The 56,960-nt window shown below is 67.5% G+C and carries 53 protein-coding genes (1 of these 53 running past the window's edge); 27 read left to right on the top strand and 26 right to left on the bottom strand.

Annotated elements, in window-relative coordinates:
- The 6 genes from fetB to folB form a co-directional block, all read right to left on the bottom strand.
- Positions 1–743 carry the 5' portion of an iron export ABC transporter permease subunit FetB gene (gene fetB, locus F817_RS0101220; RefSeq protein WP_024325938.1) on the bottom strand. The gene continues 64 nt to the left of window position 1, outside the view, so 743 of the gene's 807 nt are visible here — the first part of the coding sequence; it begins with the start codon at positions 741–743; its stop codon lies beyond the left edge, outside the window.
- Complete coding sequence (locus tag F817_RS0101215; protein ID WP_024325937.1) at positions 734–1,354, bottom strand: ATP-binding cassette domain-containing protein; 621 nt, start codon at positions 1,352–1,354, stop codon at positions 734–736. The genes fetB and F817_RS0101215 overlap by 10 nt, the downstream gene beginning before the upstream one ends.
- 333 nt (positions 1,355–1,687) lie before the next feature.
- Positions 1,688–2,941, bottom strand: coding sequence for an ammonium transporter (locus F817_RS0101210; RefSeq protein WP_024325936.1), 1,254 nt, complete (start codon positions 2,939–2,941; stop codon positions 1,688–1,690).
- A gap of 34 nt (positions 2,942–2,975) precedes the next feature.
- Positions 2,976–3,314 (bottom strand): P-II family nitrogen regulator, encoded by a 339-nt coding sequence (locus F817_RS0101205; RefSeq protein ID WP_024325935.1) that lies wholly within the window; start codon positions 3,312–3,314, stop codon positions 2,976–2,978.
- 68 nt (positions 3,315–3,382) lie between these two features.
- On the bottom strand, positions 3,383–4,114 hold the full coding sequence (locus tag F817_RS0101200; RefSeq protein WP_024325934.1) for a TorF family putative porin: 732 nt from the start codon (positions 4,112–4,114) through the stop codon (positions 3,383–3,385).
- Between the two features lie 400 nt (positions 4,115–4,514).
- On the bottom strand, positions 4,515–4,874 hold the full coding sequence (gene folB / locus F817_RS0101195; protein WP_024325933.1) for a dihydroneopterin aldolase: 360 nt from the start codon (positions 4,872–4,874) through the stop codon (positions 4,515–4,517).
- A 105-nt stretch (positions 4,875–4,979) separates the two neighbouring features.
- On the opposite strand from folB, the gene F817_RS0101190 reads away from it, so the two are divergent.
- From F817_RS0101190 to F817_RS0101175, 4 genes are all read left to right on the top strand, one after another.
- Positions 4,980–5,972 carry an amidoligase family protein gene (locus F817_RS0101190; protein ID WP_024325932.1) on the top strand — a complete coding sequence of 331 codons (993 nt, stop codon included), beginning with the start codon at positions 4,980–4,982 and terminating at the stop codon, positions 5,970–5,972.
- Complete coding sequence (locus F817_RS0101185; protein WP_024325931.1) at positions 5,959–6,795, top strand: gamma-glutamyl-gamma-aminobutyrate hydrolase family protein; 837 nt, start codon at positions 5,959–5,961, stop codon at positions 6,793–6,795. The genes F817_RS0101190 and F817_RS0101185 overlap by 14 nt, the downstream gene beginning before the upstream one ends.
- Before the next feature lie 243 nt (positions 6,796–7,038).
- A complete protein-coding gene (locus F817_RS13655) occupies positions 7,039–9,321 on the top strand; it encodes a bifunctional diguanylate cyclase/phosphodiesterase (RefSeq protein WP_024325930.1) in 2,283 nt (760 codons plus the stop codon).
- Positions 9,318–12,566 (top strand): chemotaxis protein CheB, encoded by a 3,249-nt coding sequence (locus tag F817_RS0101175; protein WP_024325929.1) that lies wholly within the window; start codon positions 9,318–9,320, stop codon positions 12,564–12,566. The genes F817_RS13655 and F817_RS0101175 overlap by 4 nt, the downstream gene beginning before the upstream one ends.
- 6 nt (positions 12,567–12,572) lie before the next feature.
- Here the strand turns inward: F817_RS0101175 and msrA are convergent, their stop codons facing one another.
- The 13 genes from msrA to def form a co-directional block, all read right to left on the bottom strand.
- Positions 12,573–13,220 carry a peptide-methionine (S)-S-oxide reductase MsrA gene (msrA, locus tag F817_RS0101170; RefSeq protein WP_024325928.1) on the bottom strand — a complete coding sequence of 216 codons (648 nt, stop codon included), beginning with the start codon at positions 13,218–13,220 and terminating at the stop codon, positions 12,573–12,575.
- A gap of 11 nt (positions 13,221–13,231) precedes the next feature.
- Positions 13,232–14,392, bottom strand: a complete 1,161-nt coding sequence (locus tag F817_RS0101165; RefSeq protein WP_024325927.1) for a PQQ-dependent sugar dehydrogenase — start codon at positions 14,390–14,392, stop codon at positions 13,232–13,234.
- A gap of 111 nt (positions 14,393–14,503) precedes the next feature.
- Complete coding sequence (locus F817_RS0101160; protein ID WP_024325926.1) at positions 14,504–15,325, bottom strand: Fpg/Nei family DNA glycosylase; 822 nt, start codon at positions 15,323–15,325, stop codon at positions 14,504–14,506.
- A gap of 310 nt (positions 15,326–15,635) precedes the next feature.
- Positions 15,636–16,628, bottom strand: a complete 993-nt coding sequence (locus F817_RS0101155; protein WP_024325925.1) for a lipid A biosynthesis acyltransferase — start codon at positions 16,626–16,628, stop codon at positions 15,636–15,638.
- Positions 16,625–16,984 carry a tetratricopeptide repeat protein gene (locus tag F817_RS0101150; protein ID WP_024325924.1) on the bottom strand — a complete coding sequence of 120 codons (360 nt, stop codon included), beginning with the start codon at positions 16,982–16,984 and terminating at the stop codon, positions 16,625–16,627. Before F817_RS0101150 ends, F817_RS0101155 begins: the two co-directional genes overlap by 4 nt.
- A 40-nt stretch (positions 16,985–17,024) precedes the next feature.
- The gene (locus F817_RS0101145) at positions 17,025–18,479 is read right to left on the bottom strand and encodes a TrkH family potassium uptake protein (protein ID WP_024325923.1); all 1,455 of its coding nucleotides are present in this window, start codon (positions 18,477–18,479) and stop codon (positions 17,025–17,027) included.
- Between the two features lie 13 nt (positions 18,480–18,492).
- Positions 18,493–19,872 (bottom strand): Trk system potassium transporter TrkA, encoded by a 1,380-nt coding sequence (trkA, locus tag F817_RS0101140; protein WP_024325922.1) that lies wholly within the window; start codon positions 19,870–19,872, stop codon positions 18,493–18,495.
- Between the two features lie 23 nt (positions 19,873–19,895).
- Complete coding sequence (locus F817_RS0101135; RefSeq protein ID WP_024325921.1) at positions 19,896–21,275, bottom strand: sigma-54 dependent transcriptional regulator; 1,380 nt, start codon at positions 21,273–21,275, stop codon at positions 19,896–19,898.
- Positions 21,272–23,476 (bottom strand): ATP-binding protein, encoded by a 2,205-nt coding sequence (locus F817_RS0101130; RefSeq protein WP_024325920.1) that lies wholly within the window; start codon positions 23,474–23,476, stop codon positions 21,272–21,274. The genes F817_RS0101135 and F817_RS0101130 overlap by 4 nt, the downstream gene beginning before the upstream one ends.
- Positions 23,477–23,756: 280 nt before the next feature.
- A complete protein-coding gene (locus F817_RS0101125; RefSeq protein WP_024325919.1) occupies positions 23,757–24,335 on the bottom strand; it encodes a DUF4390 domain-containing protein in 579 nt (192 codons plus the stop codon).
- The gene (gene rsmB, locus F817_RS0101120; protein WP_024325918.1) at positions 24,335–25,693 is read right to left on the bottom strand and encodes a 16S rRNA (cytosine(967)-C(5))-methyltransferase RsmB; all 1,359 of its coding nucleotides are present in this window, start codon (positions 25,691–25,693) and stop codon (positions 24,335–24,337) included. The genes F817_RS0101125 and rsmB overlap by 1 nt, the downstream gene beginning before the upstream one ends.
- Positions 25,693–26,658 (bottom strand): methionyl-tRNA formyltransferase, encoded by a 966-nt coding sequence (gene fmt, locus F817_RS0101115; protein WP_024325917.1) that lies wholly within the window; start codon positions 26,656–26,658, stop codon positions 25,693–25,695. Before fmt ends, rsmB begins: the two co-directional genes overlap by 1 nt.
- Positions 26,658–27,191 (bottom strand): peptide deformylase, encoded by a 534-nt coding sequence (gene def, locus F817_RS0101110; RefSeq protein ID WP_024325916.1) that lies wholly within the window; start codon positions 27,189–27,191, stop codon positions 26,658–26,660. Before def ends, fmt begins: the two co-directional genes overlap by 1 nt.
- Positions 27,192–27,333: 142 nt before the next feature.
- Here def and F817_RS0101105 point away from each other — a divergent pair, with 142 nt between their 5' ends.
- From F817_RS0101105 to F817_RS0101030, 16 genes are all read left to right on the top strand, one after another.
- A complete protein-coding gene (locus F817_RS0101105) occupies positions 27,334–28,494 on the top strand; it encodes a LysM peptidoglycan-binding domain-containing protein (RefSeq protein WP_024325915.1) in 1,161 nt (386 codons plus the stop codon).
- Positions 28,495–28,515: 21 nt separating this feature from the next.
- Complete coding sequence (dprA, locus tag F817_RS0101100; protein ID WP_024325914.1) at positions 28,516–29,655, top strand: DNA-processing protein DprA; 1,140 nt, start codon at positions 28,516–28,518, stop codon at positions 29,653–29,655.
- Positions 29,652–30,137 carry a DUF494 family protein gene (locus F817_RS0101095; protein ID WP_024325913.1) on the top strand — a complete coding sequence of 162 codons (486 nt, stop codon included), beginning with the start codon at positions 29,652–29,654 and terminating at the stop codon, positions 30,135–30,137. The genes dprA and F817_RS0101095 overlap by 4 nt, the downstream gene beginning before the upstream one ends.
- Before the next feature lie 140 nt (positions 30,138–30,277).
- The gene (locus tag F817_RS0101090) at positions 30,278–32,857 is read left to right on the top strand and encodes a DNA topoisomerase I (protein ID WP_024325912.1); all 2,580 of its coding nucleotides are present in this window, start codon (positions 30,278–30,280) and stop codon (positions 32,855–32,857) included.
- On the top strand, positions 32,844–33,449 hold the full coding sequence (locus F817_RS0101085; RefSeq protein WP_024325911.1) for an L-threonylcarbamoyladenylate synthase: 606 nt from the start codon (positions 32,844–32,846) through the stop codon (positions 33,447–33,449). Before F817_RS0101090 ends, F817_RS0101085 begins: the two co-directional genes overlap by 14 nt.
- A gap of 16 nt (positions 33,450–33,465) precedes the next feature.
- Entirely contained in the window at positions 33,466–34,395 is a 930-nt protein-coding gene (hemF, locus tag F817_RS0101080; protein WP_024325910.1) for an oxygen-dependent coproporphyrinogen oxidase, read from the top strand.
- A 23-nt stretch (positions 34,396–34,418) separates the two neighbouring features.
- A complete protein-coding gene (gene hemB / locus F817_RS0101075) occupies positions 34,419–35,435 on the top strand; it encodes a porphobilinogen synthase (protein WP_024325909.1) in 1,017 nt (338 codons plus the stop codon).
- A complete protein-coding gene (gene aroE / locus F817_RS0101070; RefSeq protein ID WP_024325908.1) occupies positions 35,432–36,280 on the top strand; it encodes a shikimate dehydrogenase in 849 nt (282 codons plus the stop codon). Before hemB ends, aroE begins: the two co-directional genes overlap by 4 nt.
- A 104-nt stretch (positions 36,281–36,384) precedes the next feature.
- The gene (locus tag F817_RS0101065; RefSeq protein ID WP_024325907.1) at positions 36,385–37,047 is read left to right on the top strand and encodes an OmpA family protein; all 663 of its coding nucleotides are present in this window, start codon (positions 36,385–36,387) and stop codon (positions 37,045–37,047) included.
- A gap of 190 nt (positions 37,048–37,237) precedes the next feature.
- Positions 37,238–37,678: a type II 3-dehydroquinate dehydratase gene (gene aroQ, locus F817_RS0101060; RefSeq protein WP_024325906.1), complete on the top strand. Its 441-nt coding sequence runs from the start codon at positions 37,238–37,240 to the stop codon at positions 37,676–37,678.
- Between the two features lie 9 nt (positions 37,679–37,687).
- Positions 37,688–38,149, top strand: coding sequence for an acetyl-CoA carboxylase biotin carboxyl carrier protein (accB, locus tag F817_RS0101055; RefSeq protein WP_024325905.1), 462 nt, complete (start codon positions 37,688–37,690; stop codon positions 38,147–38,149).
- A 30-nt stretch (positions 38,150–38,179) separates the two neighbouring features.
- A complete protein-coding gene (gene accC / locus F817_RS0101050; protein WP_024325904.1) occupies positions 38,180–39,526 on the top strand; it encodes an acetyl-CoA carboxylase biotin carboxylase subunit in 1,347 nt (448 codons plus the stop codon).
- A 330-nt stretch (positions 39,527–39,856) separates the two neighbouring features.
- Positions 39,857–40,738 carry a 50S ribosomal protein L11 methyltransferase gene (gene prmA, locus F817_RS0101045; RefSeq protein WP_024325903.1) on the top strand — a complete coding sequence of 294 codons (882 nt, stop codon included), beginning with the start codon at positions 39,857–39,859 and terminating at the stop codon, positions 40,736–40,738.
- 84 nt (positions 40,739–40,822) lie between these two features.
- Positions 40,823–41,542: a DUF3426 domain-containing protein gene (locus F817_RS0101040; RefSeq protein ID WP_024325902.1), complete on the top strand. Its 720-nt coding sequence runs from the start codon at positions 40,823–40,825 to the stop codon at positions 41,540–41,542.
- An 88-nt stretch (positions 41,543–41,630) separates the two neighbouring features.
- Positions 41,631–42,623, top strand: a complete 993-nt coding sequence (gene dusB, locus F817_RS0101035; protein ID WP_024325901.1) for a tRNA dihydrouridine synthase DusB — start codon at positions 41,631–41,633, stop codon at positions 42,621–42,623.
- Positions 42,620–42,952 (top strand): helix-turn-helix domain-containing protein, encoded by a 333-nt coding sequence (locus F817_RS0101030; protein WP_024325900.1) that lies wholly within the window; start codon positions 42,620–42,622, stop codon positions 42,950–42,952. Before dusB ends, F817_RS0101030 begins: the two co-directional genes overlap by 4 nt.
- 166 nt (positions 42,953–43,118) lie before the next feature.
- On the opposite strand, the gene F817_RS0101025 is transcribed toward F817_RS0101030, so the two are convergent.
- The gene (locus F817_RS0101025; protein ID WP_024325899.1) at positions 43,119–43,880 is read right to left on the bottom strand and encodes an inositol monophosphatase family protein; all 762 of its coding nucleotides are present in this window, start codon (positions 43,878–43,880) and stop codon (positions 43,119–43,121) included.
- A gap of 160 nt (positions 43,881–44,040) precedes the next feature.
- Between F817_RS0101025 and F817_RS0101020 the strand changes: the two genes are divergently transcribed.
- Entirely contained in the window at positions 44,041–44,358 is a 318-nt protein-coding gene (locus tag F817_RS0101020; RefSeq protein ID WP_024325898.1) for a DUF2322 family protein, read from the top strand.
- Between the two features lie 7 nt (positions 44,359–44,365).
- Here the strand turns inward: F817_RS0101020 and F817_RS0101015 are convergent, their stop codons facing one another.
- From F817_RS0101015 to F817_RS0101005, 3 genes are read right to left on the bottom strand one after another with little or no spacing between them, the layout of a single operon-like run.
- On the bottom strand, positions 44,366–44,950 hold the full coding sequence (locus tag F817_RS0101015; RefSeq protein ID WP_024325897.1) for a histidine phosphatase family protein: 585 nt from the start codon (positions 44,948–44,950) through the stop codon (positions 44,366–44,368).
- Complete coding sequence (ampD, locus tag F817_RS0101010; RefSeq protein WP_024325896.1) at positions 44,947–45,510, bottom strand: 1,6-anhydro-N-acetylmuramyl-L-alanine amidase AmpD; 564 nt, start codon at positions 45,508–45,510, stop codon at positions 44,947–44,949. The genes F817_RS0101015 and ampD overlap by 4 nt, the downstream gene beginning before the upstream one ends.
- The gene (locus tag F817_RS0101005) at positions 45,507–45,833 is read right to left on the bottom strand and encodes a thioredoxin family protein (protein WP_024325895.1); all 327 of its coding nucleotides are present in this window, start codon (positions 45,831–45,833) and stop codon (positions 45,507–45,509) included. The genes ampD and F817_RS0101005 overlap by 4 nt, the downstream gene beginning before the upstream one ends.
- A 143-nt stretch (positions 45,834–45,976) precedes the next feature.
- Here F817_RS0101005 and F817_RS0101000 point away from each other — a divergent pair, with 143 nt between their 5' ends.
- The gene (locus F817_RS0101000; protein WP_024325894.1) at positions 45,977–48,028 is read left to right on the top strand and encodes a UvrD-helicase domain-containing protein; all 2,052 of its coding nucleotides are present in this window, start codon (positions 45,977–45,979) and stop codon (positions 48,026–48,028) included.
- Positions 48,029–48,063: 35 nt separating this feature from the next.
- Here the strand turns inward: F817_RS0101000 and F817_RS0100995 are convergent, their stop codons facing one another.
- Positions 48,064–49,797, bottom strand: coding sequence for a potassium/proton antiporter (locus F817_RS0100995; protein ID WP_024325893.1), 1,734 nt, complete (start codon positions 49,795–49,797; stop codon positions 48,064–48,066).
- Between the two features lie 88 nt (positions 49,798–49,885).
- Between F817_RS0100995 and F817_RS0100990 the strand changes: the two genes are divergently transcribed.
- The gene (locus tag F817_RS0100990) at positions 49,886–50,845 is read left to right on the top strand and encodes a lipid A deacylase LpxR family protein (RefSeq protein ID WP_029680996.1); all 960 of its coding nucleotides are present in this window, start codon (positions 49,886–49,888) and stop codon (positions 50,843–50,845) included.
- A 10-nt stretch (positions 50,846–50,855) separates the two neighbouring features.
- Here F817_RS0100990 and F817_RS0100985 read toward each other — a convergent pair whose 3' ends face one another.
- Positions 50,856–51,785: an MBL fold metallo-hydrolase gene (locus F817_RS0100985; RefSeq protein WP_051132313.1), complete on the bottom strand. Its 930-nt coding sequence runs from the start codon at positions 51,783–51,785 to the stop codon at positions 50,856–50,858.
- Between the two features lie 204 nt (positions 51,786–51,989).
- On the opposite strand from F817_RS0100985, the gene F817_RS0100980 reads away from it, so the two are divergent.
- The 3 genes from F817_RS0100980 to dut all read left to right on the top strand — a co-directional run bounded on the left by F817_RS0100980 (position 51,990) and on the right by dut (position 54,610).
- A complete protein-coding gene (locus F817_RS0100980; protein ID WP_024325890.1) occupies positions 51,990–52,586 on the top strand; it encodes a DUF502 domain-containing protein in 597 nt (198 codons plus the stop codon).
- Positions 52,587–52,900: 314 nt separating this feature from the next.
- Positions 52,901–54,118, top strand: coding sequence for a bifunctional phosphopantothenoylcysteine decarboxylase/phosphopantothenate--cysteine ligase CoaBC (gene coaBC / locus F817_RS0100975; RefSeq protein ID WP_024325889.1), 1,218 nt, complete (start codon positions 52,901–52,903; stop codon positions 54,116–54,118).
- Between the two features lie 30 nt (positions 54,119–54,148).
- Complete coding sequence (dut, locus tag F817_RS0100970) at positions 54,149–54,610, top strand: dUTP diphosphatase (protein WP_024325888.1); 462 nt, start codon at positions 54,149–54,151, stop codon at positions 54,608–54,610.
- A 24-nt stretch (positions 54,611–54,634) separates the two neighbouring features.
- Here the strand turns inward: dut and hmpA are convergent, their stop codons facing one another.
- Entirely contained in the window at positions 54,635–55,816 is a 1,182-nt protein-coding gene (gene hmpA / locus F817_RS0100965; protein ID WP_024325887.1) for an NO-inducible flavohemoprotein, read from the bottom strand.
- 160 nt (positions 55,817–55,976) lie between these two features.
- Here hmpA and argB point away from each other — a divergent pair, with 160 nt between their 5' ends.
- Positions 55,977–56,855, top strand: a complete 879-nt coding sequence (gene argB / locus F817_RS0100960) for an acetylglutamate kinase (protein WP_024325886.1) — start codon at positions 55,977–55,979, stop codon at positions 56,853–56,855.
- The last annotated feature ends 105 nt before the right edge of the window (positions 56,856–56,960 follow it).

Raw genomic sequence — 56,960 nt, 5'->3', positions numbered from 1 at the left:
CGGGAGGCGAACCAGACCGCGCCCAGGGTGCCGAAGCCGGTGCCGGCAGTGATCAGGAACATGATCAGGATCTGGTACTTGACCGCCTCCACCGGCGGGGCGCCGGCGAGGATCTGACCGGTCATCATGCCCGGCAGACTGACGATACCGGCCGCGGCCATGGCGTTGATGGTCGGCATCAGGCCGGAGCGAGCGGCCTCGCGGCGCATGGTGGCGACGGCCTCGCTCCAGCCCGAGCCCAGCGCCAGGCGGGCCTCGATGGTGCGGCGCTCGCGCCAGACCGTCTGGGTCAGGCGGTCCAGCCCCAGCGCGATGCCGGTCATGGTGTTGCCGAGCAGCATGCCCAGCAGCGGAATGGCGTACTGCGGCTCCCACCAGGGCGAGGGTCCCACCATCGTGGTCAGCGCGAGCACGGTGACGGCAAACGCGGAGACGAACATGGTGACCGCGCCGATCCCGTAGCCCCACAGACCGGCGAAACGGCGTTGCTGGCGCGCCATCACCTCGTAGCCGGCGACCGCCAGCATGGTCACCGCCATGAGCGCCACCCAGCCGAGCTGGGCGTGGTCAAACAGCGTCTGCAGCACCAGACCAATCAGCAGCAACTGGATCACCGTGCGCGCACCGGCGATCAACAGGCTGCGCCCCAGCCCCATGCGCGCCCAGACGGTGAGCCCCGCCAGGGCCACGACCAGCAACGCCGCCAGCGTCAGATCCAGCGCGGAAAGCGAGATCAGCTCCATGCCGTGTTCTCCAGCTGCCCTTCGTGGATGGTGAGGATGCGCCCGCCCAGGCGTTGACGCTGCAATGTGTCGTGGCTCACCCACAGTGCCGCCGCATCCTCCTCGGCGAGATACGCCCGCACCGCGCGTTCGATGCGTTTGGTGTTCTCCAGGTCCAGGTTGGCGGTGGGCTCGTCCAGCAGCAGCACGCGTGGCTTGTTCAGCAACGCGCGCACCAGGCCCAGACGCTGTTTCTCGCCGCTGGAGAGGCGCTCGATCTCCCAGCCCAGCGAGCCCTCCGGCAACGCGACCTGCTCCAGCAGGTGCAGGGCTGTCTCGCGCGAGAAGCCGGCCGGCAGATGCTCGTCTACGTGCTCCCCCCACCAGGCGGTCTCGGCCGGCACGTAGGCCACGCGGCGGCGCCACTGGACCGGCAGCATGGCGTCGCGCGCCTCGCCGTTCAGCATTATCTCCCCCGTGTTGGGGTCGAGATCCGCCAGAGCGCGCAACAGCAGGGACTTGCCGGCACCCGAGGCGCCGGTGACCTGCACCAGTTCGCCCGGCTGAACCGCCAGGTCCAGCGGGCCCAGCTGGGCTGTTTTCAGTTGTCGGACGTCCAGCAGGCGATCCATGCGACAGGCTTCCGGTGCGGCAAAAGCGGGATCGTAACCGAAGCCGGGGTACGGGGATGAATGGCCGGACCGGGAGACGCTGCTTGCTGGGAAGAGAGCCGGCCGGGGTGTTAGTAGCCCGCGGGCATCAGTCGCAAGAACCGCCGCGGGCGAGGGCTTCGCGGGCAAGCCCGCTCCCACAGGGTGTGTCGAACAAAAAAAGGGCGCCCGATAAAGGGGCGCCCAAAGGCCAACATCCAAGTCCTGGGAGACTGTCTTGTCGGCGTCGGAGGAGACGATGTATCGGGATCGAGCCGGGTTACGGCCCGACCCCGGTTTCAGGTTAACGAAGCATTATTGCTTCCCGGTGAATTCCGGGTAGGCCTCGAGACCGCACTCGGCGATGTCGGCGCCCATTTCCTCGTCCTCTTCGTTCAGGCGGATGCCCATCACCGCCTTCAGGATCGCCCAGACAATCAGGCTGGCCACGAAGACGAACACGAAGATGGCGAGCAGGCCCACGATCTGGCCGAAGAAGGTCGCATCCGGATTGGACAGCAGCACCGCCATCACGCCCCAGATACCGGCCGTACCGTGCGCGGAGATGGCACCAACCGGGTCGTCGATCTTCAGCTTGTCCAGCGCCACGATCGAGAACACCACGATCACGCCACCGACAGCACCGATGATCATCGCCAGGAACGGGCTGGGCATCAGCGGTTCGGCCGTGATGGACACCAGGCCCGCAACCGCACCGTTCAGGGCCATCGTCAGGTCGGCCTTGCCGAACACCAGACGGGTCGTGATCAGGGCGGCCACCACACCACCGGCCGCGGCGAGGTTGGTGTTGGCAAACACGGCGGCCACGGCATTGGCGGAGTCGATATCCGATACCTTCAGCTCGGAGCCGCCGTTAAAACCGAACCACCCCAGCCACAGGATCAGCACACCCAGGGTGGCCAGCGGCATGTTCGAGCCCGGGATGGCGTTGATCTTGCCATCCTTGCCGTACTTGCCCTTGCGCGCTCCGAGGAGGAGCACACCGGCCAGCGCCGCAGCGGCACCCGTGAAGTGGACGATGCCGGAACCGGCGTAGTCCAGGTAGCCGATCTGGTCGAGGATCCCGCCACCCCAGCTCCAGAAGCCCTGGATCGGGTAGATGAAGCCGGTCAGGACAACCGCGAAGGCCAGGAAGGCCCACAGCTTCATGCGCTCGGCCACGGCGCCCGAGACGATCGACATCGCGGTGGCCACGAACACGACCTGGAAGAAAAAGTCGGCACGATCCGAGTAGTAGATGTCGCCACCGCTACCCAGCACGTCCGCGACCGCATTGTCGCCACTGATCAGGAAGCCCAGGCCCGGGATAATGGAGCTAAGGCCATCGCTGTACATGATGTTGTAGCCGATCAGCATGTACATGATGCTGGCGATCGAGTACAGGGCAATGTTCTTGGTTGCGATTTCGGCGACACTCTTGGTGCGCACCATACCGGCCTCGAGCATGGTAAAGCCCGCGGCCATCCACATCACCAGCGCACCGGCCACCAGAAAATAAAAGGTGTCCATGGCGTAGGCGAGTTCGACTACTTGCTGTTCAATTTCCATGATTGAAATTCCTCATTCGATGGAAGGCAAAGGATTAGAGCGCTTCCGGCCCGGACTCGCCCGTGCGGATGCGCACGACCTGCTCCACCGGTGTAATAAAGATCTTGCCGTCGCCGATCTTGCCCGTACTGGCGGACTTTGAAATGGCCTCGACGACCTGGTCGACCAGGTTTTCGTCAACGGCCACTTCAAGCTTCACCTTGGGCAGGAAATCGACCACGTACTCGGCACCGCGATACAACTCGGTATGACCGCGCTGGCGACCAAAACCCTTGACTTCGGTCATGGTCATTCCCTGCACGCCGATCTCCGAGATCGCCTCGCGAACATCATCAAGCTTGAACGGCTTGATCACGGCGGTAATCATCTTCATGTCAGACTCCTGTGGGCGGGTCCGCTGATCCACGGACCCGCCTTTGCATTAAGAGGTAATAGCCGGCTTCAGAACGTCTTGGACCAGCCCACCCAGGCGCCGAGGTCCTCGTCGGACTCGTCGACATACTCGAGGTTAAGGCTGAATTCGCCCCAGTCCCCGGCGTCGCGCGCCAGGCTGGCGGTGTAGTGGGTGTAGTTTTCGGCATCGGAATCGTCGAAGCTGGTACGACCCACGAGGAACCCGGCGCTGTAAACATCCATGAACGGGATATCCAGACCGGCGTAGAAGTACATGTCGTCATCCTGCAAGGCCGAGTCATCACTGTCGTGAACAACATAGGCCATGCCGCCATAGAGACCGACCGGCCCCGTATCGAAGCTGACTTCACCGTAGACTTCGCCAAAGTCGGCACTCAGGGAACCGGTATCGTCCCGGGCATCCGGATAGGCGTAATAGATATAACCCACGTCGTAACCAAAACCATTCTCGAACGCATCGGCAAACCCGAGATAAAGATCCATTTCGTAGCTTGTTTGATCTTCATTCCCCTCGTCGACGCCAAAGTCAACATTCGAGACCCAGGTTCCAGCGTAGAAACCGGAGGCGTGCTCGTAATCAATGCCGCCCTGAATGGCTGCGCCGTCATTACTTTCGGAAAAGCCACGGAAGTAGTAATTGGACACCGCGCCGATGTTCACGGACAGCTCCGCGGCGGCGGTGGAGGTAAACGCGACGCCACCGGTGGAGCCTACGGTGAGGACAGCAGCGGCCAGCGCGGAACGGGTGAACTTCTTCATATTGGTCATCTCCCAGATTGGTCAATCGAGTGTCGCGTAGTCGACACCCGGTCCTTGCACGGGCTGTGCCAAGTACCAAAAGGGAGCAAAATCGGCTTTTCACAACAGGTGTTGCGGCCCGACCACGGGCTTTTGCCTTTAATTGGTGCGCACTAAAAGTGCACACGCACCAAAAGCGTGCGCAGGATGCGGAGTGTGAAACAGGTCCGCTTTGCCAGGCGGTTCTGAACGCTCGGCAAGGGGACGGGAGAGGCAGGAGGGGCAGCACGCGGGCACGCGCGGCAATCCGCGTCGTACGCCGGACATCGGTGTGCCTCGGTTCATCTGGTCGTAGGGACGCGGCGCGCAGACATGCGCGATCCGCGGGGCCGCCAGGCAGGGTGCCCGTGCGAGGAACAGTCTACGAGGAGCGGCTCCCGCGCTCGATCTCGATGCCGACCTCGCGCACACCGGGAACGGCCCCGGGCTTGCCCAGCGTGATGCGCACCCAGGGGGTGCCGAACTGGGCCATCAGGGCCTCGGCGATCTCCTCGGCCAGGGATTCGAGCAGGGCGTGCGGCTCGCGCGTCACGATGGCGCGCACCGCGTTAGCCACCGCCTCGTAATCGACCGTGTCGCCGATCTCGCCGGAATAAGCGGCGATACGGGTATCCGCCGTCAGTTCGATATCGAATCGCAGCCGGCGCTGGATCCGCTGTTCCCAGTCGTAGACACCCACGACGGCGTCAATCTCGAGGTCGCGCAGATAGATTCGATCCATGGGGTCGGCGGGCTCCTGTCGGTCGTCGCCTATCCTACTGCCCGGGCCGCACGACGTACACCGAGCCGCTATCATGGAGAGCCCTTCAGCGGCTTCGAGAGACGCATGAGCGAGCCCTTTCACGAACTCCCCTGGCCTGCCAATCCGGAGGGCGAGCCCCGGCGCATCGGGGTCGAGATCGAGATGGCCGGGGTATCGCTCGAGAAGTTGGCCGAAGCGGTGCAGGCCGAGTTCGGCGGCCACATCGAGTCGGACAGCGCCTTCGTCTTCCATGTCCGTGATACGGACGTCGGCGACTTCCAGCTGGAGCTGGACGCGCGGGTACTGAAGGACCGCGCCTATCGCGAGCACCTCACTCGCCTGGGCATCGCGCTAGACGATTCGGACGAGGCGGCGCTGGATCGCTGGCTGGCCGACGCGGCGGGACGGCTGGTGCCGCACGAGATCGTGGCGCCCCCGATCGCGGTTGCCACGCTGCCCCGCCTGGATCGGGTGCGGGCCAACCTGCAGCAGGCCGGCGCGCTGGGCACGGAAGGCTCGGTGCTGTACGCCTTCGGGCTGCAGATCAATATCGAGGTCCACCGCACCGATGCCGAGTGGCTGCTGGCGATCCTGCGCAGCTTCCTGCTGATGGTCGAGGTCCTGACCACGGCCGGCGCAATCGACCTCGCACGGCGGCTGTCGCCCTACATCCGCGCCTTTCCCGGTGCCTTCGTGCGCTACGTACTGGACCCGGACTTCAAGCCCGATCAGGCCGGGCTGATCGACGCCTACCTGGCGCACAACCCGACCCGCAACCGACCACTGGACCTGCTGCCGCTGTTCGCCCACCTGGACCCGGCGCGCGTCGACGCCGCGCCGGTGGAGCACGAACTGATCAAGCCACGCCCGGCCTTCCATTACCGGCTGCCGAACTGCGAGATCGACGACCCGGACTGGAGCCTGGCGCGGCCGTTCAACGGCTGGGTCGAAGTGGAACGCCTGGCGGCGGATCCGGAACGCCTGGAGCGTCTGTCACGGGAATACCTGGAACGCCCCGGGCAGGCCCTCGGGCGCTGGGCGGACGACTGGAGCCAGCGCCTCCGTGACTGGTTCTGAGTCCGGCCCGGCCATCGCCGGCACCCCGGCACCGCGCCCACGCCGGCCGGTGATCGCCATCACCGGCCCCGACCAGGGCGGCGGCCCCGCCTGGCTGTTCACCGCGCTGGCCGTGTGGCGCGCGGGGGGCCGCCCCCTGCGGCTGCGCCCGGGCAAGCCGCGCAGTCACCGGCGTTTCGATGGCCTGATCGTCGGCGGCGGGGCGGACGTGGACCCCGAACTCTACGGTGAGACACTGCCGGAGGGGCCGGATGCCGCTGCGATCCGCAATGCCGAACGCCGGTTGTCCCAGCGCCTGATCGGCTATCTGTTCTACCCCGGCCTGTGGCTGTTGCGCCGCCTGTTCCAGTCGCACGGGGGCACGCTGGACAGCGAGCGCGACCGCCTGGAAAAGGCGCTGATCCGGCGCGCCCTGGACGACCATCTTCCGGTACTGGGCATCTGTCGCGGCATGCAGCTGATCAACGTCGTACTGGGTGGCACTCTGCAGCGCGATCTTGCAGCGTTCTACGTGGAAACCCCGAAGGCCCGCAGCGTGCTGCCGGTCAAGGCAGTGACACTGGACCCGCGCAGCCGCCTGGCGCGCCTGCTCGGGGACACCCCGATCCATGTCAATGCCCTGCACAATCAAGCGGTGGATCAAGTTGGGAACCAACTCATGGCGGTTGGCCGGGAAGCCAACGGCATCGTCCAAGCCATCGAGTCCGAACGCATCTGGTGCATCGGGGTGCAATGGCACCCGGAATACCTGCCCCAGAAAACACGCCACCAGTGCCTGTTCCACGGCCTGGTAAAGGCAGCAACCAGGACGGCCTGGGGGTAGTGTGAGTCATGGGGCGCGCTGGCGCCCCCACGACCCTGAGCCTGTAGTCGCCGCGAGCCGGCCAAAGCGTATTCCTTGCGCGTAATATGGAAAACCTCTAGCGTAGGCACAGCCTTCGTAGGGACTTCGATTACCCCGCCACAACGAAGCGCTGTGAATTCAACCAACCTGAACAGGATCTCCCAGCGAGCGCACCGGCGCTTGATGACATGGAGGGCCGGCTACCAATGCGAGCGCACACTGATGCCGAAATCTCCCCCTCGAGACAACCACCACCCTGCACAACACGAACTGGACGCCGCCCGCGACCGTATCCGTGACCTGGAAGCCTCGCAGGAAGCCTCTTCCCAGATTCTCGAAGAACTCCACCTGCATCACGAGGAGTTGCGCACCCAGAACGAGGAATTACGCGCGGCGCAGGAAGCGCTGCGCGAAGCCAGCCAGCGCTACCAGGATCTATTCGACTTTGCACCGGTGGCCTTTTTCGTTCTGGACCACCAGGGCAGCATCATCGAAGTCAACCGGACCGCGACCGATATGCTGGGGATCCCCCGTTCCGGATTGCTGCGCCAGCCGCTGCGCCGCCACTTGGCCACGGTCAGCCGGGAAACCTTCGACCGCCTGCTGGCAGTCGCCCGCCAGCAGACAGTCCAAACCGATGTCGAACTGACTCTTAATACCCCGAATGACCCCGATCTGCACGTCCAGGCCAGTCTGACGCTGGATCGCCGCAAGCGGGAAGTCTGCTTCCGACTCGCGATGCTGGACCTTACGGGCCGACACCAGGCCGAGGAACACCGCCGGCTGGCGGCTACCGTATTCGAGGAAAGCAACGAAGGCATCATGATCACGGACGCCAAGGTGCGCATCCAGCGAGTCAACCGTGCCTTCACCGTGGTGACCGGCTATCAGGAAAGCGAAGCCCTGGGAAACTCCCCCGGCATGCTTTCCTCGGGCCGCCATGACGCCGCCTTCTACGAAGCCATGTGGGACCGACTGCAGCAGAAAGGCCACTGGATGGGGGAAATCTGGAATCGGCGCAAGAACGGCGAGATCTACCCGGAATGGCTGAAGATCAACGCGGTCACCGACAGCGAAGATGTCGTCCAGCACTACGTCGGAATCTTCTCCGACATCGGCGACCACCGGCAGACTGGCCAGGACGTAGAGCGCTTTGCCTTCTATGACGCCCTGACCGACCTCCCCAACCGAACCCTGCTACAGGAACGGCTCAAGCACGGTCTGATGCGTTCGAAACGCGATGGGCGGGTGCTGGCCCTGCTGTACATGGACCTGGACAACTTCAAGACCATCAACGACACCATGGGCCACCAGGCCGGTGACCTGTTGCTGCAGGAGGCCGCCGCGCGCCTGCAGCAGGTCGTACGGCCGTCGGATACGGTTGCACGTCTGGGGGGCGACGAATTCACCGTGCTCCTTTCCGATCTGGCCGACGAAGCGACGGCCACCGCGACCGCCAGCCGGGTCGCCAACACCATCCTCCAGGCACTGGAGCGCCCATTCCAGCTCCACGACAACGAGGTCGTCAGCGGCTGCAGCATCGGCATCGCCATGTTCCCTCGCGACGGTTCCACCTGCAGCGAGATCGCGAAGCACGCCGACATTGCCATGTACCAGGCCAAGCACAAGGGTGGCCACAGCTATACCTTTTTTGCCCCCGAGATGAACCGCGAACTGGAACGCCGGGTGCGCCTCGAGGAGCGCCTGCGACATGCGCTGCAGCGCGACGAACTGAGCCTGGTATTCCAGCCGGTGGTGGACGTTCATCGGCAATGCGTAGTCGGGGTGGAGGCCCTGCTGCGCTGGGATGATGCCTCGGACGGCCCCATTTCGCCAAAGGAGTTCATCCCGGTCATGGAGAATCTGGGGCTTGGGCACAAGCTTGCCCAGTGGGTGCTGGAACGCGCCTGCGAAACCCTTTCCGAGTGGTCATTCCCCGGTGCGGAAGACCTGTGGGTCGCCGTCAATTTCTCGCCCCGGCAACTGCAAGGGCTGACCTCCCGGGAGGTCCAGGAAACCCTGAAACGAACCGGCCTGGACGCATCGCGCCTGGTACTCGAGGCGACGGAGGAACACTTCCATAGCCATGCCGAACACATCATCAACACCCTGCATGCCGTTCGCGAACTGGGCGCCAAGGTCGCGCTGGACGACTTCGGGTCCGGACACTCGTCCCTTGGGCGCCTGCGCCACCTGCCCATCGACATCATCAAGCTGGACCGCAGCTTCGTCCTGGGCCTTCCGGACGAATCCCGTGACCTGGCGATCGTGAACACCGTCATCACCATGGCCCGGCAACTGGATTTGCGTTTCCTGGCGGAAGGCGTCGAGAGCCATGCCCAGCTCGGCATGCTGCGCAGCCATGGCTGCGAACTGGTTCAGGGATTTGTCTACACGCGCCCCCGGTCGGGCGACGATTGTGCCGCCTGGTGTGCCGGCTTTCGGGAGCAGCCCTGGGCGCCAGCCCCGAGCCCCCACTCCACCACGCACGGGGAACCCAATTGACCACGCCCAGTTACATCGTCGGGATCGGCGCCTCCGCCGGCGGGCTCGAGGCACTGGATACCTTTTTCCGGCACATGCCACCCGCAAGCGGACTGGCCTTCGTAGTGATCCAGCACCTCTCGCCGGACTACAAGAGCCTGATGGCAGAACTGCTGTCCAAGCAGACCCGCATGCCGGTCCAGCGGGCCGAGGATGGTCAGCAGGTCGAGGCGGATCATGTGTACCTGATCCCGCCCAAGAAGAACCTGACCCTGTTCCACGGCAAGCTCCTGCTCAACGATCAGGATGCCAATCGCGGGGTCAACCTTCCCATTGACGTGTTCCTGCGCTCGCTCGCGGAAGACCAGTGCGACCGGGCGATTGCCATCATTCTTTCCGGAACCGGTTCCGACGGTACCCGGGGCATCCGCGCCATCAAGGAACAGGGCGGCATGATCATGGTGCAGTCGGCCGACACCGCGAAGTTCGACGGAATGCCGCGCAGTGCCAGCCATACCGGACTGCCCGACTTCGTCCTTCCCCCGGAGGAAATGCCGCGGCTGCTGCAATCGTTCGTACAGCATCCGCACACGGCAAAGACGGACGGGCCCGGGGTCATCGTGACCGACGAAGACGCGCTGACGCGGATCTTCGCCCTGCTGCGCGACGAGTCCAAGGTCGACTTCACCTTTTACAAATCCAGCACGGTGGTACGCCGGATCGAACGCCGGATGACCGTCAACGAAATCCACGAACTGCGCGACTACGCCCGTTACCTGGAACGCCATCCCGGCGAAGTCAATACCTTGTACCGCGAGCTGCTGATCGGCGTGACCAGCTTTTTCCGCGACCGCGAGACCTGGGACTACCTCGAAGAATCCGTGCTCCCGGACATGGTCGAGACCGCCGGCAACAACGGGCTGCGTTTCTGGGTCGCGGGCTGCTCCACTGGCGAGGAGGCGTACAGCCTGGCCATCATCACCCGTGAGGTCATGGATCGCCTGGGGATCACGGTAGACGTCAAGATCTTCGCCACCGACGTGGATCGAACTGCGGTCCAGAACGCGGGCAACGGCATCTACCCGGAAAGCATCGTTGCGGACCTTCCGCCCGACCTGCTGGCCAAGTACTTTCAGCGCCAGGAAGAGCACTTCCAGATTGCCCGGCGGATCCGCGAGATGGTGGTATTCGCGCCGCATGATCTGCTCAAGGACCCGCCGTTCACCAACATCAACCTGGTGTCCTGCCGCAACCTGCTGATCTACCTGCAGCCGGTGCTGCAGAAGAAGGTTCTGGACCTGTTCAATTTCGCATTGAGCTCCGAAGGCGTCCTGGTGCTGGGCAACAGCGAGTCGGTCGGGGATGCCACCGATGGCTACGAACCGGTGGAGTCGCGCCTGCGCCTGTTCCGCACCCGGGGCAAGCGGCCGCTGACGGATCGGCGCGACCCCCAACAGAACCTTCAGGCCCGCATGACCACGCCCCTGCGGTCCGCGCCGGGCGGACTGCGTACCAGCGAGGAGGAGCGCCTGCTCGGGCGTCTGATGGATGCCCTAGGGGACGACGTGCTGCCGCTGACCCTGATCGTCAACGAGAACCTCGAACTGCAGCACGTGATCGGCGACACCGAGGGCTACCTGGGCATGCCTTCGGGCAGGGTCCAGAACGACATCACCCACCTCGCCGTGCGTGACCTGGCCACCCCACTGGCCACCGGCCTGCAACAGGTCTTCAAGACGGGGGAGGAAGTCAGCTATACCAACGTGCACCTCCAGACCCGACAGGAAGCACGCACGATCGAACTGCGCATTCTCCCGCTACCGGGACGCCAGGGCCAGCGTGCCCTGGCCGCGATCCTGATCCGCCCCCTCGAAACGCAGCCCGGAATCGCCCGCGACGCCGTCGTCTACGACCTTGACCACGAGACTCGGCAGCGCATCAACAACCTCGAATCCGAACTCCAGTTCACCCGCGAGAACCTGCAGGCAACCGTGGAGGAACTGGAGACCTCGAACGAGGAATTGCAGGCCTCGAACGAGGAGCTGCAGGCCTCCAATGAAGAGCTCCAGAGCACCAACCAGGAGTTGCAGTCGGTCAACGAGGAGCTGCATACGGTCAACGCCGAATACCAGAGCAAGAATCTGCAGCTCCACGAACTCAACAACGACCTGGACAACCTGCTCTCGGCCAACGGGGTCGCGTCGCTGTTCCTGGACCACAATCTGCGCGTCCGGCGCTACACCCCGGCCTTGACCCAGGTGTGCCGTATTACCGACGCCGATCTCGGACGCCATCTGGCAAAGGTTTGCCGCGTCCTGGGGGACCTGGACATACCCGCTCTCGCCCAACAGGTACAGGAGCATCGGGAGCCCCTGGAGCGCGAGCTCCGGCTGCCGGATGAGCGCTGGTTCCTGCTGACCATGCATCCCTACCAGGTCGGGACCGAATTCACCTCGTCGGTGGTCATGAGCCTGGTCGACGTGACCTCGCTCAAGGCGGCCCAGTCGGCCCTGGCACGGATCCAGGAACGCAATGTGCTGGCCCAGCAGATCGCCCATTTCGGGGTCTTCGAATGGGACCTGCTGTCCGGCCACATGGAGTGGTCGCAGCCCCTCGAGTCCCTGTTCGGACTTGAACCGGGCCAGTTCGGCGGGACGCTGGAAAGCTTCCTGGAACGCATCCATCCCGAGGACCGGCCCATGGTGGAGCGCACCATCCGGGGCTGCCGGGACGAAGGGAGGCAATACGACATCGAATACCGGATCGTGCGCGCCGATGGTTCGGTGCGATGGCTGTCGGGGCACGGCAAGGTCCAGCGAGACGCCGACGATCAGCCCGTCGGCCTCACCGGCATCATGCGCGATATCCACGAACGCCGGACGGCACAGATGGCACTGGAGGCGACCCAGCTCCATTTCCGCCGCCTGTTCGACGAGGCCCCCCACATCATCCTGCTCCTGGACTCGGAAGGGAAAATCCGCGAGGGCAACCTGACCATGCGGGAACGGCTCGGCTATACCCAGGAGGAACTGGCGGCCCTGGATATCCGGGAACTGATCCACCCCGACCACCGCCAGGACAGCCAGGACATGTTTGCCAGACTGCTGTCGGGCCAGCCGGTCAACTCCGTTCGATGGGTTCTGGAGGACAAATCCGGCTCGCCCGTGCCCGCCGAGGTCCATGGTGTCCCCGAGATGCTGGGCGACGCGGTATCGGGCGCACGCGTTGTACTGCGCACCCTCGACGAACCCTCGGTGCTGCAGTAACAGCGCCTACTGGCACGCAGAAGGTACCGGGCAGGCCACTCCCAGCCCACCCAGGCCGCAGTAACCGTGCGGGACCCGGTCCAGGTACTGCTGATGGTAGTCCTCGGCGAAATACCAGTGATCCAGCGGCCGGATCTCGGTGGTGATCCTCCCCAGGCCCGCCGCGTCCAGTGCTGTCTGGAAACACGCGCGGCTGGCCTCGACCACCTCCTGTTGCGAGGGATCGGCCGTGTAGATTGCCGAGCGGTACTGGGTGCCGACGTCGTTGCCCTGGCGCATGCCCTGGGTCGGGTCGTGCCCTTCCCAGAAGATACGCAGCAGGGCGTCCAGGGAGACCCGCTCGGGATCGAACACCACTCGCACCAGCTCCGTGTGCCCGGTCTGGCCGCTGCAGACCTCCTGGTAGGTCGGGTTCGGGGTATACCCGCCACCGTAGCCCACGCTGGTGGAGTACACGCCATCCTGCTGCCAGAACAGGCGCTCGGCGCCCCAGAAACAGCCCATGCCAAAGTGGATCACCTGCATGCCCTCGGGGTACGGCGGCGCCAGCGGCGTCCCCAGGACCCTGTGGCGCTCGGGTACCGGCACGGGTTCGTCGCGCCCCGGCAGGGCCTGTTCGGGGGCCGGCATGCGCGGCTCGGAAAATGCAAACATTGGCGACTCCGTCAGTCGGCGGGGGCGAGCCGGATCAGCTCGCCCGGATTGTGGTCGGTGAGGACGTAGATCGCCCCGTCATGGACGCGCACGTCACGCACGCGGCGATCCAGGTCCGGCAGCACCTCGCTCTCGTTGACCAGTTCGCGCCCGTCGAAGGTCAGCCGACGCAGGGTCTGGTGGGCCAGCCCGCCGACCAGCAGGTCGCCGTCCCAGTCGGCAAAGGCAGGATCGCGCAGGATCGCCATGCCCGACGGGGCGATGGATGGCGTCCAGTGATGCAGGGGTGACTCCATGCCCTCCTTCTCGGTGATCCCCTCGCCGACCTGGCCGCCCGCATACTCGCGCCCGTGGGTGATCACCGGCCAGCCGTAGTTCAGCCCGGGTTCGATGATGTTCACCTCGTCGCCACCGCGGGGGCCGTGCTCGTTCTGCCAGAAGGTCCCGGTTTCCGGATCGATCACCATGCCCTGCGGGTTGCGCACGCCCCAGGCCCAGATCTCGGGACGGGCATCGGCGTCGCCCACCAGCGGGTTGTCGTCCGGCACGGTCCCGTCGTCGTGCAGCCGGATGATGGTGCCGATATGCGTGGCGGTATCCTGGGCGTGATCGCGATTGCCGCGGTCCCCCACGCTGATGTACACGTAACCGGCATCGTCGAATACGATCCGGCTGCCGAAATGGCGCCCCCCACGTACACCCGGCTCGGCGGTGAACAGGGTCTCCACGTCCCGCAGCTCGCCATCCTGGAAGCGCCCGCGCGCCAGGCGCGTGGTCAGCCCGCCGTCCACGCTGGCGGAATAGGTGAAGTACAGCCAGCGGTTGTCGGCGAAATCCGGGTGCAGCGCGAGATCCAGCAGCCCGCCCTGATTGCGCGCCTGCAGGTCGTCCGGCACCCCGGGGACGAGTTCACCCCGGCCGTCGAAGGACTCGGCGTTCTCGAACCAGCGCAGGGTGCCCGGGCGCTCGCTGATGAGCGCCCCGCCGTCCGGGAGAAAGGCAATGGCCCAGGGGTGGTTCAAGTCCTCGTGCAGCACGCTCGCTTGCAGATCCTGCTGACCGGCCTCCAGGCCCTCGGCCGAGACGCCGGAGGACCCGGTACAGGCCATCACCAACCCCGCCAGCACGGGTACCAGGGTAATGCGGCCCGTCTTTATGGTGCGCGTGTGCATGGTTCGCCTCCTTGGAAAATCCGCCCACGTGCCTGACGTCCCGGCCTGGGAGCCGGGTGAAGCGGCACGGAGCCTTGAGCGAGTCATATCCTGTTGGTACACCCAACCGGGCTACGGGTTCCCGGCCTGGCAGACCGGGCACCAGTAGGTCGCACGAAGGTGCTCGCCCAACAGGGCATATTCGATCGGCGTACCACACTGGTGGCAGGGCTCGCCCCGGCGGCCGTAGACGTGCAGGAATGCCCCCTCCTCCGCGCGCTCGCGGGTGATGCGCGGCCCCGGCTTCAGATTGCGCCGCAGCAGACGTACCGCGTCACAATACAGCCCCGCCAGCATGGCCTCCGACACCTCTCCGACGGGCCGCAGCGGGTGGCATCCCTGCAGGAACAGCACCTCGGACTTGTAGATGTTGCCGATGCCCGCCGCCAGCGACTGGTCCAGCAGCACATCCAGGATCGGTCGCCCCGGATCGGCACCGGCCCGCACCCGGGCAACCACCGCGTCCAGATCGATGGCCGGGTCCAGGAGGTCGGGGCCGACGCGGGCATCCAGCCGGGGTATGTCGTGAGCCCCGGCCGTGCGCGGGCGCCACTGCAGTTCGCGTGGATGAAAGCAGACCAGGACGCGATCCGGCAGCGTCAGTACCGCCCACGCACCGGAGGGCGGCTTGTGCCAGGCGGCATCGGGCGCGTATTGGTGCCAGGTACCGTACATGCCGAGATGGGTGCGCAGCTGCCAGGTGCGACCATCCGCCGCCTCCAGGTCCAGCAGCAGGTGCTTGCCCCGGGCCTGCACGGCTGCGGCGGTCATCGCCCCATGTTCGCGCAACGCGTCGCCCCGGCGCCCACGGGTGGCCACCCGGCTCAATACCGCCCCCTCCAGCAGCGGCCGCAGCGCTGCCGCCAGCTTGTGGATCGTATCGCCCTCGGGCATGGCCGACGGGGTTAGGGAAACACTGAATAATGCACACGCTCGCGCTCGAGTCGCTTTTGGGTGCGAACAAGGCGCGGTGACCGCCGTGCAGTCATTCTGCACAAGGGAGCCGCAACGCCGTGCGCGCGCCCGTTTTCGTCAACAACGGGCGGCCGAGCCCCTGCCTTCAATCGTTTGTGGGGTTGGCACCCCAGGTTCCCCGATCCTGCGTTGCGCCCCGAATCCATCAAAAACGGGCGGGTAGAACCGCGACCCGCAGCACGGCGCGCCTTGTCTCGGAAAACCTGGGGTGCCAACGCGAGTGTGTGCATTAATCAGTGTTTCCCTTGCGCTTGCGGTCGGGGTACAGGCGCGGCTCGCCTTCGGGGCGGGTGCGGAACAGGCGCATGGACCACAGGTACTGCGGCGGAGCCTGTTCGATGCCGCGCTCCACGGCCGCGTTCATCTGCCGGGCGTCGGCCTCGTCATCGCCGGTGGGATACCCGTCCATGGGGGGCCACAGGCGCATCACGTACTGGTCGGCCGCCGTGTCGTACCAGGCGAAGCTGGGGAGTACCGCGGCCTTCGACATGCGCGCCAGGCGCGCCAGCGCGGTCAGCGTGGCCTTCTGCACGCCGAAGAAATCCACGAACACCGCGCCCTCGGCGCCCAGGTCTTCGTCCGGAAGGTAGTAGAAGAAGCGCCCGCGCTTGAGCTGGCGGATCGCCGGGCGCAGGCCCTGGTCGCGGGCAAAGATGTCGCCGGAGTAGCGCGTGCGGCTGCGATGGTTGATCCACTCGAGCACCGGGTTCTTCATCGGCTTGGCGAAGGATACGCCGTCGAACATCTGGCTCATGCGCACGCCGCCATAATCCAGCGCCAGGGAGTGCGGGGCGAGGATGATCACCGGCGTGCCGGCGGAGCGCAGGCGCTCGTAGTGCTCCACACCCTCGATGCGGATCCGGGTGGCATGCTGCCCCGGCTTGCCGAACCACAGCAGGCCGTAATCCAGCACCGTCTGGGCCTGGTAGCGGTAATAGGCCTCCAGACGCTGCGCGCGCTCGGCGGCGCTCAGGTGCGGAAAGCACAGCTCCAGGTTGCGTTCGGCCACCGACCGGCTGCGCCCGGCGAAGCGACGGATCAGCGGGCCCAGGCCGCGCGCCAGACCGCGTACGGCCGGACGCGGAAGCTCCTGCAGGACCCAGGCCAGACCCAGCAACAGCCAGCTGCCCCAGTAACGCGGGGCGAAGTGCGCGGCGGTCAGCGGGGCCTTGTAGGCACCGGCGTCGTGGTTCCGGCTTCGGTCGTCGTCTGCTGCGCTCATGCGCCCCCGGAGCCGTCGCCAGGCCCATCCGTGGCGGCCTGCTGCTTGCGGGCGCGCTTGGCGAAGACCTCCATTTCCTTCGCGGCCTGCAGGTCGCCCTTCTCGGTGGCCACGCGGATGCCCCGCTCGCAGGTGGACAGCGCCGCCTCGGGACGCTCCAGCTGCACCAGCGTCTTCGCCAGCAGCTTCCAGGCGGCCGAGTAGCCGCCGTCCAGTTCCAGCGCCCGCTCCAGGTGCGGGACCGCGGCCTCGAGCTGGCCATCGGTCGCCAGGGCATTGCCCAGCGAGAAGCGCAGCATGGCGGAGTCCTGTCCGCCGTCGAGCATGTTCTGGAAACGTTCGATCATGTCGCTCATGGGGCACCTCCCGCGCCGCCGGCCAAACTACCCGTTCAGGCTAACGCCGCCAGAAGGCGGGCGACAGAAGCACCAGCACGGTAAAGATTTCCAGGCGACCCATCAGCATGGCGAGCACCAGGACCCACTTGCTGAAGTCGTTGATCGACTGGAAGTTGGGCCCGACCTCGCCCAGTCCGGGGCCGAGGTTGTTCAGCGTGGCCGCCACCGCCGAGAACGCGGTCACCTGATCCAGACCGGATGCCATCAACGCCAGCATCATCACCACGAACACCATCACGTAGGCGGCGAGGAAGCCCCACACCGCCTGGACCACCCGATCCGGGGCCTCCTTGCCGTTCACCTTCACGGTGATCCGCGCATGCGGGTGGATCAGGCGCTTGATCTCGCGCAGCCCCTGCTTCATCAGCAGCAACACGCGGACCACCTTCATGCCACCCCCGGTGGAACCGGTACAGCCACCGATGAACGACAGGAAGATCAGCAGGACCGGCAGGAAACCGGGCCACAGGTAGAAGGCGTCCGTCGCATAGCCCGTAGTGGTCGCAATGGACACGACATGGAAGACCCCGCGGCGCAATGCATCGCCGAACTGATCGGTAAACCCGCTCCAGAGCATGAAGCCGACCACCAGCACGGTTGCCGAGCCGAGCACCAGCAGGTAGGCACGCAACTCCTCGTCCCGCTGGTAAGGCTTCCAGGTCGCGCGGTGCAGCACCAGAAAGTGGAGCGCGAAGTTCATCCCGCCCAGGACCATGAACGCGATGGCAACCATCTCGATCGCCACGGAGTCGAAGTGGCCGATGCTGGCGTCATAGGTCGAGAAGCCACCAATCGCCACCGTGGTGAAGGAGTGCGCGACGGCATCGAAGGCATCCATGCCGGCGACCCAGTAGGCCAGCGCGCAGGCCACGGTCAGGCCCAGGTAGATGTACCAGAGATTGCGCGCGGTTTCGGCGATGCGCGGCGTCAGCTTGTTGTCGCGGATCGGGCCCGGGGTCTCCGCCTTGAACAGCTGCATGCCGCCCACGCCCAGCAGCGGCAGGATGGCCACCGCCAGCACGATGATCCCCATGCCGCCCATCCACTGCAGCTGCTGGCGATACCACAGCAGCGCCCGCGGCAGGTCGTCCAGCCCGGTCAGCACGGTGGCCCCGGTCGTGGTCAGGCCGGACATCGACTCGAACGCCGCGTCGGTGAACGACACCTGCAGGCTCGGATCCAGGAACAGGGGGGTCGCCCCGGCGATCCCCAGCCCCAGCCAGAACAGCACCACCAGGATGAAGCCGTCGCGCGCCTGCAGCTCCTGGCGCATGCGGTACAACGGCGCCCACAGCAGACCGCCCATCAGCAACAGCAGGGCAAAGGCCTGCAGGAACACGTACGCGGTGGACTCCCCGTAGAGAAAGCCAATGGCCGCCGGCGGCAGCATCGCCAGACTGAACAGCGTCAGCAGGACACCCAGCAGCCGGGCCGTGGAGGCGAGATGGAGCATCCGCGCGCTCCGCCTAGAAGAACAGCGCCGTGGGCTGGAACAGGCGCTGTACCTGCTTCACCTTGCGCCGGTCGGTCACGAACAGGATCACGTGGTCGCCGGCCTCGATGACGGTATCCCGGTGCGGGATGATGACCTCCTCTTCGCGCACCACGGCACCCACGCTGGTGCCCTCGGGGAAGTCGATCTCGTCGATCCGGCGACTGACCACCTGCGAGGTCCGGGCGTCGCCATTGACCACCGTCTCGATGGCCTCGGCCGCGCCGCGCCGCAGGGTATGCACGGTGGCGGTGCCGCCCTCGCGCACCCGGGCCAGCAACGCCCCGATGGTGGCCTGCTGCGGCGAGATCGCGACGTCGATGGTCCCGCTTTGCAGCAGATCCACGTAGCTCGGGCGATTGATCAGCGACATCACCTTGCGTACACCCCAGCGCTTGGCCAGCATGCCGGCGAAGATGTTGGCCTGGTCGTCGTTGGTGACCGCGCAGAAGACGTCGCTGTGCTCGACGTTGATGGATTCGAGGAAGCGGTCATCCGAGCTGTCCCCGTGCAGCACCAGCACATTGCTGGGCAGGGTGCGCGCCAGGTGGTCCGCGCGATCCGAGTCGCGCTCGATCACCTTGACCCGGTAGCGCTTGCTGAGGGTCTCGGCCAGGCGCTCGCCGATGTTGCCGCCGCCCGCGATCAGGATGCGCTTGTAGGGCTTTTCCAGCTTGCGCAGCTCCGAGGTGACCGCGCGGATGTTCTTCTTCGCCGCGACGAAGAACACCTCGTCGTCCGCCTCGATCACCGTCGAGCCGTCCGGCTGGATCGGCCGGTCCTTGCGGAAGATCGCGGCGACCCGGGTATGGATGCCGGGCATGTCGCTTTGCAGGTTCTTCAGCTCGTGCCCGACCAGCGGACCGCCGTAGTAGGCCCGCACGCCCACCAGTGATACCCGGCCCTCGGCGAACTCCAGCACCTGCAGCGAACCGGGGTGCTCGATCAGTCGCTGGATGTGGCTGGTCACGATCGCCTCGGGCGAGATCAGCATGTCCACCGGCATCGCGTCCTGGGCGAACAACGCCGGCGTGTCGTGGTAGTCGCGGGCCCGTACCCGGGCGATCTTGGTCTCGATGTTGAACAGCGTGGAGGCCACCTGGCAGGCGACCATGTTGGTCTCGTCCGAGTTGGTGACCGCGATCAGCATGGACGCGTCCTGCGCACCGGCTGCCTCCAGCACCGAGGGGTGCGCGGCAAAGCCGTGCACGGTCTTGATGTCGAAGCGATCCTCCAGCTCCGCCAGCATCTCGGCGCGGTAGTCGACCACCGTAATGTCGATCCCGTCGGCGCTCAGCGCCTCGGCCAGTGACTGGCCGACCTGACCGGCCCCGAGGATGATGATGTGCTTCATGCGCCTCCCGTCCCGGAGCGGATTCAGCTATCGGATTTCACGCGCTTGGGGTCGATCCCCAGCGCCTTGAACTTGCGGTACAGGTGCGTGCGCTCCAGCCCCACCCGCTCGGCCAGGCGCGTCATGTTGCCCTCCGAGCGCTCCAGCTGCTGCTGCAGGTATTCGCGTTCGAACTGTTCGCGCGCCTCGCGCAGCGGCAGATCGGGGATGGCGACAGCTCCCTCAGCGGCCTCCTCGGCGCGCTGCGGCTGCCCACTGAGGGTGCGTTCCACCTCGTCACGGGTGATCTCGTCGCCGGAGCCCAGGATCATCAGACGCTGCACCAGATTGCGCAGCTCGCGCACGTTGCCTGGCCAATGGTACTGCTGCAACCGCTCCAGCGCCGGGCGCTGGAAGGCCCGCACCGGCAGTCCTTCCTGCTGGTGCAGGTGACGCATGTGGCACTCCAGCAGTTCGGGGATGTCCTCCGGATGCTCGCGCAGCGGCGGGATCGCCAGCGGCAGGACATTCAGCCGGTAGTACAGGTCCTCGCGGAAGTGGCCCTGCTCCACCGCCTCGGCCAGGTCATACTGGCTGGCCGCGATCACGCGCACGTTCACGCTGATCGGCTGGTTGCCGCCAATCCGCGTGATGCGCTGGGTGTCCAGGGCATGCAACAGACGCCCCTGGGTCTGCAGGTCCATCTCCGCGACCTCGTCCAGGAACAGCACGCCACCCGCCGCCTGCTCCAGCAGGCCGTAGCGCACGTGCTCGCCCTGCTCGCTGCCGAACAGTTCGGCGATCGCCTCCTCGCCCGAGAGCGACCCCACCGAGACCACGATGAACGGGCTCTCGCGGCGCGCGCTGCGCGCATGCAGCAGCCGCGCGAAAGTCTGCTTGCCGACCCCCGGCTCGCCGGTGATCAGCACCCAGGTATCGTGCTGCGCCATGCGCTGCACCTGGTCACGCAGGTTCACCATGGTGGCGCTGTCGCCTACCGGATCCTGGACCGTTCCGGCGTGGCGCTTCAGGCCCACGTTCTCGCGCTGCAGGCGTGCGGACTCCAGGGCATTGTTCAGGGTTATCAGCAGCTTGTCGATGGACAACGGCTTCTCGATGAAGTCGTAGGCCCCGAGCCGCGTGGCATCGACGGCGGTCTCGACATTGCCGTGCCCGGAGATCATCACCACCGGGCACGGCAGGCCCTCGTCGTCGCTCCATTCCTTCAGCAGCGAGATGCCGTCGCCGTCCGGCATCCAGACATCCAGCAGGATCAGGTCGGGGCGGCGGCTCCGGCGCTGCGCCTTGGCCTCGGCCACGGAGCCGGCGAGCGCCACCTGGTAGCCCTCGTCCTCCAGCACATCCTGCAGCAGCATGCGGATGTCCGGCTCGTCGTCGACCACGAGTATGTAGGCTGCGCTCATTCGGGCTCCTCGTGAACCACCGGACCATGCTCCACCGGGATGCGGATGCGGAAGACCGCGCCTCCCTGCCCGGACTCCGCATTATGGCACTCAATCATGCCGCCATGCTCCTCCACGATCTTCTGCGCGACCGCCAGCCCGAGACCGGTTCCACGCGGCTTGTCGGTGGTGTAGGGCTCGAAGATCCGCTCGAGGAACTCCGGCTTGATGCCGGGACCGGTGTCGGTCACCCGCAGCTCGATGTGCGGCCCGGCGGGGTCGTCGAGGTACGCGGTGGCGACATGCACCTCCATGTCCTCGTGGCCCTCGCCCGCTTCCAGGGCGTTCTTGATCAGGTTGTGCAGCAACTGGCGCAGACGCCCGGCATCGCCATGGATCCGTGGAAGGGACGCATCCAGCGTGACATCGACGCGCGAGCGCCCGTCCTGGTCCAGGTACAACTCGCCGACGTCCCGGATCAGCTGGTTCAGGTCCACCGATGCGCGTTCCAGCTGTGGGGCCTGAGCGTAGTCACGGAAGGCGTTGACCAGGGTCTTCATCGCCTCCACCTGCTGCACGATGGTTCCGGTGGCGCGATCCAGCACCTCGCGATCCGCCCCCTCCAGGACCTTGCCGAGGCGCCTGGACAGGCGCTCGGCGGACAGCTGGATCGGCGTCAGCGGGTTCTTGATCTCGTGCGCGAGGCGCCGGGCGACCTCGCCCCAGGCCGCATCGCGCTGGGCCTTGAGGAACTCGGTCATGTCGTCGAACACGATCGCGTGCAGCCCCCGGCTGGAGCCGGAGGTCGGCAGCCACACCGCGCGGGTCATCAGCACCTTGCGCCCGCTGCGGGTGAACACCACCACCTGGCGCGACCATTCCGTCTCCTGGCGCACCAGGGCATCGCTGATCGCCTCGAAGAACTGGGCCACCAGCGGGCACTCGTCGCCCACCTCCGACATCACCCGGGTCCGCGCCCCCTGCAGGTCGCATTCCAGGATCTCGCTGGCCGCGGCGTTCGCGGTACGCAGGCGCAGGCTGCCATCCAGCGCCAGCACGCCGGAGCGCAGATGCTGCAGCACGCTCTCCAGATAGGCGCGTTCGGCATCCAGCAGGCGGCGGTTGCGCTCGGCCTCGTCGCGCGCCTCGTTCAGGGTGCGGGTCATGGTGTTGAACGACTGCACCAGGAAACCCAGCTCGTCGGCGCGCTGCACCGCCAGGCGGGTGCTGTAGTCACCCTGGGCGACCATGCGCGTGCCCTGCACCAGGTCGGAGATCGGGCGCACCATGCGCCGCGCCACCAGCAGCCCGGCCCACAGCGCGGCCATCAGCGAGATCGCCAGCGCCAGCGACAGGGTGAACACGAAGCCCTGGATCATCGGCCCGCGCAGGTAGGCGAATTCGCGATAGTCGGCGAAGGCGTCCTGCACCCGTAGCGACAACGCGCTCATGCGCGGGTCCACGGGGTAGATGCCCTGCAGGATGCGATTCTCCGAGCCCGGGCGGCGGCTGCTGGTAGTGGCCACCACGCGGATGATCAGCGAGCCGTCGGACTGCGGCTCCAGGCGCGAATACGGCTGCTCCGGGCGCACCCGCATCAGGATGTCGGAACCCGGCGGGGTCGGGAGGCGGCGGATCGGGCTGTCGGTGCTGGAGGCGATGATGCGGTTGTTGGATCCGACCAGGGTCAACTCCTGTGCCCCGACCTGACGGCGATAGTCGTTGAGGGCCAGCGGCACCAGGCCCTCCGAGACCCCCTCGAGATCGCTCATCAGCTCCTGCGTCTCGGTCGCCAGCTGGCGCACCCGCAGGTCCAGCGACGAGCGCGACAGCTCCAGCGCGTCCTCCAGCGCTGATTCCACGCGCACGTCGAACCAGGCGTCCACGCCCTCGTTCAGGAACTTGAAGGAGAAGTAATAGACGACCGACACCGGCAGCACCGCCACCAGCATGAACACCGCGACCAGGCGCAGGGTCAGCCGGCTCCCGGGCACCCCACGGCGATACTGGATCGCCATGCGCACCAGCTGATAGATAATCAAGCCACCCAAAGCCACCAGCACGGCGACATGGAACACGAGCAGCCACAGGAACAGCTGCTCGAAGCGAGCCTGATTCTGGGCGGCATCGCCCATCACCACCAGCGAGGTCAGTAGCAGCGCGAACAGGAGCCCGATGCCGAGCAGGCCCCACGGGAAGCCCCTTAGGGAAACGCTGATCAACGTACACCCTCGCGTTGGCAACCCAGGTTTTCCGAAACAAGGCGCGGTCCGCAGCCGGTCGCCATTCTACCGGCAAGGGCCGCAACGCCGGACCGGGGAACCTGGGTAATCAACCCCACGAACCATTGAAAGCAGGGGCTCGGCCGCCCGTTGTGATCAAAAACGGGCCTGCGCACGGCGTTGCGGCTCCCTTTTGCAGAATGACTGCACGGCCATCGCCGCGCCTTGTTCGCACGCAAAAGCGACGAAGCAGCGAGCATGTACGTTGACCAGCGTTTCCCTAATCCAGCGACCATCGCCGCCACTCCTGTCGCGTCGTCAGGTCACCGCGCAAACCGGCATCCAGCTGCAGGGGCAGCGGCAGGGCCGAATACACCAGCATCAGCCGCGCCGCCAGATCGAACTCGCCGGGGTTTGCGCGGACCGCATCCGGAACCTCGTCCAGACGCAGCCGCCCCAGCCGCCGGGCGACCTGGTCCAGGGCATCCCCCAGGGTTGGTTTCAGGTCCATGCGTTCGTCGGTCACCGCGGTTACCAGGTAATGCCGGTTCAGCGCAAAGTATTGCAGCTGGACCCGCCGTGTCTCGCTCGCCAGGGTATCGCGCCCCACCCGGCGACCACGTTCCAGACGGGTCTCCGCCTCGAATTCCAGGGTCACGCCGTTGGCCAGGGCATCTTCCAGCACGGCGGGCAGACGCATATCGATATCGAGACGCACCAGCACGGTGGTGTCGTCCAGCCACATATGGTTCGCGCCACGGATCTCCACCGCCGCGGCCGGCGCAGGCAACGCCAGCAGAGCAAACAGGCCGCACAGCGCCACGATGGGCCCGCGCCACGGGGAGGCGCCGCTCGGCATCAGGGGACCTGCTTCTCCAGTAGCGCATAGTAAAAGCCATCACCGCCCTCGAGCCCCAGCGGCAGCGACACGCCGACCTCGCGCGGCCGGCCTCCGGGGATCCCCGCATCGCCGTTCACGGGCAGCACCCGCGCATCCGCGGTCGCGGCCACGAACGGGGCCACAACGGCCTCGTTTTCCGGCGACAGCAACGAGCAGGTCGCATACAACAGCCGCCCGCCGGGACGCAGCAGGCGCCAGGCACCGGCCAGCAGGCGAGCCTGCTCCGCGGCCAGGCGCGGGATGTCCTCGGCTCGGCGCAGGGTCTTGATATCCGGGTGACGCCGGATCACGCCGGTGGCGGAACAGGGCACGTCGAGCAGGATCGCGTCGAAGGCCTCGCCGTCCCACCAGTCGTCTGTGGCCTCCAGGTCGGCCGCGACCCGGTGCGCCTCAAAGCCCAGCCGGTCGAGGTTCTCGCGCACCTGCTCCAGGCGCTCGGGATCGTTGTCCAGCGCGGTCAGGTCCAGTTTCCCGCCGGCGCGCTCCAGCAGGTGCCCGGTCTTGCCGCCCGGCGCCGCGCAGGCGTCCAGCACGCGCTCGCCCGGCCGTGGGTCCAGCAGGTGCCCGGCCCATTGCGCCGAGGCGTCCTGGACGGACAGCGCCCCGTCGGCAAACCCCGGCAGCGCCCCGACGTCGACCGGATTCTCCAGGGTCAGCGCGCTGGCGAGTACCGGGTGCGGCCAGGCCGGCGTCCCCGCAGCGGCCAGCGCCTCCAGCGCCGCCTCGCGGCTGCCGCGCTGGAGGTTCACCCGCAGGGTCATCGGCGCCGGCAGCGTCGAGGCCTCGAGCAGCGTCTCCCAGTCCTCGGGCCAGGCGTCGCGAATCGCCTCCAGCAACCAGTCCGGGACCGCATAGCGCAGGCCCGGCTCGGCCTCGATCCGGGCGGCCAGCGCATCCTGCTCGCGCAGGGCACGGCGCAGCACCGCGTTGATCAGCCCCACCGCGCCGGGGCGATGGATCTCGCGCGCCAGCTCGGCGGTCTCGCGCACCGCGGCGTGATCACGCGTGCCAAAGTGCAGGACCTCGGCCAGGCCCTGCGCCAACAGCACGCCGATCACGGCATCCTTTTTGCGCAGCGGTCGGTCGAGAAACCCGCCGACCAGCCCCTCCAGCTGCGGATACCAGCGCAGGGTGGTGTAGGCGAGCGCCTGCACCCAGGCGGCATCGCGCGGCGCGAGCCCCTCGGTCACCAGGTCCACCGCCCGGGTCAGCGACTGCCCCTGCAGTACCACGCGCTCGACCGCCTCCAGCGCCCGCTGGCGCGGCGAACGCGAATCCACCCGCGAGGGCACCACACGCTTTTGCTTGCCTGCCATCAGACCGCCCCCGTCAGGGTCTGGCCCGCCAGGTCCGCGTTGCGGGCCCAGTCGGACGCCGCGACCGCGCGCCGCCCGGGCAGTTGCACCGTTTGCAGCCGCAGGATGCCATCCCCGGTGGCCACGTCCACGCCTTCCGCCCCGGCCTCCAGAATGGTGCCCGGCGCCGCATCAGTGGCACTGGCAATGGGGCGCGCGGCGTGCACCCGCACGGCCTGCCCCTGCCAGCCGGTCTGGGCGACCGGCCAGGGGTTGAACGCGCGCACCTGACGACCCAGGGCGACGGCCGGTTGCGTCCAGTCCATCCAGGCCTCCTGTTTCTCCAGCTTGCGGGCATAGGTGGCCTGCGCGTCGTCCTGTGGCCAGGGGGCCGACTCGCCCGCGGCAATCGCCGGCAGCTGCTCCACCAGCAACTCCGCGCCCTCGCGGGCGAGGGTGTCGTGCAGGCTTCCGGTGGTGGTCTCCGGCGTAATCGGGGTGCGCCGACAGGCATGCACCGGGCCGGTATCCAGCCCCGGGGCCATCTGCATCAGGCAGACCCCGGTCTCGGAATCCCCCGCGAGGATGGCGCGATGGATCGGCGCCGCGCCGCGCCAGCGCGGTAGCAGCGAGGCATGGATATTGAGGCCGCCGAGCGGCGGGATCGCGAGAACGGCGCGCGGCAGGATGAGCCCGTAGGCCGCCACGATCAGGATGTCCGGGCGCCAGGCCGCGAGCTCCGCCTGCGCCTCGGCACCCTTGAGACTCTCGGGCTGCACCACCGGCAGGCCCGCGCCCTCGGCAACCTGCTTCACCGGACCCGGGCGCAACTTGCGCCCGCGCCCGGACGGGCGATCCGGCTGGGTGTAGACCGCGACCGGCGCATGCCCGTTCTCGATCAGGGCCTCCAGCGCCGGGACCGCGAATTCGGGCGTCCCGGCATAGACGATGCGCAGGGACTCGACGTCCGTGTCCGCCACCCCCATCAGACCGCGGGGACCGCGGCCTTGTCACCTGCCCCCGCCCGGGCGCCCTGCTTCTCCAGCTTCTTGCGGATGCGGCTGCGCTTGAGACTGGACAGGTAATCGACGAACAGCTTGCCGTCGAGGTGGTCGATCTCGTGCTGGATGCACACCGCGAGCAGGCCGTCGATATCCAGCTCGAAGGGCTGGCCATCCCGCCCCAGGGCGCGCACGCGGATGCGGTCGGCGCGCTGCACCTTTTCGTAGAACCCGGGTACGGACAGGCAGCCCTCGTCCATCTCCTCCTCGCCCGAGGTCTCCAGGATCTCGGGGTTGATCAGGGCATGCGGCTCGCTCTGATCCTCGGAGACATCCGCCACCAGCACGCGCTTTTGCACGTTGATCTGCGTGGCTGCCAGACCAATGCCGGGCGCGGCGTACATGGTCTCGAGCATGTCGTCGACCAGGGTACGGATCTCGTCGTCCACCTCGGCCACCGGCTCGGCCTTGAGCCGCAACCGGGGATCGGGGAAGTGCAGGATTTCACGTTTGGCCATGAAAAAACCTCAAACTTTGTACTGTACAGACGTCGCAATTCTGCTAACGTTGGACCGCAATATCCGCGGAATTGCGTCATCCGATTGGGGCCGGGCCACAGGAAGGCTCGGGGAGCGCGCGGACCTGACAGGGGACACCAAAATGTACAAGACCAGGGCCACCACGACCTTCGTTCTGCCGGGCGTTCTGTTCAGTGTAACGCTGTTGCTGGGCGCCTGCGCGGCCACACCGGAGAACGGCGGCGGCGAAACGGGCGCGTCCGATTCCGGCGACACCCAGGCCGAAGCCCGCCCGGCACGCGACGCACAGGAAGAACGCGCCACCGCCGAGCGCGAGCCGGAGATCCGCGAATCCGCGCCGGAACGCTACGTGGTGAAGAAGGGCGACACCCTCTGGGATATCTCCGCGATGTTCCTGCAGGATCCCTGGTACTGGCCGGAGATCTGGCTGGTCAATCCCGAGATCGAGAACCCCCACCTGATCTATCCGGGCGACGTGCTGAGCATCCATTACGTGGATGGTCAGCCACGCATCATGGTCGACGGCGGCCCGCGCGTGCGCCCCACCCATCGCCTCTCGCCCGAGGCCCGGGTGGTGGAACGCGACGAGGACGTCTCCCCCATCTCCACCCTGCAGTCGTTCATGTTCCGCCCGCAGGTGCTGGACGAGGAGACCCTCGAGAATGCCCCGTACATCCTCGCCTCGCAGGACGAGCGCGTGATCTTCGGCCCGGGTGACCGGGTCTACGTGCGCAACGCCGAGGACACCGAGCAGTACGAGCTCTACCACATCGTGCGCCACGACGGCATGCTGACCGACCCGGACACCGGGGAGGAGCTGGGCGTCGCCACCCTGCCAGTAGGCGAGGCCGAGATCATCGAACCGGGCAACGTCGCCCGGGCGGACATCCGCAAGGGCGAGCGCGAGGCCATCCGCGGCGACCGCCTGGTGCCCTATGCCGAAGAGCAGGACATGCTGTTCGACATTGGCCGCGCACCGGCCGGCACCGAGGGCACGATCATCTCGCTGTTCGACGCGATCAGCCAGATCGGCCAGCTCCAGGCCGCCATCATCAATCGCGGCGAACGCGACGGCATCGAGAACGGCCAGGTCTTTGCCGCCTTCACCGCCGGACGCGAGGTGCGCGACCCGATCAGCGATCGCGCCAACGACGTGGTCACCCTGCCGGAAGAGGAAGTCGGCACCGTGATGGTCTTCCAGACCTTCGAGAAGGTCTCCTACGTGCTGGTGACCGACGCCGAACGCACCCTCCGCGAGGGCGACAAGGTTCGCACTCCCTGATCGGGCTTGCGATCCGGAGGCATGGATGATGCCAGCGGGGCGGCCGCCCCGCACGAGGACTGGCTGCGCCTGATCAACACCCCCGGTCTCGGTCCGCGGCGCCTGCTGCAACTGGTCGAGGCCTTCGGTACCCCGGGCCACGCCCTCGCCGCCCCCGCTGCCGAATGGCAGCGCGCGGGCATCGACCTCAAGCTGGACGACGCCGCACGCCAGGCCCGCGAAACCGGTGCCGCGGCCGACCGGGCCTGGCTGGATGCCGACCCCCGGCATTCCCTGCTGTGCCTGGACGACCCGGCCTATCCGCCCCTGCTGGCCGAACTCCCCGACCCGCCACCGGTGCTGTACCTCAACGGCAACCCGGACCTGCTGCGCGCCCCGCAGGTAGGGATCGTCGGCAGTCGCGACGCCACCCCGCAGGGCGAGCGGCTGGCCAGCGAATTCGCGCGCGAACTGGCCGCGGCCGGGCTCACGATTACCAGTGGCCTGGCGCGCGGCATCGACGGCGCGGCCCACGAAGGCGCCCTGGCCGCGCCCGGCGGACGCACCATCGCGGTGGTCGCCACCGGGCCCGACCGCATCTACCCTGCCCAGCATCGACGCCTCGCCCACCGCATCGCGGACCATGGCCTGGTGGTCTCGCTGTGGCCCACCGATACCCGGCCGCTGGCGCGGAATTTCCCCCAGCGCAACCGGGTGATCAGCGGCCTGTCGCTGGCCACCCTGGTCGTCGAGGCGGCCCTGAAGAGCGGGTCGCTGATCACGGCACGCCTGGCGGCCGAGCAGGGCCGACAGGTCTATGCGGTCCCCGGCTCGGTGTTCAGCCCCGCCAGCCGTGGCTGCCACCGGCTGATCCGGGACGGGGCCCAGCTGGTGGAGTCGGCCGAGGAGATCCTGGACGATCTCGCGGACTGGCTGGGGGTGGCACCCAATGCGCCTGTCACCCGGACCGAGCCCGCCCGCGAACCACTGGACCCGGAGCAGGAACGCGTCCTGAACGCGATGGGTTTCGACCCGGTCCCGCTGGAGACCCTGCGTGAACGCACCAAATTGACCATCGAACAGCTTTCATCCATGCTGGTTTTGCTTGAACTCCATGGCCGCGTGGCCGCCCTCGACCACGGGCGCTACCAGCGCCTCGACGCAGGATCCCCCGAATCATGAACGAGAACGTGCTGGATGTGCTCATGTATCTCTTCGAGCACACCATCGACGAGGAATCCGACGAGGATCCGGACCGCTCGGAACTGGAACGCCACCTGGTGGAGGCCGGTTTCGCCCGGCGCGAGATCGATCGCGCCCTCGGCTGGCTGGACCGCCTGATGAGCGAGGCCCCGCTGGCCGGCCGCGGCGGGGATGGCGCGGCCCATCGGATCTACGCCCCCGAAGAGCGCAAGCGCCTGGACACCGAGGCCCACGGCTTCCTGCTGCACCTGGAACAGAATGGGTTGCTGACCGCCGGCACCCGGGAACTGGTACTGGACCGCGTGATGGAGCTGGATGCCGAGGAAATCGATCTCGACCAGCTGCGCTGGGTGGTCCTGATGGTGCTGTTCAACCAGCCGGACGACGCGATCGCCTACTCCCGCCTGGAAGAGGTCATGCGCGACGATTCGGGGCCGTCGGCCGTGGATTATCTGCACTGACTTCCCCGTCTTTCGAGGTCATGCGGTAGCCACGGGCGTTTTCCTCATCTAGTCTTTAGCGCCCGTGAAGCCGGTTGCACACCTGCAGCCGCCACCGCCCCGACACGGAACCCGCTGCCACGGAGACGGTCCCGAGCGACATGAGCAAGCACCTCGTCATTGTAGAGTCCCCCGCCAAGGGCAAGACCATCGAGAAGTACCTGGGCCCCGACTACCAGGTCCTCGCCTCGTACGGCCATGTGCGCGACCTGGTCCCCAAGGAGGGCGCGGTGGATCCGGAAGACGGCTTCCGGATGAAGTACGACATCATCGAGCGCAGCGAGAAGCAGATCGAGGCGATCGCCAAGGCGCTGAAGAAGGCCGACGACCTGATCCTCGCGACTGACCCCGACCGTGAAGGCGAGGCGATCTCCTGGCATCTCTACGAGGTCCTGCGCGAACGCGGGCTGCTGGAGAATCGCGGCGTGCACCGCGTGGTGTTCCACGAGATCACCAAGAAGGCGATCCAGCAGGCGATCGAGGAACCGCGCGACCTGGCCCAGCCACTGATCGACGCCCAGCAAGCGCGGCGCGCGCTGGACTACCTGGTCGGCTTCAACCTCTCGCCACTGCTGTGGCGCAAGATCAAGCGCGGCCTGTCCGCCGGGCGCGTACAGAGCCCCGCGCTGCGCATGATCTGCGAGCGCGAGGACGAGATCGAGGCCTTCGTCGCGCGCGAATACTGGACCCTGGATGCCCTGAGCGAACGCCAGGGCCAGGCCTTCACCGCGCGCCTGACCCACCTCGATGGCAACAAGCTGGACCAGTTCGACCTCAACAGTGCCGATCTCGCGCATGATGCGCAGAAGCGGCTGACCGACGCCGCCGGTGGCGAACTCAAAGTCGCGAAGGTCGAGAAGAAGCAGCGCCGCCGCAATCCGGCCGCGCCGTTCACCACCTCGACCCTGCAGCAGGAGGCCTCGCGCAAGCTGGGCTTCACCGCCAGCCGCACCATGCGCACCGCGCAGCAGCTCTACGAGGGGATCGATCTGGGCTCCGGCGCGATCGGCCTGATCACCTACATGCGTACCGACTCGGTGGCCCTGGCCGGCGAGGCGATCGCCGAGATGCGTGGTCTGATCGAGGAACGCTACGGCGCCAACAACGTCCCGGACAGCCCGCGCCAGTACAAGACCAAGTCGAAGAACGCCCAGGAGGCCCACGAGGCCATCCGCCCGACCTCCGTGCGCCGTCTGCCGAACGAAGTACGCGAGCGCCTCAGCAGCGATCAGGCGCGCCTGTACGACCTGATCTGGAAGCGCACCGTCGCCTGCCAGATGATCCACGCGACCTTCGACACCGTCGCCGCCGACCTGGTCCCCGGCGACACCGAACACCGCTTCCGCGCCACCGGCTCCACCCTGGTCGACCCCGGCTTCATCGCCGTCTACCAGGAGGGCCGCGACGACGCGCAGGACGACGACGAGGACAAGCGCCTGCCGGAGATGGCCGAGGGCGACACGGTGAAGCTGAACGAGGTCACCGCCGACCAGCACTTCACCGAGCCGCCCCCGCGCTACACCGAGGCCAGCCTGGTGAAGACGCTGGAGGAATACGGCATCGGCCGCCCGTCGACCTACGCCAGCATCATCTCCACCCTGCAGTCGCGCGAGTACGTGGAGATGGACGGCAAGCGCTTCATCCCGACTGATACCGGCCGGATCGTGAACAGCTTCCTGACCCAGCACTTCGACCGCTACGTCGACTACGACTTCACCGCGAAGCTGGAAGACGAGCTGGACGCCATCTCGCGCGGGGAAAAGGACTGGGTCCCGGTGCTGGAGGAATTCTGGGGCGATTTCCGCGACCGGGTGAAGGAAAAGGAAGAGAACGTCACCCGCGCCGAGGCCGTGCAGTCGCGCGAACTGGGCCCGGACCCCAAGAGCGGGCGCCCCGTCTCCGTGCGCCTCGGCCGCTTCGGGCCGATCGTGCAGATCGGCACCAAGGACGACGAGGAGAAGCCGCGCTTCGCCGGGCTGCTGCCCGGGCAGAAGATGGACAAGATCACCCTCGACGAGGCGCTGGAGCTGTTCAAGCTGCCGCGCGATCTCGGCGAGACGCCCGAGGGCGAGCCGGTGATGGTGAACATCGGCCGCTTCGGGCCCTACGTGAAGTACGGCTCCAAGTACGCCTCCCTGGGCCCGGACGACGATGTCTGGACCATCGAGCTGCCGCGCGCGCTGGAGATCGTCGCCGAGAAGAAGAAAAAGGACGCCGAGCGTTTCATCAAGAGCTTCGATGACGAGGGCATCCAGGTCCTGAACGGGCGCTACGGCCCGTATGTGACGGACGGCAACAAGAACGCCAAGATCCCGAAGGAGACCGACCCCAAGTCCCTCACGCTGGAGCAATGCCAGGAACTGATCGCGGCCGCCCCGGAACGCAAGGGCCGCGGCCGCAAGGGCGCGACCAAGTCGACCGCAAAGACCTCCGGGAAAACCGCCACCAAGGCCACTGGCAAGACCACGGCCAAGTCGACCACGAAGTCGTCCGGCACGAAGAAGACGCCCACGAAGAAGGCGGCCACGAGCAAGAAGGCCGCCAGCAAGACGGGCACGAAGAAGACCGCCGCGAAGACCTCGCCGGCGAAGAAATCGGGGGGCGCGAAGTCCGGCGACAGTGACAATACCGGCGACAGCCGCCTGAGCGCCCAGCCCTCCGGCGACCGTGGATCGGAATAAGACCCCACTACTGACCCCCGAGATCGACCCCGTCGCCCAGGCAGTGCGCGATGGGGGCGTGATCGCCTACCCCACCGAGGCGGTCTTCGGCCTCGGCTGCCGCCCGGACGCCCCGGAGGCGATCGAACGCATCCTCGAGATCAAGGGCCGCCCGGCCGCCAAGGGAATGATCGTGGTGACGGATACGCTCGAGCGCCTCGGGCACTGGCTCGCCCCGCTACCGGACCCACACCGCCCCGCGATCGAGGCAAGCTGGCCTGGACCGACGACCTGGCTGCTGCCCGTCACTGCCGAATGCCCGCCCCTGCTGCGCGGCGACCATGACAACCTCGCCGTGCGCGTCACTGCCCATCCCGCGACCCGCGCCCTGTGCGCGGCCGCCGGCAGCGCCCTGGTCTCCACCAGTGCGAACCGCGCCGGCGCGGACCCCTGCCGCACCTGGGATTGCGTTGCCTCACAACTCGGGGCGGGCATCGATGCGATCCTGCAGGCAGAATGTGGCGGGCGCGACGCCCCCAGCGCGATCCGCGACGCCCGCACCGGGGCCTGGCTCCGGGGCGGACCGGAGCCCGACGCGAACACCGACCACTGATCAACCGGGACGCAGCATGAGCCAGGACAACGTCTCCATCGAGCGCGTAATCGACTACCTGCAGGGCCTGCAGGACCGCATCTGCCAGGGCCTCGAGGGCCTGGACGGCCGGGCCCGCTTCGAGGAGGACGCCTGGGAGCGCCCCGCTGGCGGCGGAGGGCGTACCCGCGTGCTGCGCGAGGGCGCGGTGTTCGAGCAGGCCGGGGTGAATTTCTCCCACGTGATGGGCGACAACCTCCCGGCCTCGGCCACCGCCCACCGACCGGAGATGGCCGGGCGCTCGTTCCAGGCCACCGGTGTGTCCCTGGTGATCCACCCGCACAACCCCTTTGTTCCGACCTCGCACGCCAACGTGCGCTTCTTCATCGCCGAGAAGCCCGGCGAGGACCCGATCTGGTGGTTCGGCGGCGGCTTCGACCTGACGCCCTACTACGGCTTCGACGAGGACTGCATCCACTGGCACCGTACCGCCGAGGCCGCCTGCCGCCCGTTCGGCGAGCACCTCTACCCCGCGCACAAGAATTGGTGCGACGAGTACTTCCACCTCAAGCACCGCGACGAGCCGCGCGGCGTGGGCGGGCTGTTCTTCGACGACTTCAGCGAAGGCGGCTTCGAGCATGCCTTCGGCTACATGCAGAGCGTGGGCAACGCCTACCTCGACGCCTACGCCCCGATCGTCGAGCGCCGCCGCGCCACCGACTTCGGCGAGCGCGAGCGCCAGTTCCAGCTCTACCGCCGCGGGCGCTATGTCGAGTTCAACCTGGTCTACGACCGCGGTACCCTGTTCGGCCTGCAGTCGGGCGGGCGCACCGAGTCGATCCTGATGTCGCTGCCGCCGCTGGTGCGCTGGGAATACAACTACCAGCCGGCGCCCGGCACGCCCGAGGCCGAACTCTACGAACGCTATCTGAAGCCGCGCGACTGGCTCGCCGAAGCTGCCGGCTGACTCCAAGCACGCAAGGACCTGGCATGACCGTACCGATCGCCCCCTACCCCGCCGGCCGCCCGCGCCGAATGCGCCGCGACGGCTTTTCCCGCCGCCTGATGCGCGAGCACCACCTGCGCGCGGACGACCTGATCCTGCCGGTGTTCGTCACCGAGGGCGAGGGCGTGCGCGAGGCGGTACCGTCGATGCCCGGCGTGGAACGTGTCTCCATCGATCAGCTGCTGGAAGAGGCGGCCACCGCCGTGCGCCTGGGAATCCCGGCGCTGGCGCTGTTTCCGGTGGTGCCGGGCGAGAAGAAGAGCCTGGATGCGGCCGAGGCGTGGAACCCCGAGGGGCTCGCCCAGCGCGCGGTGCGCGCACTGAAGGCGGCGCACCCGGAGCTTGGCGTGATCACCGACGTCGCGCTGGACCCGTTCACCACCCATGGCCAGGACGGCATCATCGATGACGACGGCTACGTGGTGAACGACATCACCGTCGAGGCCCTGGTGAAGCAGGCGCTGTCGCATGCCACCGCCGGCGCCGACGTGGTGGCCCCCTCCGACATGATGGACGGGCGCATCGGCGCGATCCGCACCGCACTGGAAGACGCCGGCTACGTACACACGCGCATCCTCGCCTACTCGGCGAAATACGCCTCCGCCTTCTACGGCCCCTTCCGCGACGCGGTGGGCTCGGCCGGCAACCTCGGCAAGGGCGGCAAGGAGACCTACCAGATGGACCCGGCCAACGGCGACGAGGCCCTGCACGAGGTCGCGCTGGATCTCGCCGAGGGGGCCGACATGGTGATGGTCAAACCGGGCATGCCGTACCTCGACGTGGTGCGCCGCATCCGCGACGCATTCCAGCGCCCGACCTTCGTCTACCACGTCTCCGGCGAGTACGCGATGCTCAAGGCCGCCGCCGAGCGCGGCTGGCTGGACGAGCGCGCCTGCGTGCTGGAGGCCCTGACCGGCATGAAGCGCGCCGGGGCCGACGGCATCCTCACCTACTATGCGCGCACCGTGGCCGAATGGCTGGCGGAGGACGCGGCGCGATGAACGAGCCGCGTCCGGATCGCTACGCGGTGGTGGGCAACCCCATTCACCACTCGCTGTCCCCGCGCATCCACACCCTGTTCGCCGAACAGACCGGGCAACACCTCGTGTACGAAGCCCGCCAGGGCACCCCCGGGCAGTTTGCCGAGGAGGTCAACGCCTGGTTCGCCGAGGGGCTCAAGGGCCTCAACGTGACCGTTCCGTTCAAGGAGGAGGCCTTCGCCCTGGTCCGGGTGCTGACGGACCGTGCGCGCCATGCCGGGGCGGTCAACACCCTGTGGCGCGATGGCGACCACCGGATCCACGGCGACAACACCGACGGCGTCGGATTCTGTCGCGATCTCGACCGCCTCGGCTTCGACGTGCGCAATCGCCAGGTCCTGATCCTGGGGGCCGGAGGCGCCACCCGCGGCCTGCTGCAGCCCCTGCTGGAAGGCGGACCAGAGGCGCTGGTCATCGCCAACCGCACCGTGACCCGCGCCGAGAGCCTGGTGGATGCCTTCCGAGATATCGCCCCGGCCACCCGGCTTTCCGCCTGCGGGCTGGACGCGCTGCCGCAGGGCCCCTTCGACCTGGTGGTGAATGCCACCGCCACCGGTCTCGGCGACGATGCACTGGATCTCCCCGGCGATCTCGTCCACACGCACAGCCTGGCCTACGACCTGGTCTACGGCGCCGGGGCCCAGCGTTTCCTGGACTGGGCCGCCGGCGCGGGATGCGCGAACGGCAGCGACGGCCTCGGCATGCTGGTGGAACAGGCGGCCGAGGCCTTCTCCATCTGGCGCGGGGCGCACCCCGAGACGGACCCCGTCCTGCGTCAACTGCGTCACGAAATCACCGGCAAATAGCCCACCCGTCGCCCGGGTTCATGGACGGTTCACGCGCCACGGCGCAAGCTGGGTACAAGGTTCCCGACATCCACACGGGGCCAGCGAACACCGGGAGATTCATCATGCAACGCATTCTCGCCCTGGCCGCCACCAGCGCCCTGGTACTGGTGATGGGCTGCACCACCACCGACCCGTACACCGGGGAAGAACGCGTCTCCCGAGCCACCATCGGGGCCGGCATCGGGGCTGCCACCGGCGCGGTGCTCGGCAGCGTCACCAGCAGTCGCAACCGCACCCAGCGCGCCATGATTGGCGCCGGCATCGGGGCCCTGGCCGGCGGCGCCATCGGCAACTACATGGACCGCCAGGAGGATGCCCTGCGCGAACAGCTGCGCGGAACGGGCGTCAGCGTGACCCGCGACGGCGACAACATCATCCTCAACATGCCAAGCAATATCACCTTCGATTTCGATCGCAGCGAGATCAAGCCGCAATTCCATGACGTCCTCGACTCGGTCGCACTGGTGCTGGAGGAGTTCGACCAGAGCGGGGTCGAGGTCGCCGGGCACACCGACTCCACCGGCCGGGTGGAATACAACATGGACCTCTCGGAGCGCCGCGCCGAGAGCGTGGGTCAGGCCCTGATCCGCCGTGGCGTGCAGCCGGTGCGGGTGCACACCATCGGCCTCGGGCCGCACCAGCCGGTCGCGTCCAACGACACCGATGCCGGCCGCGAACAGAACCGCCGCGTCGAGCTCACCCTGTTCCCGCTCACCGCCGAGTAACCCGCACGTTACGACCCGCTACCCGGCGAGCGTCGGGGTGCCGGGCCGACCCCATTCTGGCGACGACTCCAGCGTCTCGCGCTGGACACCCCCACCCTTCCTGCGGCAGAATCCCGATCATTCGCCGCACCATCATTTTTCGGTGCAATCGCGTCCATTCACGACAGGATCGCTACCGATTCCCCCTGCCATGGCATCCATACTGCTGCTCAACGGCCCCAACCTGAACCTGCTGGGACAGCGGGAGCCGGAGCGCTACGGCGCGCAGACCCTGGCGGATATCGAGACCGACCTGAGGGCCCGGGCGGAACAGGCCGATGCCTCCTTCGACAGCTTCCAGAGCAACCACGAAGGCGATCTGATCGACCGGATCCATGCCGCGCCCGGCGAGGGCGTGCGGCGCATCCTGATCAACCCGGGCGGCCTGACCCACACCAGCGTCAGCCTGCGCGATGCCCTGCTGGGCGTCGCCATCCCGTTCTACGAGATCCATATCAGCAATATCCACGCCCGCGAGCCCTTCCGCCAGACCTCGCGTCTGAGCGATGTCGCCGCCGGCCTGGTCAGTGGCTTCGGGGTCATTGGCTATCGGCTGGCGCTGGATGCGGCGCTTGCAGCTATCAAGGAATAAGAGGCTTCCATGGACATTCGCAAGGTCAAGAAACTGATCGACCTGCTCGACGAGAGCGGCATCCACGAGATCGAGATCCACGAAGGCGAGGAGTCGGTCCGCATCACCCGCTCGGCCGGCGGGACCGCCGTTGCCGCTCCGGCACCGGCACCCCTGCCCGCCGCGGCGCCCGCGCCGGCCGGCGCACCGCCAGCCGCCGCCCCGGCCGGCGAGGTCGAGGCGGCGCCGGAGATGGACGGCCACCGCGTCACCGCGCCGATGGTCGGCACGTTCTACCGCGCACCCAGCCCGGGCTCGAAGCCGTTCGTCGAGGTTGGCCAGACGGTGGAGGTCGGCGAGACCCTGTGCATCATCGAGGCGATGAAGATGCTCAACCCGATCGAGGCCGACCAGGCGGGGACCATCCGCGACATCCTGGTCGAGAACGGCAATCCGGTGGAATACGGCCAGCCCTTGTTCATCATCGGCTGATCCCTCGATCCCCTGCCAACAGGTCCGAGCATGTTTGAAAAGATTCTGATCGCCAACCGCGGCGAGATTGCCCTGCGGGTCCTGCGCGCCTGCCGCGAGATGGGTATCGCCACCGTCGCCGCGCACTCCAGCGCCGACCGCGACCTGAAACACGTCCGCCTGGCGGACGAGTCCGTATGCATAGGCCCCGCCGCCTCCGGCGAGAGCTACCTGAACATCCCGGCGCTGATCGCGGCCGCGGAGGTAACCGATGCCGGCGCGATCCACCCCGGCTACGGCTTCCTGTCGGAGAACGCCGATTTCGCCGAACGCGTGGAATCCTCCGGCTTCGCCTTCATCGGTCCGCGCGCCGAAACCATTCGTCTGATGGGCGACAAGGTCTCCGCGAAGCAGTCGATGCTGGAGGCCAACGTGCCCTGCGTCCCCGGCTCCGGCGGCGCCCTGGGCGACGACGCGGACACCAACCTGGCCCTGGCGCGCGAGATCGGCTACCCGGTCATCATCAAGGCCGCGGCCGGCGGTGGCGGGCGCGGCATGCGCGTGGTGCACACCGAGGGTGCGCTGCTGAACGCGATCTCGCTGACCCGCAACGAGGCGCAGCAGGGCTTCGGCAACGACACCCTGTACATGGAGAAATACCTGGAGCATCCGCGCCACGTGGAGTTCCAGATCCTCGCCGACAGCCACGGCAACGCGGTGTGTCTGGGCGAGCGCGACTGCTCCATGCAGCGACGCCACCAGAAGATCATCGAGGAAGCACCGGCGCCCGGCATCAGCGACGAACAGCGCCGGGCCATGGCCGAACGCCTGATCCGCGCCTGCCAGGACATCGGCTACCGCGGTGCCGGTACCTTCGAGTTCCTCTACGAGAACGGGGCCTTCTATTTCATCGAGATGAACACCCGGTTGCAGGTCGAGCACACGGTCACCGAGCAGGTCACCGGCATCGACCTGGTGCGCGAGCAGATCCGCATCGCCGCCGGCGAGCCCCTGGGTTACACCCAGGACGACGTGCGCATCACCGGCCACGCCATCGAGTGCCGCATCAATGCCGAGGACCCCGGCACCTTCATGCCCAGCCCCGGCACCATCCAGCAGTACCACGCACCGGGTGGGCCGGGCATCCGCATGGACACCCACATCTACAATGGCTACATGGTCCCGCCGTACTACGACTCGATGATCGGCAAGCTGATTGCCCACGGGAACAGCCGCGAGATCGCGCTGGCCCGCATGCGCGGTGCCCTCGGCGAGATCGTGGTCGACGGCATCCAGACCAACGTCGCACTGCACCACGACCTGATGATCGACGCGAACTTCCAGCGTGGCCAGACCGACATCCACTACCTCGAGAAGAAGCTGAAGGCACAGGCCTGAGCCCTTTCCGTAACCACCAGGGAAACACTGATCAATGTGCACGTTCGCGTTGGTACCGCAGGTTTTACGAAACAAGGCGCGTCGTGCAGCGGGTAGTGGTTCTACCCGCAAGCGGCGCAACGCAGGATCGGGGAACCTGGGGTACCAACCCCACAAGCCATTCAATGCCGGGGCTCGGCCGCCCGTTTTTGATAACAACGGGCGCGGGAACAGCGTTGCGGCTCCCGTGTGCAGAATGACTGCACGGCGGTCGCCGCGCCTTGTTCGCCCGCAAAAGCGACTCGAGCGCGAACGTGCACATTAATCAGCGTTTCCCTGGAGCCTGACGCCATGAGCCTTGCCGAACTCGAATGCCAGATCAGCCCGGAACAGGCCGAGCCGCTGGAAGACACGCTTTTTGAACTGGGCGCAGTCAGCGTCGAGTTGTTCGATGCCGCCGACGAGCCGCTGTTCGAGCCCCCTCTCGGCACCCATCCGCTGTGGTCCACCGTGCGCCTGAAGGCGGTGTTTCCGGATACCACCCAGGCGGACCTCGCCGCCGCCGCGCTGGAACGCCAGGCGCAGGCGCCGGAGGCGATCCAGGTCCAGCCCATCGAGGACCAGGACTGGGTGCGCGCCGGCCTCGATGGCCTCGGCGCCATCCACTGCGGCGGCTCGTTGTGGATCGTACCCTCCTGGGAGGACGAACCCGCCATCGAGGAAGGCACCTTCGTGCGCCTGGACCCCGGCCTGGCCTTCGGCACCGGCAACCACCCGACCACCGCGATGTGCCTGGCCGCACTGGCCCAGCAGCCACCGCGTGACCAGGAGGTGCTCGACTACGGCTGTGGCTCCGGCATCCTCGCCATCGCCGCCCTGAAGCTCGGGGCCCGCCATGCGCTGGGTATAGACATCGACGAGCAGGCCGTGCAGGCCACACGCAGTAATGCCGACGCCAACGCCATCCCGCCCGCGCACCTGGAAACCGGCCTGACCGACCACCCCGTGCCGACGGCCGGGTACGACCTGGTGCTGGCGAACATCCTCGCCAAGCCGTTGATCGATCTGGCGCCGGAGCTCGCGCGGGCCGCAAAACCCGGCGCCCGCATCCTGCTGGCCGGCCTGCTGGAGCGCCAGGCGGACGAGGTCATCGCCGCCTATTCCGACGCCTTCGAGATCGGGGTCGAGGACTGCCGCGAAGGCTGGGCCCTGCTCGGCGGGCGTCGGCGGTAAGGGAACCCGGACCCATGGGCAGGTTCGCGCCGGCTCCGCCTCCCTGCCGCAACCGGGCGCGACCGCTGCCGTCCGGACGCTGACATGCTGGCCCGCTGCCCCCAATGCGGCGTTACCCACGCCCTCGCCCGCGGCGACAAGCTACGCCAGCGGCGGGTCCACTGCAGCAATTGCGATGCCGAATTCGACTTGTTTCCGTCCCTCGAGATCGGCGGCGCCGGCGAACGGGTACTCGGCGAGGGCCTCCTCCCCGCGCAGCCCGTACACACTCCCGCCATCGAGAGCGCGCCGATCATCGCGATCGCCGTCGACATCGAGCATCACCCGCCTCCCCGGGGTCTGGCAGGTCCCACCCGCCGGCGCACCTGGCGGGGGATCACCCTGGCCGCCGCCCTGGTGATCCTGCTGAGTGCGCAGGCGCTGGCGTTCCCGCCCGTGGCGCCGGGCCAGAGCAGCCACCTGGATCAGGCGCGCGCCCAGCTGTGCGCGGCCATCCCCTGCCCGGCCTGGAACCCGCCGCGCGCGACCGAACGCATCCGGGTGTCGACACCCGACTTCTTCACTGGCGCCGATGGCACGCTGCACCTCCAGTTCCGGCTGGAAAGTCCGATCCGGCAAGCCTGGCCGGTCCTCGACATCCACCTGAGCGACCAGCTGGACACACACCATGGCACACTGCGCCTGACACCGAACGACTACGCCGACGCGAACACCCCGATGCCCCCCCACGAACCCGCGACCGTGCGCCTGTCCCTCGCCAGCCCCCACGTTCATATCACCGGCGTCCAGATCCATCCCCGCTGATTCGTCACCCTCCGGGTACGCCGCCGGCAGGTGCCCGGCTTAACTGCTAGACTCGCAGGCCCTTTCGCCGCTCGTTAGCCAGCCCCGGATGCAACTCGGAAGCCACCATTTCCCGGACCCCGCCGTGTTCCTGGCCCCCATGGCCGGGGTGAGCGACCGTCCGTTCCGGTTGCTGGCCCGGCGTCTGGGCGCCAGCGCCGCCGTATCCGAGATGGTGACCTCGGATACCCGGCTGTGGGCCAGCGACAAGAGCCGCCACCGGCTGGACCACCGCCAGGAGCCGCGCCCGCGCATCGTCCAGTTGCTGGGCAACGAACCCGGCCCGCTGGCCGAGGCGGCGCGCGAGAACGTGCGCCGGGGCGCCGACGTGATCGACCTGAACCTGGGCTGCCCGGCCAAGAAGGTCTGCAGCAAGGCCGCAGGATCGGCCCTGCTGGGCGAACCGGAGCGGGTGCGCGAACTGCTTCAGGCACTCACCGGGGCGGTCACCGTCCCGGTCACGCTGAAGATGCGCCTGGGACTGGACCGCGAGCGGATGAACGGCGAGACCATCGCGGCCATCGCCGAGGACTGCGGCATCGCGATGCTGACCGTGCACGGCCGTACGCGGGCCGAGGCCTACCGCGGGCAGGCGGACCACGCCGCCATCGCGCGGATCGTGCGGTGCGTTTCCATTCCGGTGCTCGCCAATGGCGACATCACCGGGCCCGACAAGGCCCTGCAGGTACTCGAGACCACCGGCGCGGCGGGCGTGATGATCGGACGCGCGGCCCAGGGGCAGCCCTGGCTTCCGGGGCAGATCCGGGCCGCACTGGCCGGCGAAGCGGTCCCGCCGCCACCCGACGCGGTCACGCGTCTCGCGCTGATCGAGGAACACATTACCGGTTTGCATGCCCAGTACGGCGAGCCACAGGGCGTGCGTATCGCGCGCAAGCACCTGGGCTGGTATCTTCAGGGCCTGGGTCTCGACGAGGCCCGCACCCGGGCGGCCCGGGCTGACCTTCTCGCCGCCCCCACGGCCAGCGAACAACTGCGGCGCCTGCGCGCCCACCTGACGGGAATCGCAAGCGAGGCTGCATGAGCACGAACATGCCACTCGAACAGGACCCGGACGTCCACGAAGTCCCGGTTGCGGGCACGCTTCCCTCCGACTGCGTGCTGGCGGACTCCGTCCGGCGGGCGCTGGACCAGTACTTCGAGACCCTCGACGGACAGAGCAGCCACGACCTCTACGCGCTGGTGATGAACGAGGTGGAACGCCCCCTCCTGGCCAGCGTGCTGGAGCGCTGCGGCGGCAACCAGAGCCGCGCGGCCGCCCTGCTCGGGCTCAATCGCGCCACCCTGCGCAAGAAGCTGCGCACCCACGGGCTGGTGGAGACCAACGGGAACGGCAACGGCGCCGCGACCTGACAAATAGGTTCTTGGTGCAGGGCCTGGCCGATGACCGCTCCGAAATGCACGGCATCACTCGCCAACCTGGAGCGGCCCACTGCATCTCCCTTCCAATCTTCCCGTCTTCCTGTAGACCAGCCTTCTCCGTGCCCCCTGTGGCCTGCGTGGTTCAATCAGCCCGCAGCTAGTCCTTCCAGCCGAGCCGGTTCAGGGCCGTCCGGTGCAGTTCCGGGGTGGCCGCGGCCAGGACGTTCGCGGTCTGCAGGTCCAGCTCGCCACCGGAGAGGTTGGTGAACACGCCCCCCGCCTCGCGCACGATCACCGCCAGTGCCGCGATATCCAGGATATTCACGTCGGACTCGACGATCAGGTCGATGCTGCCGCGTGCCAGCAGGTGGTAGTGGTAGAAGTCGCCGTAGCCGCGGGTGCGGTTCACCTCGGCCATGATGCCGCCCAGCGCCGTCCAGCCCTCGGGGTTCTGTGCCAGGGACTTGAGGTTACCGGTGGACAGGGAGGCCCGGCCCAGATCGGTGGTCTTCTCGACCGCGATCGGGTCGCCGTTCAGGAAGGCACCCTGCCCCTTCTCGGCCCAGGCCCGCTCGCCGAACTGGATCCCGTTGGACAGGCCCAGGATCAGCTCGCCCTTGTACATCAGCGCAATCTGGGTGGAGAAGAACGGGTAGCGACGCACGAAGCTCTTGGTGCCGTCGATCGGATCGATCAGCCAGACGTAGTCGGAATCCATGTCCGACTGCCCGGTCTCCTCGCCGTAGAAGCCGTGATCCGGGAAGTGCTCGCGGATCACCTGGCGGATCGCCTGCTCGCTCTCCACGTCGGCCCGGGTGACCGGGGTATCGTCGGGTTTGGTTTCGACATCGACGCCCGCCTCGTAGTAATGGCGGATCACCTTCTCGGCGGCATCGGCAGCGGCCTGGGCGGCCTCCATGAACGCGCTTCGCGACATGCTCTCTCCCTTCGGCAAAAGCCGCTATCTTAGCATGCAAGGCCCCGGCCGCCGTCCCGGCTCGACCCTGCGGCCTTCGCGGGTTGGTTGTCGCCATCGGGTCATGCCCCGATAATGCCGGCAATATTTCGAGGAGCCCGACATGTCCAAGAAGCTGCCCGACGTCAGCAATATCGAACGCCTGGAGTTGTTTGGCGAGGACTACAACCCCACCGCCACCATCGAAAACGTGGACGGCCAGAACCTGTCGCTGCAGATCTACTACCAGCTGGCGCTGGATTACGGCGGCATCGGCCCCAAGGCAGCCAATTCGGGGCTGCTGCTGTACGGCAGCCACGCCGATGATGCCCGCGCCAACCCGGGCAAGCACCCGAACATCGACCGGCTGATCGACGTGCTGAACAACGACTACTACCTGTCGGTCAAGGCCGTCCCGAAGCGCGGCAGCAAGGCCGGCTGACCCCGGCTCAGACCCGGTTGGCGTGGATCAGCCGCCAGCCACGGGTCGGATGCCGGTGCAGGCGCGTGCGACTGGCATACTCGCATTCGAAGCGGAACAGCCGCTCGTCCGGCGCGCCCATCACCCAGCCCACCAGGGCCCGGATGACACCGGCGTGCACCACCATCAACACCCGCTCCGCCTCCAGCGGCTGCAACGCCGCATCGAAGGCCGCCTCGACCCGGCGCCGAAAGGCCGCCAGCGGCTCGGCGCCGGCCGGCCGTGCATGCACCGGGTCGGCATAGAAGGCGCGGTATTCCTCCGGCCGGTCGCGCTGCAGCTCGACCCGGGTACGCCCCTCCCAGTCACCGAAACCGACCTCGCGCAGGTCCGGCGCCAGCGTCACCGGAAGCCCCCGCTCGGACCCGAAACGCTCGGCGAAGGCACGGCAGCGCTCCATCGGCGAGCTGACCACGTACTGCCAGCCGTCCTCTCCCGTCACCGCCCGCTCCATCTGGGCCCAGCCCCGTGCGCTCAGCGGGTCGTCGCAGCCGTGGCCGCGATAACGCTGGCCACCTTCCGGCTCGCCATGACGCAGCAGGTCCACGATCATGCCATGGCCTCCTGCAATTCCCGCTGCAGGCGCGCCCAGTCAAAACAGGGGCCAGGGTCCGTCTTGCGGCCGGGGGCGATATCGCTGTGGCCGGCGAGCGCATCCGGCGCGATACCCGGCCAGCGTGGCCGGAGCCAGCCGATCAACCGGGCCAGCGCGGCGTACTGCACCGGGGTGAAGGGGTCCTCGTCGGTTCCCTCCAGCTCGATCCCGATGGAGAAGTCGTTGCAGCGCTCGCGTCCCTGCCACCGGGATGGCCCGGCATGCCAGGCACGCCGGGAGAACGGAACGAACTGAGTGGCATGGCCCTCGCGGTCGATCAGCACATGGGCCGAGACGCGCAAGTCCGCGATCCCGGCGAAATAGGGGTGTCCCTCCGGGTCCAGTCGGTTCTGGAAGAGTTCGGCCACATGCCCGCCACCGAACTCTCCCGGGGGCAGGCTGATGGCATGCACCACAAGCAGTTCCGGGGCCTGGCCTGGCGGGCGGTCATCCTGGTTCGGACTCTCCACCACCCGCGCCGGCGGCCACCAGTCGCGGTCGTTGTCACGCGCGGTCATGGAGCCTCCTCGGGTGGGCGCGCCAGGCAGGCCGCGAGTGCCTCGCGCAGCAGGGGCAGGCGGGGCGGGGCCTCCAGTCGCCCGTGGTAGCTGCCCGACTGGAACACGAACAACGCCGGGAGATGGAACACCTCGAACTCCCGCACCAGGGCGGTATCCGTCTCCGCATCCACCACGAACAGCGCGGGCGCCCCCGGTTCCGCCTGCCAGTCCGCCAGCACGCGTGCCATCACCTTGCAGGCCCCGCAGCCCCGGCGCGTGAACAGGATCACCGCTGTCCCCGGCACATCCATCAGGCGCTGGTGGAAATCGAACTGGGTCAGACGCGCGAGCGGCACATCCGCCGCGGCCGACGTGGGGGCACCCGGGGCCTGGGTCAATGGCTTATCCTCACCGCTGTTGTCTTTATGAATCTGGGATCGTGGGTTAGTTTACGCGCCCCGCTGCGAAGGAATCGACCGCCCCGGTGTCCGAACTCAACCCCCAACAACAGGCGGCCGTGATCACCACGGACCGCCCCCTGCTGGTCCTGGCCGGAGCCGGTTCGGGCAAGACGCGGGTGATCACCGAGAAGATCGCGCACCTGATCGAGCAGCGTGGCCTGGCCGCGCGCCAGATCGTCGCGATCACCTTCACCAACAAGGCCGCGCGCGAGATGCGCGAGCGTGTCCAGGGTCGCCTGTCACGCGAACAGGCGCGCGGGCTGAACGTGTCCACGTTCCACACCTTCGGGCTCAATTTCCTGCGTCGCGAGCTGCAGGCGGCCGGGCTGCGCCCCGGCTTCTCCATCCTCGACCCCGGCGACTGCCGGCAGCTGCTGCGCGAAATCACCTACCGCGACGACACTGGCTCCGAGGTGGACGCCCTGATCGGCCATATCAGTCGCTGGAAGAACGACCTGATGACGCCGGAGGAGGCGCTGCACGAGGCGAGCCAGATGAGCGATGCCCCGGAGGCGATCGCCGCGGCCAACCTGTACCCGCGCTACCAGGACGCCCTGCGCGCCTACAACGCGGTGGACTTCGACGACCTGATCAAGCGCCCGGTGGACTGCCTGCGCGACGACCCCGAGCTGCGCAACCGCTGGCAGGACCGTATCCGCCACCTGCTGGTGGACGAATACCAGGACACCAACTCCGCGCAGTACCAGCTGGTGCGCCTGCTGATCGGCGTCAGTGACGGGCTCACCGTGGTCGGGGACGACGACCAGTCGATCTACGCCTGGCGCGGCGCGCGCCCGGAGAACCTCGCCCGCCTGCAGCAGGATTTCCCGCGCCTGGAGGTCATCAAGCTGGAGCAGAATTACCGCTCCACCAACCGCATCCTGCACACCGCGAACGCCCTGATCGGCAACAACCCCCACGTGTTCGAGAAGCGTCTGTGGAGTGCGCTCGGTGAAGGCGAGAAGATCGAGGTGATTGGCTGCTCCGACGCCGACACCGAGGCCGCTCGCGTGGTCTCCGAGCTGATGCGCCGGCGCTTCCGCCTGAACGCCGGCTGGGGCGACTTCGCGATCCTCTACCGTAGCAACCACCAGTCGCGGCTGTTCGAGAAGCTGCTGCGCGAGCAGGGCATCCCCTATCGCCTGAGCGGCGGGCAGTCGTTCTTCGAGAAGGCCGAGATCAAGGACCTGGTCGCCTACCTGCGCCTGCTCGCCAACCCGGACGACAACACCGCGTTCCTGCGGGTGGTCAACGTGCCACGCCGCGAGATCGGACCGGCAACCCTGGAAAAGCTCGGCCACTACGCCAACCAGCGCGGGGCCTCGCTGCTGCAGGCCGCGCGCGGCGCCGGCCTGTCCGAATACATGGATGCCCGCGCCCAGGCGCGGCTGGAACGCTTTACCGACTGGGTCGACGGCTTCCAGCGCCGCGGCGCGGAGGAGGCCCCCGACGCCCTGTTGCGCGCCCTGGTCGACGACATCGACTACGAATCCTGGCTGCTCGAGAACAGCCCCAACCCACGCGCCGCCACCCGGCGCATGGACAACGTGCGCGAGTTCATCGACTGGGTCGGCCGCATGGGCGGCGGCAACACCACCGCCGAATACGGCGACGAGGAGGCCGAGGATGACCGGGGCATGGATCTCGCCGACATCGTCAACCGCATCAGCCTGATGGACATCCTCGACCGCAACCGCGAATCCCAGGCAGGCGAGGAGGCCGTGCAGCTCCTCACCCTGCACACGGCCAAGGGCCTGGAGTTCCCGCATGTCTGCCTGGTCGGCTTCGAGGAGGAGTTGCTGCCGCACCGGGTCAGCGTCGAGGACGACTCCATCGAGGAGGAGCGCCGCCTGGCCTATGTCGGCCTGACCCGCGCCCAGCAGACCCTGCTCATCACCTACGCCCAGAACCGAACCCGCTACGGCGAGACCATCGACTGCGAACCCTCGCGCTTCCTCGACGAACTCCCCGAGGAGCACCTCGACTGGCCGGACGCCAAGCCGCCAGACCCCGAGACCCAGCAGCTCACCGCCCGCGCCCACCTCGCCGGCCTGAAGGCCATGCTCGAAAAGTAGGGCCTCCCGGGGATCCAGGCCTCGCACCGCCGGTCTTATCCTCGGGAAGGCTTCAGCAGCTTCAGGCCAACGCGGGTGATGCGGGCGCCGTCCATCTCGCGGATGACCAGGCGCATCGGGCCGAGATCGACGGCGTCACCGACGACCGGTTCGGCCTGCAGTTCGCGCCGCAGATAGGCCTCGAGAGTGTCGCCCTGGCGCTCGGGCGGGACCGGGGCGCCGTAGGCCATGCCAACCGCGCCCAGCTGGGCATCGCCATTGAGGGCAAATTCGCCGAACACGCTGCGCTCGGTGAGGCGTTCCGGTACCTCGTCCTTGGGCACGAACAGGCGGTCGAGGTCATGCAGATCCGCCGGCGTGACCATGATGTAAAGGTGATCGCCGGCGTGCAGGTCCAGTAACTCCAGGGTCTCCAGCAGCTTGCCGCCGCGCAGGTGGGCCACCACTCGCGCGCTGCCCGGCAAGCGGAAATTCGACCAGGCCTCGCGCACCACCGGGGTGGTCTCCGCCAGGCGGTAGCCGACCAGCTCCATCTCCTGCTGGCCGGGGATGTCCAGCTCGGTGCGCTGCACCCGCGCGGTGGTGGGGGGCAGTTCCAGCCCCAGCCAGCGTGCCGAGGTCGCGACGGTCCAGCCCTGCACGAGCAGCGAGATCAGCACGACGAAGAACACCACGTGGAAGAAGTAGCCAGCCAGTTCCAGCCCGGCCAGCAAGGGGAACAGTGCGAGGATAATCGGCACCGCCCCGCGCAGACCGACCCAGGAGATGAACACCTGCTCGCGCCAGGGAAAGCGGAACGGATAGAGGCAAATCCACACCGCCAGCGGCCGCGCGATCAGGATCAGCACGGCGGCGACCAGGCCGGCGTCCAGCGCCACCGGCGGGAGCTCGGACGGGGCGACGATCATGCCCAGCATCAGGAACATGCCGATCTGCGCCAGCGAGGCGATGCCGTCGTGGAAGCGCTTGATGTTCTGCGAGGCCTCCAGCGGTCGGTTGCCGAGCAGCAGCCCCGCCAGGTACACGGCGAGGAACCCGGAACCGCCGACCAGGCCGGTGAGCCCGAAGATGGCCAGTGCCCCGGCCATGGCAAACAGCGGATAAAGCCCGGCCGCCATCGGCACCCGGTTGATCAGCGCGAGCAGGGCAAAGCCGCCGCCCACCCCGAGCAACGCGCCCAGGCCCATCTGCTGGACGAACTCGACCAGCACCACCAGGCCGAACTGCTGTTCCGGCAGCAGCAGCAGTTCGATCAGCACGATGGTCAGGAAGATCGCCATCGGGTCGTTGGAGCCGGACTCGATCTCGAGCGTGGCGCCGACACGGCTCTTCAGCTCCAGCCCGCGCGAGCGCAGCAGGGAGAACACCGCCGCAGCATCGGTGGACCCGACAATCGCCCCGAGCAGCAGCCCCTCCAGCCAGGACAGTCCCAGCCACCACACGGCAAACGCCCCGGTCAGCCCCGAGGTGACGATGACCCCGAGTGTGGCCAGCCCCAGCGCCGGTTTCAGCCCGATGCGGAAATTGCGCGCCGGTGTGCGCATCCCGCCGTCGAACAGGATGATCGCCAGCGCCGCCGAGCCGATCAGATAGGCAACGGTGATATTCTCGAACACCAGACCGCCCGGGCCTTCCGGGCCCAGCAGCATCCCGATGACCAGGAACACCAGCAACAGGGGCACACCCAGTCGCGAGGTGATCACGCTCGAAAGGATGCTCCCCAGCAGCACGATCGCGGCCAGGAAGATGATCTGGTTGGAGAGGTCCATGCGCCAATCATACCGGAACGCCCCCGCCCCCCGAGGACGGTCGCCCCGCCGCGCAATGCGGGCGTTGCTGGCCGCGGCAGCCCTCTGCATGGCAGCCGCAAGCCCGACCGCTGCAGCCGAAACCGGTGTCGATGCCCTGCACTTCGAGTTCGAGAACGACCTGTTCGCAGGCGAGGACCGCTACTACACCAATGGATTCCGCATCGGCTGGACCCGCAGCGAAGAGCGAGTCCCGCCCTGGCTGCGAAGCGTGGCGGATTTCCTGCCCTTTTTTGTGGAACGGGAAGAGCCCGGGCGCCTGAAGGCCGCGGTCCACCTCGGGCAGAACATGTACACCCCGGAGGACATCGAGCGAACGACGCCGGATCCGGACGATCGCCCCTACGCCGGCTGGCTGTACCTGAATTTCAGCATGGCCGAGGAACACGACGACCGCCTGGACCGACTGCAGGTCACCCTCGGAACGGTCGGGCCGGCCTCCCTCGCGGACCGTACCCAGCGGGAGGTTCACAGCTGGTCCAGCGCGCCACAGCCGCAGGGATGGGACCACCAGGTCGGCAATGAACCCACGCTCATGGTGGCGTACGAGCGTCAACTACGCGGTCTTACGCAACGCGCCACAGACGGCTGGGGCTGGGATCTGACCCCGCACTGGGGCGCGGCGGCCGGGACGCCCTTCACCTTCGCCAACGCCGGGGCAATCCTGCGGGCGGGTCGCCACCTGCCCGGCGATTATGGCCCGCCCCGGATCCGGCCCGCACTGTCCGGTTCCCACACCTTCGAGACCACCGCGCGCGTCGGCGGCTATGCCTTCGCCGGTGTCGACACGCGGCTGATGCTTTACGACCTGTTCCTGGACGGCCCGGTCTTTCGTGACGGGCCTTCGGTGGACAAGCACCCCGCGGTGGGCGAGCTGACCGCCGGCTTCGTGTTCCACATCGGCGGGGTACGCCTCGGCTACACCCACGTCTGGCGCTCACGCGAGTTCAGCGGTCAGGCCAAGGGCGCGGCCGAGTTCGGCTCGCTGCACGCCACCTGGCAGTTCTGAACGCGCGGGTTCAGAACACCGCGGCCTCGACATCCGGGTAGGTGGTGGCCACCGAGCGGTCAATCTTGTCCTCGAAGCCCGGATAATCCTCGATCAGGTCACCCATGCGCTCGCGCACCAGCGGCACGGTCTCGAAGTCGGCCAGCCCCTGTTCCACACCTTCCTCGACCCCCTCCCAAAGCGTGACCAGATAACGCTGCAGCCGATCCAGCGTCTGAGCATCCTCCAGCCGACCGTGGCCGGGTACGACCACCGCCGGCTCCAGCGCGATCAACTCGTCGAGCAGATCGATCCATTGCGCGACATCGCCATCCCAGACCGACGGCGCACGATCGCTGTAGACCACGTCCCCGGCCAGCAGAACCCGCTTCTGTGGCAGCCAGACGCTGAGGTCTCCCGGCGAATGGGCACCCCCGGAGGGAAGGATCACGACCTCGGTGCCGCCGAGATCACGGGTGATGCGCTCGTCCACTGCAACATTCGGCAACAGCGGCGTGGTGTCACCGGTCGCGCCCTCGGTCATCTCGCGGAAATTCTGGACCCAGCCGTCACCCTCCGCCTCCATGCGGGCTAGCGCGTCGGAACCGGCCATGATCTCCGGGTCGGAGTCCGCGAAGGCGCGGTTGCCCAGCCAGTGGTCCCCATGGCTGTGGCTGTTGACGATCAAGCGAACCGGCTGTTCGGTGACCTCGGCAATCGCCTCGCGCAGCGCCACACCCATGGTCTCGGAGGAACCCGTGTCGAACACCAGCACCCCGTCGTCGGTCACCACGAACGCCATATTGGCGTTCCAGCCGAGGTTTTCGCGGCTGGGAAAGTCCCGTGCCGGCGTCATTACCGCATAGACGCCCGGCGCGACTTCCTCCGGCGTCATCGTGTAGTCCGCGGGCGCGGCGGCACCGGATGGCTCCGCGGGAGCCGTCTGTGGCACCACGATCATGGCGAACACCAGGGCCCACAGGCCCGCTCCCGTCAATCTCTTCATCACGTACTCCCTTGGCCAGCCGTATCGCCACCAGTCTCGATCCATAGACTGCCCGGGTTCACCGAAGTGCCAGCCCAGCTCCAATCCTTGCACCGACGCGCCGTACGGACGGCCCGAATGCGTTAGCATCCGGAGCATACCCCCTGCACGGAGCCTGCTGTGCGCCGCATCTCCCGCACCTTCCTGACCGGCCTGGCCGCGATCCTGCCGGTCGCGATCACGCTGGCCCTGCTGTGGTGGCTGGGCAGCACCGCCGAAGAGGTCCTCGGGGGGCTGTTGCAGGCCATCCTGCCGGATCTCCTGTACTTCCCGGGAATGGGAATCCTGGCCGGTATCGGCCTGATCTTCGGCCTCGGGGTATTGCTGCAGGCCTATGTCGTGCGCTGGCTGTTCGACTGGATGGAGGGCCTGATGCAGCGCATCCCGGTGGTCAAGACGATCCACGGCACCGTGCGCGACGTCACCCGCCTGCTCTCCGGCGACATCCATCAGCGCTTCGGGAAGGCCGTGCTCGTCACGTTCCCCGGCACCGACTTCAAACTGGTCGGCTTTGTCACCCGCGAGGATTTCGAGGGCCTGCCGGACAACCTGGGCGGGCCGGAGACGCTCGCGGTCTACATGCCGATGAGCTACCAGATTGGCGGCTACACCCTGATGCTGCCGCGCGAGCGGGTCGAGCCGCTGGACCTGCCACTAGAGGACGCGATGCGCTACGCCCTGACCGCCGGCGTCTCCGCGCGCCAGGACAAGGGCTAAGGAGACGCTGATCGATTCGCACGTCCGCGTTGGTGCCCCATTTTTTCCGTGACAAGGCGCGGTGGGCAGTGCCGTAGTCACTCTACGGTCCCGTGTCGATCATCGGGGCGCAACGCAGGATCGGGAAAAATGGGGAGCCAACCCCTTGAGGGCTCGGCCGCCCTGCCTTCTGGATTCGGGCCTGCTGACGGCGTTGCGGCTCGCTTATGTAGCTCGGCTACACTTCGCTCGCCGCGCCTTGTCATCGAGCAAAATCGACTCGAGCGCGAACGTGCGAATTAATCAGCGTCTCCTTAAGGGGTAGAATCCGGCGCATGACGGAACACGACACCCAGCCCCGGATTCTGGTCGGCGTCAGCGGCGGCATCGCCGCTTACAAGGCCTGCGAGCTGGTGCGCGAATTGAAGCGCGCCGGCTGCGCGGTGCGCGTGGTGATGACGGCGGGCGCCCGTTCCTTCGTCACCCCGCTGACCTTCCAGGCCCTGTCCGGCGCGCCGGTGCGCACCGAACTGCTGGATGCCGAGGCCGAATCGGGCATGGACCATATCGCCCTGGCGCGCTGGGCCGATCGCATCGTAGTTGCCCCCGCGAGTGCCAACCTGATCGCCCGCTACGCCCAAGGCCTGGCGGACGACCTGCTGAGTACCCTGCTGCTGGCCACCACCGCGCCGGTCACCCTGGCACCGGCGATGAACCACCGCATGTGGGCGCACCCGGCTACGCAGGCGAACATCGCGACCCTGGTCGAACGTGGTGTGACCCTGATCGGGCCGGACAACGGCGACCAGGCCTGCGGCGAGCAGGGCGAAGGCCGCCTGCGCGAGCCGGCCGCGATCGCACGCGAACTGCTGCAGCCGGCCGACGCCCCGCTGGCCGGCCGCCAGGTGCTGATCACCGCCGGCCCCACCTTCGAACCCATCGACCCCGTGCGCTTCATCGGCAACCGCAGCTCCGGGCGCATGGGCTTCGCCCTGGCCGCGGCCGCGCGTGATGCCGGCGCGCGCGTGACCCTGGTGCATGGCCCGACCGCGGAAGCCATGCCCGCTGGCGTCGAGGGCGTTGCCACCGAAACCGCCGCCGCCATGCACGCCGCAGTGATGGAACGCCTGTCCACGACCGACATCCTGATTGCAGCGGCGGCCGTGGCCGACTACCGCCCGGCCAAACCACAGGCCCAGAAGATCAAGAAGGCCGACCCCACGATGAACCTGACCCTGGAACGCACCGAGGACATCCTCGCGGACGCCGTGCGCCAAGCGGCCCATCTCCCCCGGCGCCCGTTTCTGATCGGCTTCGCGGCCGAGACCGAGGACCTCCGCGAGCACGCCGAGGCCAAGCGCCGAAACAAGGGACTCGACCTGATCGCGGCCAATCGCGTCGGCGAGGGCCTCGCCTTCGGCACCCCCGACAACGAGCTGCTGTGCCTGTGGGAGGGCGGCGAGCGCACGCTGCCAAACCAGCCCAAGGCCCAACTGGCGCGCGCACTGATCGACCTGGTTATCGAGCGCCTGGCCGAACGTGAAACGCATTGATACGGCCCATCTTTGACCAAGGAAGTCCAAATGCCCGTCCCCGAGATTGACCTGAAGATCCTCGACCCGCGCATGGGCACGGACTTCCCGCTGCCCGCCCCGGCCACCGATGGCTCGGCCGGTGTGGACCTCCGCGCCATGATCGAGTCCCCGCTGACGCTGGAGCCGGGCACGGCCGAGTTGATCCCCACCGGGCTGTCGATCCATATCGAGGACCCGGGCTATGCCGGGATGATCCTTCCGCGCTCCGGGCTCGGGCACAAGCACGGCCTGGTGCTGGGGAATCTCGTGGGCCTGATCGACGCCGACTACCAGGGCCCGTTGATGGTCTCCTGCTGGAACCGGGGCGCGAGCGCCTACACGCTCGAGGTCGGTGAACGCCTGGCGCAGCTGGTCATCGTCCCGGTCGTCCAGCCGAAGTTCCGCGTGGTCGAGGACTTCGCAGAGACCACCCGCGGCGCGGGCGGCTTCGGCTCCTCGGGCCGAGGCTGACTCCGGCCCGGCGCCCGCACCGCGTCAGGTTTCCAGCGCGGAGGCGGGCCCGAAGAACTCGTAGTTCACCCGGTCGTCCGGGATGCCCAACCCGCGCAGGTGGGCGCGCACCTGCTGCATGAAGGGCTTCGGCCCGAGAAAATAGACGTCCACCTCGCGGCTGTCGGGCAACCATTCGGCAAGCTGTTCGCGGGTCAGGAAGCCTTCGGCATGCGGCTGGTCGCCGGCACGCGGCTCGCTATAGCAATAGCGCCGGGTCAGGCTCGGCGAGCGCTCCGCCTGCCCCTCCACCCAGTCGTGAAACGCGTGAACGCCACCGTGTCGCGCACAGTGCAGGAAGTGCACCTCGCGACCGTCCGCCAGCGCCGCCTCGGTCATCGCGACCGCCGGGGTAATACCCACGCCCGCGGTCACAAAGGCCACCGGCCGATCGGCGGGCCGCAGCACGAAATCTCCGGCGGGCGGGAACACATCAAGGGTGTCGCCCTCATCCACTCGGCCATGCAGGAACGTCGAGGCGACACCGCCCGGCTCGCGCTTGACGCTGATGCGCAGGGTCTCGCCGTTCGCGGCAGCGGACAGCGAATAGTTCCGCCGCACCTCCTCGCCATCGATGATCAGGCGCAGGCCGAGATACTGCCCCGGCTGGTGCGGCGGGACGGGCTGCCCGTCCACCGGCTGCAGGTAGAACGAGGTGATCTCCTCGCTCTCCGGAACCTTGCCCTGGACGCGGAACTGACGCGCGCCCCGCCAGCCACCGGGCTGCTGTTCGTGCGCCGCATACACGCCCTCTTCCGCCTCGATCAGGATGTCCGCCAGCTGCTGGTAGGCCGCGCCCCAGGCCTCCAGCACCGCAGCGGTCGCGACCTCCTCGCCCAGCACCTCGCGCATGGCCTGCAACAAGCAGGTGCCGACAATCGGGTAATGCTCGGGCTGCACCTGCAACGACACGTGCTTGTTGACGATCTGGCCCACCAGCGGGCCCAGGGCCTCCAGTTGGTCGATGTGCCGTGCGTAATTCAGGACCGCATTCGCAAGTGCCCGTGCCTGTTCGCCACTGGCCTGATGCGCCTGATTGAACAGCGGCTGCACCTCCGGGTAGTCGCGCAGCATGATCTCGTAGAAGTGACGGGTGAGGGCTTCGCCGCCGGATTCCAGCAGCGGAACGGTTTGCTGGATGACGGCTTTTTGTTCGGCTGAAAGCATCTTGCTCCCCTTATTCATTGATTAAGGATGCAGCTTTATAAAGGCCCGAGAGGAGACAAGTCAAACGATGCATTCATATTGCACCTTAAATCCGGGCGGTCGCGCCCACCGGGCGGGGTGCTAAACTGCGCGGCTGCGAAACCCGACGACCGGACCCGCCATGGATACCCAGACGGCCCACTCCGTTGCCCATGTACTGATCGAGGCGCTGCCCTATATCCAGCGCTTCGCGGGCAAGACCATCGTGATCAAGTACGGCGGCAACGCCATGACCGAGGACCACCTGAAGGCCTCGTTCGCGCGCGACATCGTCCTGCTGAAGCAGGTCGGCGTGAATCCAGTGGTGGTGCACGGTGGCGGGCCGCAGATCGGCGAGCTGCTCAAGCGCCTGGGCAAGGAGACGGAATTCGTCAACGGCCTGCGCGTGACCGACCGCGAGACCATGGACGTGGTGCAGATGGTCCTGGGTGGTCTCGTGAACCAGGAGATCGTGTCGCTGATCAACCGCTTCGGCGGGCGCGCGGTGGGCCTGACGGGCAAGGACGGGCAGATGATCCGCGCGACCCCGCTGCGCGACTATGGCGCGTCCGAGGGTCAGCCGACCGTGGATCTGGGGCATGTGGGCGAGGTCGAGGGCGTGGACCCTGCGATCGTGCACACCCTGGACGAAAGCGACTTCATCCCGGTCATCGCCCCGATCGGCTTCGACCGCGACGGCAAGGCCTACAACATCAACGCCGACACCGCGGCGGAGAAGCTCGCGGTGGTGCTGGACGCGGAAAAGCTGTTCCTGCTGACCAACACCCCGGGTGTACTCGACGACAACGGTGACCTACTGCCCAAACTGTCGGCGCCGCAAGTGGACGAGATGATCCGCAATGGCACCATCCACGGCGGGATGATCCCGAAGATCCGCTGCGCCCTGGATGCCGTGCGCAGCGGGGTCAACGCGACCCATATCGTCGACGGCCGCGTGGAGCACGCAGTCCTGCTGGAACTGCTGACCGACCAGGGCGTGGGGACACTCATCAGCCGCTAGCGCGGCTAGGTGTGGAGTCTCACAAGGTTGTCCTCAGGTAGACCGAGGACGCTGATGGGTGGCTGCTTGTTCAGGCTACCGTGTGGGCGGTGCCAGTTGTAGTCG

The sequence above is a fragment of the Thioalkalivibrio sp. AKL19 genome (assembly GCF_000420165.1).
Classification (GTDB): domain Bacteria; phylum Pseudomonadota; class Gammaproteobacteria; order Ectothiorhodospirales; family Ectothiorhodospiraceae; genus Thioalkalivibrio.
Note: the sequence above shows the minus strand (reverse complement) of the source record. Positions and strands in the feature narration are given on the sequence as shown.

Excerpts from the sequence above, each read along its gene's own strand:
- F817_RS0101215 (WP_024325937.1), bottom strand. The coding sequence starts at position 1,354 with ATGGATCGCCTGCTGGACGTCCGACAACTGAAAACAGCCCAGCTGGGC.
- F817_RS0101210 (WP_024325936.1), bottom strand. The coding sequence starts at position 2,941 with ATGGAAATTGAACAGCAAGTAGTCGAACTCGCCTACGCCATGGACACC.
- F817_RS0101205 (WP_024325935.1), bottom strand. The coding sequence starts at position 3,314 with ATGAAGATGATTACCGCCGTGATCAAGCCGTTCAAGCTTGATGATGTT.
- F817_RS0101200 (WP_024325934.1), bottom strand. The coding sequence starts at position 4,114 with ATGAAGAAGTTCACCCGTTCCGCGCTGGCCGCTGCTGTCCTCACCGTA.
- folB (WP_024325933.1), bottom strand. The coding sequence starts at position 4,874 with ATGGATCGAATCTATCTGCGCGACCTCGAGATTGACGCCGTCGTGGGT.
- F817_RS0101190 (WP_024325932.1), top strand. The coding sequence starts at position 4,980 with ATGAGCGAGCCCTTTCACGAACTCCCCTGGCCTGCCAATCCGGAGGGC.
- F817_RS13655 (WP_024325930.1), top strand. The coding sequence starts at position 7,039 with ATGCCGAAATCTCCCCCTCGAGACAACCACCACCCTGCACAACACGAA.
- msrA (WP_024325928.1), bottom strand. The coding sequence starts at position 13,220 with ATGTTTGCATTTTCCGAGCCGCGCATGCCGGCCCCCGAACAGGCCCTG.
- F817_RS0101165 (WP_024325927.1), bottom strand. The coding sequence starts at position 14,392 with ATGCACACGCGCACCATAAAGACGGGCCGCATTACCCTGGTACCCGTG.
- F817_RS0101160 (WP_024325926.1), bottom strand. The coding sequence starts at position 15,325 with ATGCCCGAGGGCGATACGATCCACAAGCTGGCGGCAGCGCTGCGGCCG.
- F817_RS0101155 (WP_024325925.1), bottom strand. The coding sequence starts at position 16,628 with ATGAGCGCAGCAGACGACGACCGAAGCCGGAACCACGACGCCGGTGCC.
- F817_RS0101150 (WP_024325924.1), bottom strand. The coding sequence starts at position 16,984 with ATGAGCGACATGATCGAACGTTTCCAGAACATGCTCGACGGCGGACAG.
- F817_RS0101145 (WP_024325923.1), bottom strand. The coding sequence starts at position 18,479 with ATGCTCCATCTCGCCTCCACGGCCCGGCTGCTGGGTGTCCTGCTGACG.
- trkA (WP_024325922.1), bottom strand. The coding sequence starts at position 19,872 with ATGAAGCACATCATCATCCTCGGGGCCGGTCAGGTCGGCCAGTCACTG.
- F817_RS0101135 (WP_024325921.1), bottom strand. The coding sequence starts at position 21,275 with ATGAGCGCAGCCTACATACTCGTGGTCGACGACGAGCCGGACATCCGC.
- F817_RS0101125 (WP_024325919.1), bottom strand. The coding sequence starts at position 24,335 with ATGCCGAGCGGCGCCTCCCCGTGGCGCGGGCCCATCGTGGCGCTGTGC.
- rsmB (WP_024325918.1), bottom strand. The coding sequence starts at position 25,693 with ATGGCAGGCAAGCAAAAGCGTGTGGTGCCCTCGCGGGTGGATTCGCGT.
- fmt (WP_024325917.1), bottom strand. The coding sequence starts at position 26,658 with ATGGGGGTGGCGGACACGGACGTCGAGTCCCTGCGCATCGTCTATGCC.
- def (WP_024325916.1), bottom strand. The coding sequence starts at position 27,191 with ATGGCCAAACGTGAAATCCTGCACTTCCCCGATCCCCGGTTGCGGCTC.
- F817_RS0101105 (WP_024325915.1), top strand. The coding sequence starts at position 27,334 with ATGTACAAGACCAGGGCCACCACGACCTTCGTTCTGCCGGGCGTTCTG.
- dprA (WP_024325914.1), top strand. The coding sequence starts at position 28,516 with ATGGATGATGCCAGCGGGGCGGCCGCCCCGCACGAGGACTGGCTGCGC.
- F817_RS0101095 (WP_024325913.1), top strand. The coding sequence starts at position 29,652 with ATGAACGAGAACGTGCTGGATGTGCTCATGTATCTCTTCGAGCACACC.
- F817_RS0101090 (WP_024325912.1), top strand. The coding sequence starts at position 30,278 with ATGAGCAAGCACCTCGTCATTGTAGAGTCCCCCGCCAAGGGCAAGACC.
- hemF (WP_024325910.1), top strand. The coding sequence starts at position 33,466 with ATGAGCCAGGACAACGTCTCCATCGAGCGCGTAATCGACTACCTGCAG.
- hemB (WP_024325909.1), top strand. The coding sequence starts at position 34,419 with ATGACCGTACCGATCGCCCCCTACCCCGCCGGCCGCCCGCGCCGAATG.
- aroE (WP_024325908.1), top strand. The coding sequence starts at position 35,432 with ATGAACGAGCCGCGTCCGGATCGCTACGCGGTGGTGGGCAACCCCATT.
- F817_RS0101065 (WP_024325907.1), top strand. The coding sequence starts at position 36,385 with ATGCAACGCATTCTCGCCCTGGCCGCCACCAGCGCCCTGGTACTGGTG.
- aroQ (WP_024325906.1), top strand. The coding sequence starts at position 37,238 with ATGGCATCCATACTGCTGCTCAACGGCCCCAACCTGAACCTGCTGGGA.
- accB (WP_024325905.1), top strand. The coding sequence starts at position 37,688 with ATGGACATTCGCAAGGTCAAGAAACTGATCGACCTGCTCGACGAGAGC.
- accC (WP_024325904.1), top strand. The coding sequence starts at position 38,180 with ATGTTTGAAAAGATTCTGATCGCCAACCGCGGCGAGATTGCCCTGCGG.
- prmA (WP_024325903.1), top strand. The coding sequence starts at position 39,857 with ATGAGCCTTGCCGAACTCGAATGCCAGATCAGCCCGGAACAGGCCGAG.
- F817_RS0101040 (WP_024325902.1), top strand. The coding sequence starts at position 40,823 with ATGCTGGCCCGCTGCCCCCAATGCGGCGTTACCCACGCCCTCGCCCGC.
- dusB (WP_024325901.1), top strand. The coding sequence starts at position 41,631 with ATGCAACTCGGAAGCCACCATTTCCCGGACCCCGCCGTGTTCCTGGCC.
- F817_RS0101030 (WP_024325900.1), top strand. The coding sequence starts at position 42,620 with ATGAGCACGAACATGCCACTCGAACAGGACCCGGACGTCCACGAAGTC.
- F817_RS0101025 (WP_024325899.1), bottom strand. The coding sequence starts at position 43,880 with ATGGAGGCCGCCCAGGCCGCTGCCGATGCCGCCGAGAAGGTGATCCGC.
- F817_RS0101020 (WP_024325898.1), top strand. The coding sequence starts at position 44,041 with ATGTCCAAGAAGCTGCCCGACGTCAGCAATATCGAACGCCTGGAGTTG.
- F817_RS0101015 (WP_024325897.1), bottom strand. The coding sequence starts at position 44,950 with ATGATCGTGGACCTGCTGCGTCATGGCGAGCCGGAAGGTGGCCAGCGT.
- ampD (WP_024325896.1), bottom strand. The coding sequence starts at position 45,510 with ATGACCGCGCGTGACAACGACCGCGACTGGTGGCCGCCGGCGCGGGTG.
- F817_RS0100995 (WP_024325893.1), bottom strand. The coding sequence starts at position 49,797 with ATGGACCTCTCCAACCAGATCATCTTCCTGGCCGCGATCGTGCTGCTG.
- F817_RS0100990 (WP_029680996.1), top strand. The coding sequence starts at position 49,886 with ATGGCAGCCGCAAGCCCGACCGCTGCAGCCGAAACCGGTGTCGATGCC.
- F817_RS0100985 (WP_051132313.1), bottom strand. The coding sequence starts at position 51,785 with ATGATCGTGGTGCCACAGACGGCTCCCGCGGAGCCATCCGGTGCCGCC.
- coaBC (WP_024325889.1), top strand. The coding sequence starts at position 52,901 with ATGACGGAACACGACACCCAGCCCCGGATTCTGGTCGGCGTCAGCGGC.
- dut (WP_024325888.1), top strand. The coding sequence starts at position 54,149 with ATGCCCGTCCCCGAGATTGACCTGAAGATCCTCGACCCGCGCATGGGC.
- hmpA (WP_024325887.1), bottom strand. The coding sequence starts at position 55,816 with ATGCTTTCAGCCGAACAAAAAGCCGTCATCCAGCAAACCGTTCCGCTG.
- argB (WP_024325886.1), top strand. The coding sequence starts at position 55,977 with ATGGATACCCAGACGGCCCACTCCGTTGCCCATGTACTGATCGAGGCG.